This is a genomic window from Streptomyces thermovulgaris (assembly GCF_002155915.1).
GTDB classification, from domain to species: domain Bacteria; phylum Actinomycetota; class Actinomycetes; order Streptomycetales; family Streptomycetaceae; genus Streptomyces; species Streptomyces thermovulgaris.
Window position 1 is genome coordinate 1 of record NZ_MUME01000252.1, and the last position, 41,087, is coordinate 41,087.

General features: G+C 74.2%; 38 protein-coding genes and 1 pseudogene. 18 read left to right on the forward strand and 21 right to left on the reverse strand.

The features are described from left to right. Together CCN35_RS19560 and CCN35_RS19565 are read left to right on the forward strand one after the other, a co-directional pair. Positions 1-622, forward strand: a 622-nt coding sequence (locus CCN35_RS19560; RefSeq protein WP_211285554.1) for an FAD-dependent monooxygenase, incomplete at its 5' end; no start/stop codon positions are given. Between the two features lie 10 nt (positions 623-632). Next, positions 633-1,544, forward strand: a complete 912-nt coding sequence (locus CCN35_RS19565; RefSeq protein ID WP_086793749.1) for a Gfo/Idh/MocA family protein — start codon at positions 633-635, stop codon at positions 1,542-1,544. Here the strand turns inward: CCN35_RS19565 and lnt are convergent. Next, positions 1,462-3,036, reverse strand: a complete 1,575-nt coding sequence (gene lnt, locus CCN35_RS19570; RefSeq protein ID WP_067392474.1) for an apolipoprotein N-acyltransferase — start codon at positions 3,034-3,036, stop codon at positions 1,462-1,464. The genes CCN35_RS19565 and lnt overlap by 83 nt on opposite strands. A 348-nt stretch (positions 3,037-3,384) precedes the next feature. Here lnt and CCN35_RS19575 point away from each other — a divergent pair, with 348 nt between their 5' ends. Then, a complete protein-coding gene (locus CCN35_RS19575; RefSeq protein WP_067392471.1) occupies positions 3,385-4,125 on the forward strand; it encodes an SDR family NAD(P)-dependent oxidoreductase in 741 nt (246 codons plus the stop codon). 12 nt (positions 4,126-4,137) lie between these two features. On the opposite strand, the gene CCN35_RS19580 is transcribed toward CCN35_RS19575, so the two are convergent. Next, positions 4,138-4,317 carry a hypothetical protein gene (locus CCN35_RS19580; protein ID WP_079129652.1) on the reverse strand — a complete coding sequence of 60 codons (180 nt, stop codon included), beginning with the start codon at positions 4,315-4,317 and terminating at the stop codon, positions 4,138-4,140. 34 nt (positions 4,318-4,351) lie between these two features. Next, positions 4,352-5,164, reverse strand: a complete 813-nt coding sequence (locus tag CCN35_RS19585) for a TVP38/TMEM64 family protein (protein ID WP_079129651.1) — start codon at positions 5,162-5,164, stop codon at positions 4,352-4,354. A gap of 378 nt (positions 5,165-5,542) precedes the next feature. Between CCN35_RS19585 and CCN35_RS19590 the strand changes: the two genes are divergently transcribed. Next, the gene (locus tag CCN35_RS19590) at positions 5,543-6,388 is read left to right on the forward strand and encodes a spermidine synthase (protein WP_067392468.1); all 846 of its coding nucleotides are present in this window, start codon (positions 5,543-5,545) and stop codon (positions 6,386-6,388) included. 36 nt (positions 6,389-6,424) lie between these two features. Here CCN35_RS19590 and CCN35_RS19595 read toward each other — a convergent pair whose 3' ends face one another. Next, a complete protein-coding gene (locus CCN35_RS19595; protein WP_067392465.1) occupies positions 6,425-7,432 on the reverse strand; it encodes a DUF8017 domain-containing protein in 1,008 nt (335 codons plus the stop codon). A 70-nt stretch (positions 7,433-7,502) separates the two neighbouring features. Here CCN35_RS19595 and CCN35_RS29635 point away from each other — a divergent pair. From CCN35_RS29635 to CCN35_RS19610, 3 genes and pseudogenes are all read left to right on the forward strand, one after another. Continuing rightward, positions 7,503-7,803 (forward strand): annotated as a pseudogene (locus CCN35_RS29635) (hotdog family protein); the annotation flags it as partial. A gap of 378 nt (positions 7,804-8,181) precedes the next feature. Continuing rightward, positions 8,182-9,546, forward strand: coding sequence for a hypothetical protein (locus CCN35_RS19605; protein ID WP_067392462.1), 1,365 nt, complete (start codon positions 8,182-8,184; stop codon positions 9,544-9,546). Between the two features lie 144 nt (positions 9,547-9,690). After that, entirely contained in the window at positions 9,691-10,356 is a 666-nt protein-coding gene (locus CCN35_RS19610; protein ID WP_067392459.1) for a DedA family protein, read from the forward strand. A 129-nt stretch (positions 10,357-10,485) separates the two neighbouring features. On the opposite strand, the gene CCN35_RS19615 is transcribed toward CCN35_RS19610, so the two are convergent. Continuing rightward, positions 10,486-11,013, reverse strand: coding sequence for a gamma carbonic anhydrase family protein (locus CCN35_RS19615; protein WP_067392456.1), 528 nt, complete (start codon positions 11,011-11,013; stop codon positions 10,486-10,488). Positions 11,014-11,132: 119 nt separating this feature from the next. Between CCN35_RS19615 and CCN35_RS19620 the strand changes: the two genes are divergently transcribed. Continuing rightward, positions 11,133-11,945, forward strand: coding sequence for an acyltransferase (locus CCN35_RS19620; RefSeq protein WP_067392452.1), 813 nt, complete (start codon positions 11,133-11,135; stop codon positions 11,943-11,945). Between the two features lie 101 nt (positions 11,946-12,046). Here the strand turns inward: CCN35_RS19620 and CCN35_RS19625 are convergent, their stop codons facing one another. Further along, positions 12,047-12,904, reverse strand: coding sequence for a DMT family transporter (locus tag CCN35_RS19625; protein WP_086793765.1), 858 nt, complete (start codon positions 12,902-12,904; stop codon positions 12,047-12,049). Between the two features lie 92 nt (positions 12,905-12,996). Here CCN35_RS19625 and CCN35_RS19630 point away from each other — a divergent pair, with 92 nt between their 5' ends. Then, complete coding sequence (locus tag CCN35_RS19630) at positions 12,997-13,569, forward strand: helix-turn-helix domain-containing protein (protein ID WP_169721375.1); 573 nt, start codon at positions 12,997-12,999, stop codon at positions 13,567-13,569. 68 nt (positions 13,570-13,637) lie between these two features. Beyond that, the gene (locus CCN35_RS19635; protein WP_086793753.1) at positions 13,638-14,192 is read left to right on the forward strand and encodes a YbaK/EbsC family protein; all 555 of its coding nucleotides are present in this window, start codon (positions 13,638-13,640) and stop codon (positions 14,190-14,192) included. Positions 14,193-14,223: 31 nt separating this feature from the next. Here CCN35_RS19635 and CCN35_RS19640 read toward each other — a convergent pair whose 3' ends face one another. Further along, a complete protein-coding gene (locus tag CCN35_RS19640) occupies positions 14,224-14,631 on the reverse strand; it encodes a CoA-binding protein (protein ID WP_067392444.1) in 408 nt (135 codons plus the stop codon). Positions 14,632-14,896: 265 nt separating this feature from the next. Between CCN35_RS19640 and CCN35_RS19645 the strand changes: the two genes are divergently transcribed. The 5 genes from CCN35_RS19645 to CCN35_RS19665 all read left to right on the forward strand — a co-directional run bounded on the left by CCN35_RS19645 (position 14,897) and on the right by CCN35_RS19665 (position 21,197). Next, the gene (locus tag CCN35_RS19645) at positions 14,897-15,625 is read left to right on the forward strand and encodes a hypothetical protein (RefSeq protein WP_067392441.1); all 729 of its coding nucleotides are present in this window, start codon (positions 14,897-14,899) and stop codon (positions 15,623-15,625) included. Further along, positions 15,622-16,164 carry a SixA phosphatase family protein gene (locus CCN35_RS19650; RefSeq protein WP_086793755.1) on the forward strand — a complete coding sequence of 181 codons (543 nt, stop codon included), beginning with the start codon at positions 15,622-15,624 and terminating at the stop codon, positions 16,162-16,164. Before CCN35_RS19645 ends, CCN35_RS19650 begins: the two co-directional genes overlap by 4 nt. 134 nt (positions 16,165-16,298) lie before the next feature. Continuing rightward, on the forward strand, positions 16,299-16,925 hold the full coding sequence (locus CCN35_RS19655) for a YigZ family protein (RefSeq protein ID WP_067392436.1): 627 nt from the start codon (positions 16,299-16,301) through the stop codon (positions 16,923-16,925). A gap of 118 nt (positions 16,926-17,043) precedes the next feature. Continuing rightward, a complete protein-coding gene (locus tag CCN35_RS19660; RefSeq protein ID WP_086793756.1) occupies positions 17,044-18,207 on the forward strand; it encodes an exonuclease SbcCD subunit D in 1,164 nt (387 codons plus the stop codon). Next, positions 18,204-21,197 (forward strand): AAA family ATPase, encoded by a 2,994-nt coding sequence (locus tag CCN35_RS19665; protein WP_086793758.1) that lies wholly within the window; start codon positions 18,204-18,206, stop codon positions 21,195-21,197. The genes CCN35_RS19660 and CCN35_RS19665 overlap by 4 nt, the downstream gene beginning before the upstream one ends. A 57-nt stretch (positions 21,198-21,254) precedes the next feature. Here CCN35_RS19665 and CCN35_RS19670 read toward each other — a convergent pair whose 3' ends face one another. Together CCN35_RS19670 and CCN35_RS19675 are read right to left on the reverse strand one after the other, a co-directional pair. After that, positions 21,255-22,946, reverse strand: a complete 1,692-nt coding sequence (locus CCN35_RS19670; RefSeq protein WP_086793766.1) for a DUF885 domain-containing protein — start codon at positions 22,944-22,946, stop codon at positions 21,255-21,257. Positions 22,947-23,010: 64 nt separating this feature from the next. Further along, complete coding sequence (locus CCN35_RS19675; RefSeq protein ID WP_067392427.1) at positions 23,011-23,517, reverse strand: Lrp/AsnC family transcriptional regulator; 507 nt, start codon at positions 23,515-23,517, stop codon at positions 23,011-23,013. A gap of 59 nt (positions 23,518-23,576) precedes the next feature. Between CCN35_RS19675 and CCN35_RS19680 the strand changes: the two genes are divergently transcribed. After that, complete coding sequence (locus CCN35_RS19680) at positions 23,577-24,803, forward strand: trans-sulfuration enzyme family protein (RefSeq protein ID WP_385880875.1); 1,227 nt, start codon at positions 23,577-23,579, stop codon at positions 24,801-24,803. A 134-nt stretch (positions 24,804-24,937) separates the two neighbouring features. Here the strand turns inward: CCN35_RS19680 and CCN35_RS19685 are convergent, their stop codons facing one another. Together CCN35_RS19685 and CCN35_RS19690 are read right to left on the reverse strand one after the other, a co-directional pair. Then, complete coding sequence (locus CCN35_RS19685) at positions 24,938-26,404, reverse strand: GNAT family N-acetyltransferase (RefSeq protein WP_201450840.1); 1,467 nt, start codon at positions 26,402-26,404, stop codon at positions 24,938-24,940. A 218-nt stretch (positions 26,405-26,622) separates the two neighbouring features. After that, complete coding sequence (locus tag CCN35_RS19690) at positions 26,623-27,456, reverse strand: alpha/beta fold hydrolase (protein ID WP_086793759.1); 834 nt, start codon at positions 27,454-27,456, stop codon at positions 26,623-26,625. Between the two features lie 235 nt (positions 27,457-27,691). Between CCN35_RS19690 and CCN35_RS19695 the strand changes: the two genes are divergently transcribed. Then, positions 27,692-28,576, forward strand: coding sequence for an RNA polymerase sigma-70 factor (locus CCN35_RS19695; RefSeq protein WP_086793760.1), 885 nt, complete (start codon positions 27,692-27,694; stop codon positions 28,574-28,576). 264 nt (positions 28,577-28,840) lie between these two features. Beyond that, positions 28,841-29,602, forward strand: coding sequence for a GntR family transcriptional regulator (locus tag CCN35_RS19700; protein WP_067392415.1), 762 nt, complete (start codon positions 28,841-28,843; stop codon positions 29,600-29,602). Positions 29,603-29,618: 16 nt separating this feature from the next. Here the strand turns inward: CCN35_RS19700 and CCN35_RS19705 are convergent, their stop codons facing one another. The 10 genes from CCN35_RS19705 to CCN35_RS19750 form a co-directional block, all read right to left on the reverse strand. Then, positions 29,619-30,776 carry an ROK family transcriptional regulator gene (locus CCN35_RS19705; protein ID WP_067392412.1) on the reverse strand — a complete coding sequence of 386 codons (1,158 nt, stop codon included), beginning with the start codon at positions 30,774-30,776 and terminating at the stop codon, positions 29,619-29,621. Between the two features lie 241 nt (positions 30,777-31,017). Then, complete coding sequence (gene mug / locus CCN35_RS19710; protein ID WP_079129649.1) at positions 31,018-31,566, reverse strand: G/U mismatch-specific DNA glycosylase; 549 nt, start codon at positions 31,564-31,566, stop codon at positions 31,018-31,020. Next, on the reverse strand, positions 31,563-33,005 hold the full coding sequence (gene purB / locus CCN35_RS19715; RefSeq protein ID WP_067392407.1) for an adenylosuccinate lyase: 1,443 nt from the start codon (positions 33,003-33,005) through the stop codon (positions 31,563-31,565). The genes mug and purB overlap by 4 nt, the downstream gene beginning before the upstream one ends. A 59-nt stretch (positions 33,006-33,064) precedes the next feature. After that, on the reverse strand, positions 33,065-33,883 hold the full coding sequence (locus CCN35_RS19720; RefSeq protein ID WP_067392404.1) for an SGNH/GDSL hydrolase family protein: 819 nt from the start codon (positions 33,881-33,883) through the stop codon (positions 33,065-33,067). Between the two features lie 69 nt (positions 33,884-33,952). Beyond that, a complete protein-coding gene (locus CCN35_RS19725; RefSeq protein WP_067392401.1) occupies positions 33,953-34,966 on the reverse strand; it encodes a hemolysin family protein in 1,014 nt (337 codons plus the stop codon). Further along, positions 34,963-36,339 (reverse strand): hemolysin family protein, encoded by a 1,377-nt coding sequence (locus CCN35_RS19730; protein ID WP_086793762.1) that lies wholly within the window; start codon positions 36,337-36,339, stop codon positions 34,963-34,965. The genes CCN35_RS19725 and CCN35_RS19730 overlap by 4 nt, the downstream gene beginning before the upstream one ends. A gap of 152 nt (positions 36,340-36,491) precedes the next feature. After that, positions 36,492-36,917: a GNAT family N-acetyltransferase gene (locus CCN35_RS19735; protein WP_067392395.1), complete on the reverse strand. Its 426-nt coding sequence runs from the start codon at positions 36,915-36,917 to the stop codon at positions 36,492-36,494. Between the two features lie 137 nt (positions 36,918-37,054). After that, a complete protein-coding gene (locus tag CCN35_RS19740) occupies positions 37,055-39,634 on the reverse strand; it encodes an FtsX-like permease family protein (protein WP_086793763.1) in 2,580 nt (859 codons plus the stop codon). A 5-nt stretch (positions 39,635-39,639) separates the two neighbouring features. Next, positions 39,640-40,479 carry an ABC transporter ATP-binding protein gene (locus tag CCN35_RS19745; RefSeq protein ID WP_067392613.1) on the reverse strand — a complete coding sequence of 280 codons (840 nt, stop codon included), beginning with the start codon at positions 40,477-40,479 and terminating at the stop codon, positions 39,640-39,642. Between the two features lie 171 nt (positions 40,480-40,650). After that, a partial coding sequence (locus tag CCN35_RS19750) for a class I SAM-dependent methyltransferase (RefSeq protein ID WP_143631674.1) occupies positions 40,651-41,087 on the reverse strand: 437 nt, incomplete at its 5' end.

Below are 41,087 nucleotides of genomic sequence, written 5' to 3' on the forward strand. Positions count from 1 at the left end.
TGTGATCCCCGTGCCCGGCGCCGCGTTCGCCTCCCACGAGACCTGGGGCCGGGGACGGCTGTGGGGCACGCACCCGCTCAAGGACGGCCGCGTGTACGCCTACGCCGCCGCCACGGCTCCCGCCAGCCGGCACGCCGCCGACGACGAGAAGGCCGAACTCCTGCGCCGCTTCGGCGACTGGCACGACCCGATCCCCGCCGTTCTGGCCGCCGCCCGGCCCGAGGACGTGCTGCGCCACGACGTCCACCACCTCGCCGAGCCGCTGCCCGCGTACCACCGCGGCCGGGTCGCCCTCCTCGGCGACGCCGCGCACGCCATGCCGCCGAACCTCGGCCAGGGCGGCAACCAGGCCCTCGAGGACGCCGTCGTCCTGGCGCACCACGCGGACGACCTCGCCGCCTACACCGCGGCCCGGCTGCCCCGTACGACGGCCGTCGCCCGGCAGGCCGTACGGACCGCGCGGCTCGGCCTGATGCGCAGCCGCGCCGGCATCGCCGTGCGCGACACCGCGATCGCCGCCCTGTCCAGGATCCGCCCGGATCTGCTGCTGCGGGGCTTCGAGGGCATCGCGGACTGGCAACCGCCGTATCCTGCCGTGCGGGCAGGTACAGGCGAGCGGTGAAGGAGCCCAGGTGAGGATCGGCTGCATCGGACTCGGCGACATCGCCCGGAAGGCATACCTGCCGGTGCTCGGCACCCTGCCGGGAGTCGATCTGCACCTGCAGACCCGGACGCCCGAGACGCTCGAACGGGTCGCCGACGGCCTGCGCCTGGCGGCCGACCGGCGGCACACGACCCTGGACTCGCTCCTCGCCCAGGACCTCGACGCCGCCTTCGTGCACGCCCCCACCTCCGCCCACCCCGGGATCGTCGAGCGGCTGCTGGAGGCGGGCGTGCCGACGTACGTCGACAAACCGCTCGCCTACGACCTGGCCGACTCCGCGCGCCTGGTGGCCCTCGCCGAGGAGCGGAACGTTTCGCTGATGGTCGGGTTCAACCGGCGCCACGCGCCCGGGTACGTGCAGTGCGCCGACCACCCGCGCGAGCTGATCCTGATGCAGAAGAACCGCGTCGGGCTGCCCGGGGACCCCCGCACGGTGATCCTCGACGACTTCATCCACGTCGTGGACACGCTGCGGTTCCTGGTGCCCGGCCCGGTCGACGACGTCACCGTGCGCGCACGCGTGCACGACGGTCTGCTGCACCATGTGGTGCTGCAGCTCGCCGGGGACGGCTTCACCGCGCTCGGCGTGATGAACCGGCGCAGCGGCTCGGCGGAGGAGATCCTCGAGGTCGCCGGGCAGGACACCAAGCGGCAGGTGATCAACCTCGCCGAGATCGTCGACCACAAGGGCCAGCCGACCATACGACGGCGCGGCGACTGGGTGCCGGTCGCCCGGCAGCGCGGCATCGAGCAGGCCGTGCTGTTCTTCCTCGACGCGGTACGCGCCGGAAAGGTGCTCAGCGCCCGTGACGCACTGGAGACCCACGACCTGTGCGAGCGGGTGGTGCGGGCGGTTCTGGAGCACTCCGGCGCCGCCTGAGGGCCCGCACCCCCTCCGCCGCACCCAGGGCGGCCAGCACCAGCAGCGCCCCGTGCACCGGCCAGTCGCCGAAGCGGACGTACGGGGTGACGCCCCGCGCGAGGGGCACCTCGTACACCCGCGCGGTGCTCGCGTCCGTGCCGATCCGGTCGCCGACGGGCCGCCCGGTCGGGCCGTACACGGCGGACACCCCGGTCAGCGTGGCGTGCACCATGGGCCGGCCGGTCTCCGCGGCGCGCAGCGCGGCCAGCGACGCATGCTGCTCAGGAGCCCAGCTCTGCTGGAAGGTCGAGGTCGACGACTGGGCGAGCAGCACCTCGGCGCCGTCCCGCGCGAGATGCCGGCTCATGTCCGGGAACGCCGTCTCGAAGCAGACCATCGGACCGACGCGCAGGCCGCGGCCGACGTCCATCACCACCTGTGCGGTGCCCCGCCTGCGGTCCTCGTCCGCCGCCTTGCCGACCTCGGTCGCCCAGCCGAGCACGGAGCGGGCCGGTATGTACTCCCCGAAGGGGACGAGCCGCATCTTGTCGTAGCGGTCACCGGTCGGGCCGTCCGGGCCGACCAGGACCGAGCTCTTGTGGATGCCGGGCAGGTCGGAGCGCCGGGCGTCCACATTGACCAGGACGCCGGCCCCGGTCGCCCGGGACAGGGCGGCGATCCGCCGCGCCAGGTCCGGCCGCCGGGCCAGGTCGAAGCCGACGCTGCTCTCGCCCCAGACGACCAGGTCGGCGTCCTGTCCCACCAGACGGCGGGTCAGCCGCTCCTCCAGGTCGAAGCGGCGCTGTCCGCTCTCGGGGCCGGTGACCGTGCCGGGCTGGACGACGGCGATACGGGCGTGCCCGGTCACCTCCGGGCGGGGCGCCCCCGCCCACACCGAGGAGGCCGCCGCGGCCGTGGCCACCAGCCCGGCCACCGCGGGCACCCGCGCCGTGCGCACCGCGACGAGCAGGGCGACCGCGACATTGACGGCCACCACCAGGAAGCTCAGCAGCCACACCCCGCCCACCGAGGCCAGCCGCAGCGCCGGGGCCACCTGCCACTGGCTGGAGCCGAGCATCCCCCAGGGACCGCCCAGCCCCTGCCAGGAGCGGACGAGTTCGACCATCAGCCAGCCCGACGGCAGCACGAGCAGGGCTGCCGCGGCCCGCCCCGGCGAGGGCGTCCCCGCCAGGAAGCGCCGCACCAGCCACCCCCAGGGCGCCCACAACAGGCCCAGCAGGGCCGCGAGCACGACGGTGAACACATGCAGGCTGGGCAGCAGCCAGTGGTGCACGGCCAGCACGAACCCCAGCCCGCCGGACCAGCCGTCGTACACCGCCCGCCGTCCGGTCGGGGCGGAACGGGCCAGCAGGATCCACGGGACCAGGGCGACGTAGGCGAACCACCACAAGGACGGGGCGGGGAAGGCGAATGCGGGCAGTGCCCCCGCTGCCGCGGCCAGTGCCGCACGCCGCCACGGGAGGACCGTCCACCGGCCGAACGTCCCCATACGGCGCCCTCCTCCCCGTGGATGGTTCCAGTGTGCGCGCCACGGAGGATCCCGCCCAGAGGGCCTCGGCCGGCCCGGGCCGCACGGCAAGGAACGAACGGCGGGGAATGAAACGGGACGTGCGGGATATCCGGACATCCGGAATGTCCGGTGGTCGGGCGGGGTGCCGTCGGCCGGCGCCGGTGAGCGGCCCGTGCGCCGGGACCGTGGGGCCGGCCCGGCCGGCGGGGCGGAGCGGGCGGCACCGCCGCCCGGTGGGCGGCCCCGTCCGTTCGACGACGAGGCGCTGCGACGAGGTGCCGGGGAGACCGCATGGGGACGTCGTCGTCCGGCACAGCGGAGGGCCGCATGAAACGTCTTGTGACAGTGGTCACCGGCGGCAGCCGGGGGATCGGTGCCGCGATCTGCCGGAGGCTGGCGGCCGAGGGGCACGACGTGGTGGTGGGATACGTCGGCGCCGCCGAGGCCGCCGAGGCCGTGGCCGACGAGGTGCTGGAGGCCGGGGCGCGCGGGATCACCGTGCGGATGGACACCTCGGTGGAGGCGGACGTCGAGCGCCTGTTCGCCACGGCGGAGGACCGGCTCGGACCGGTGACCGGGCTGGTGAACAACGCCGGGGTGAGCGGACCGCCGGGCCGGCTCACCGATGTCGGCACCGCCGATCTGCGGCGGGTCGTGGACGTCAACCTGATGGGCACCCTGCTGTGTTCGCGCCGTGCCGCACAGCTCATGGTGCCCCGGGGAAACGGAGTGATCGTGAACGTGTCCTCCGTGGCCGCCACGCTCGGCAGCCCCGGGGAGTTCGTGCACTACGCCGCGACGAAGGCCGCCGTGGACGCCCTGACGCTGGGCCTGGCCAAGGAGCTCGGCCCGGACGGCATCCGCGTCAACGCGGTCGCGCCCGGCGTGATCGACACCGACATGCACGCGGCGATGGGCGACCCGGGCCGGCCCCGGCGCATCGCCGATGCGGTTCCGCTGGGCCGCCCGGGCCGGCCCGAGGAGGTCGCCGCGGCCGTCGCATGGCTGATGTCGCCGGACGCCTCCTACACGACGGGGACGGTGCTGCGGGTGTCGGGCGGGCGCTGAGCCCGGGCGGTGTCAGGCCGCCTCGACGACCTGGCCGCGCACGGCGGCGGCCCACTCGACCACCAGTAACGCGTACTCCGCGCGCTCCTGGTCCGACAAGGACCCGCCGGAGCGCAACCACAGCGACCGGATCTGCTCGTTCAACTCGGCAGCAGACCGCATGGAACCAGAGGCCACTGAATCGGGGGACATGGCCCCAAGCCTAGGGGTAAGCCCTGACTCTGCGCTACCGGACCGCTACAGCGACCCTCTTGTCCCGGGCCCTCGGCGCTCCCGGCCTCCTCGGTGCTTCCGGTGCCCCCTGCTCTTCCGGCGTCCTCGGCCCTTCCGGCGCCCCCGGCCGGTGCCGCAGGCGGTGGCGCCTGCACCAGGCGAACGCCGTGCCCAGCAGGGCCGGTACGGCGATGCAGGCCAGCGCCACGAGAAAGGCCGGGGAGGTCGGCGCGGAGGCGCGGGCGCCGGCGACGACGTAGGCGGCGGTGTTCGGCAGGGAGCCGAGGGCCGTGGCGAGCAGGAACGCCGGCCAGCGCATACGGGAGACGGCGGCGCAGTAGTTCGACGCCCAGAACGGAACCCCGGGAAAGAGCCGGATCGCCAGCATCGAACGGAAGCCGTGCCGGCTGAGCTGGCCGTCCGCCGCCCTCAGCAGCCGTCCGCGCAGCAGGGGCCGCAGCGCCTCCTGGCCCAGGGCCCGGCCGAGACCGAAGGCGATCCCGGCTCCCAGCACCGTGCCGCCCAGCGCCGCCGCCACCCCCAGCTGGGAGCCGAACAGCGCCCCCGCGGCGAGGTTCAGCAGCGGCCGTGGCACGAACGCCACCGTGCACAGCCCGTACGCCACGGCGAACACCACCACCGCGGCGGCCCCGTCGAGATGCGGCGGCCAGCCGTGCACCAGCAGTCTCTGCGGCTCGAGGAGCAGGACGGACACACCGGCCACGGCGAGCAGGAGGAGCAGCAGGGACAGCCGCGACCAGGGGGACAGCAGCGCTCTGGCGCAGACCGCGGCGGCGGCCCCGAAACGGGGGGAGGCGTGGAGCATCCGGTGACAGTAACCGACGGACCGGCGTGATCGCCGTGTCGTCCGTCTCGTCGGTCCCCCGGCCCGTCCGTCCCCTGTCCCGGACCCGCCCCGCCGCGCAGGCCGGCACGCACGCCGGAAACCCGTTCGACGCGGGCTGACGGGCCGTGAAGGACCGGTGCCGTGTTCCGGTACGCCTTCGTTCTCGCGGCATCCGCGGTCGCGGATGTCCCGGAGGCTGCCGTCCTGATCCTCCTGGCCGCGGTCGACGGCGCCCGAAGCCGACCCTGCCTCTGCCGGTGGAGGGCGTGCTCACCGTCACCGGCCGGGGAATCGCGGTGACGGCCGGCCCCGCGCCCCCTTGCCGCCACCGGGGCGACGGACCGGCACAATGGAGCCGTGACCGAGCCGATACCCGTGATCCGAACCGTCGATCACGGGACCGCCAAGCTGATGCCCGACATCGACCGCGCACGGGCGTGGCTGCTGACCGTGGACGACGCCCCGCAGTCGTACGTCGACCTGGACGCACCCGCCCATCTGGAGTTCGAGTACGCGCGCCGGCTCGGGCACGTCCTGGACACGATCGCGGAGCCGGGCCGTCCGCTGGACGTGCTGCACCTGGGCGGAGGCGCCCTCACCCTGCCGCGCTATGTGGCCGCGACCCGCCCCGGTTCCCGGCAGGACGTCGTCGAGGCCGACCGTGCCCTGCTGGAACTGGTCGTCGACCACCTTCCGCTCCCGCAGGGCTCCGGCATCGCGCTGCACACCGCCGACGCCCGCACCTGGCTGGAGAGCGCCCCGGACGACTCGGCGGACGTCCTGATCGCGGACGTCTTCGGGGGCTCCCGGGTCCCCGCCCACCTCACCTCCCTCGCCTACGCCCGTGAGGCGGAGCGGGTGCTGCGGACCGGCGGCGTCTATCTCGCCAACCTTCCCGACGGCGCGCCCTTCGCCTTTCTGCGCTCCCAACTGGCCACCTTCGCGGCGGTCTTCGAGGAGCTTGTGCTGATCGCCGAGCCGGCGATGCTGCGCGGACGCCGTTTCGGGAACGCGGTGCTGGCAGCCGCGCACCGCCCTTTCGACACCGCGGCCCTGGCCCGGCTGACCGCCTCCGACGTCTTCCCCGCGCGGGTGGAACACGGCGCCGCGCTCGGGGAGTTCATCGGTGCCGCCGAGCCGGTGCGGGACGAGGACGCCGTACCGTCGCCCGAGCCGCCGGACGGCGCGTTCGGCATCGGCTGACCCGTCCTGCCGGCCGGGGCCCGGGACTCTGCCGGGTCAGCCGGTGGGCTCGCCGTGCAGCCGGACCGTGCTGAGGATCCGCATGATGGTCTCGGTGGGAACCTCCTCCTTGACGCCCTTGGCACCGTAGAAGTTCCAGGCGACGAAGTCGCCGGCGGAGTTCTTGAAGCCGAAGGTGAGCGCCTTGCCGTCGCTCGCGCACTTGCCCTTCTGGGGCGTGTTGTTCGACTGCGCCCAGGCGATGCTGCCCTTGATGCCCGACTTGGTCGTGTACGGCTTGGCCTTCTTGTCGAACGTGAGGCTCTTCTTGTCGGGCTGGGTGTAGCCGCCGTAGACCCACCAGGCCACGGTGTTCACCGCCACCTCGTCGGTGTCCTTGGCGCCCTCGGCCCCCTTGGAGCCCACCGCGGCCAGTGCCGTGTCCTCCGAGCGGCCGTCCTTGTCGTCGTCGGAGGTGCACCACTTCGACTTGTACTTGGCCACCCCGGACATGATGGTGAGCGGCTTGCCGTCCTTGTCCTCGAAGCCGATGCTCAGCCCCGGGGACTGGACCTCCCAGTCGGCCGGCACGTCGAAGGCGACACCCCGCTTGGGGTTGATGACGACCTTCCAGCCGGGAATCGTCGGTTCCACCGTCTCCGTGCCGCGGGGGTTGTCGTCCGACACGGAAGGGGAGTCGCTCGGCTCGGCGGAGGCGTCGGCCGAGGCCGACTGGCTCGCCTTGGGGTCGGCCGTGCCGCCGGCCTTGTCGTCCTTGTCCCCGCCGAGGACCAGGAAGCCGGTCACGGCGGCGGTCACCACCACGGCCGTGGCGGAGACGATCGCGACCAGCTTCGTCCGGTTGTCGCCCCCGCCGCTGCCCTGCGGCGGCTGCGCCTTGTCCATGGGCACGGTCGGCGCGCTCCACTGGGGCTGCTGGGCGTACGGGTTGGGCTGCTGGTAGCCGGGCTGCTGATAAGGGTTCGGCTGCTGGTACCCCGGCTGCTGGTACGGATTGTTCTGCGGGTTCTGCTCGCCTCCGGGCGGCTGCTGTCCTGGCCACATGGACAACAACCCTAGGGCAGCCGGAGACACGATTTGGTCACTGCATTTTGTCAGGGACGTACCAGTGTGGGGCGGGCCGCACGCCGGCGCGATGTTCACGTTCGGGGAGACCGCCGGCGGGGCGATCGTGCCGGCCGCGTCCGGGACCGGCTCCCGCGTGCGGTGCCGCTCGCGGTACGGGCCGGCACCGCCCGCAGGAAGCCGGCCACGGGCACCGCCACCGCGACCCCGGACCGTCCGGCCGCCGACGTCGTCGCGGAACCCGACGCGGGGCAGCGGCCGGAGTTCCCGGTCTCCGTCAGATCCGGCGCGCGGACAAAGCCGTCACCCGGGAGATGACGGCGGTCCGGACCCTGCGGCCCAACGGCTGAACGGTCGCGGGCGAGCCGGGACCCGGCGCGAGGCGGCGGCCGGCGGCGTCCGGTGACCGGTGCGCTGTGCGGGTCACCGTGTTCCGGGGCGGGAACGGCTCCGGAGAAACACGGGAACAAGCCGCAGGAAAGGCGCGAAGCCGTCGCGAAGTCGAAGTTCTGGTTCGTCAACCAGCTTTATGTGCGGGGAAGATGCAGGGAAGCCGGTGTTCCCGAGACGGTCATTTCTTGAATGCGAGTGTGCGTACCGCCGGTAACCTCCTTGCATTTCTCGCTCTTCGAGACAGCGGCCTTTGGGGCTGCTTGTTCGTCGTGAGCCACGTGTGCGAGGGTGGCGCCCATTCCGTGCGCCGTCATACGGCTGGAAGGAATGGTGCAGTGCAAACCCCCCACCCCCCACGCTCCGGCACGACGCCGGAGGAGTCCGACCGCAGCCTCGTCGCGCGGCTGCGGAACCCCGACGGCGACCATCGCGCCGTCGAGCTGCTGCTCGCCCGGCACTGGCGGGCGACCTACGACTACGCGGCCATCTGCCTTGCCGCTCAAGGAAGTTCGGCCGCCCTGGTGGCCACCACCGCCTTCCGGCAGGTGCTGCGCCGGCCGGAAGGCGGCGCTCTGCGGCCGCAACTCCTCGTCGCCGCCCGCGAGATCGTCCGGGAGTGGGCCGGCGACGAGACGGCATGCGCCGTACTGCCGGAACTCGGCAGACCCGCGGGCGGCCGCGGGCTGCGCGCGGCGATGTCCACGACGCCCTCGCGGACGTTCTCGAGGAGGAAACTCGCCGACCGGGCTTTCCGGTCCCTTCCCGGGACCTTCCAGTGCCTGCTCTGGCACACCGAGGTCGAGGCCGAACCCATCACCGTGCCGGCCGGTCTGCTGGCCATGGACACCGGCACCGCGGCGGTTGCGCTGCGGCAGGCCCGGGAACAATTCCGGGCGGGCTGCATACGGGCCCACCGGGAACTCGCGCCGACCGGGGAATGCCGTTTCTACAACCGCTTCCTCGACGTCTCCACGCGCCGGGGCGGCACGCTGCTGCCCGACGCACGGCGCCATCTGAGGGCCTGCCCCCACTGCCGGTGCGCCGCCGAGCAGCTCGGCCACTTCGACGGCGGACTCGAGATCCTGCTCACCGAGACGGTGCTCGGCTGGGGCGCCCGCCGCTACCTCGACTCCCGCCCGGCCCGCGTCCCGCGCAGGGCCCAGCGCCGGACGCCGCGCAGAACGCCGTACGAGACACGGCCCGATCCGCTGCGCCGGTACCGCACGGTCCTGGCCGTGAGCGTCGGCCTCACCGCCCTGGCCCTGCTCGTCACCATGCTCGCCGCCAAGGGCTGGGCGGACGACCGTGCCGCCTTCGGTCCCCGCGCCGGCGAGGGGACGCACAGCACGGGCTCCGCCCGCCCGGGCGGCCCCGGGGAGCCCGCGCCGGCCGTGTCCGCCGCCTTTGCGCTCCGGTCCCGGGTGACGGCCCGCCACGGCCGCCCCGCGCACACGGGCGGGACGGCCCACGGCCCGGCGAGGCACGGCGCGCCCGCGCCGTGCCCGCGCGCAGGACGTGCCGGCGTCCCGGACCGCGGCGGAATCCATGTGCCGGGCAGAAGCAGGACGTCCCGGGAACGGGCGTGCCGTGCCGGGGCGCCGCCTTCTCGCGGCCGGGGCACGAGACACGCGGCAGCCGCGACCGCCGCCGGCGGGCAGTCGGCGTCCCGGCCGGGCCGCCGATGCGGAATTCCCTGGTGAGACGCGCTGCCGACACCCTCTCCTGGGGGTGAAGGCGCGCTGTGCGGGTCCTCGTCCGGGCGGACCGGCCCGGTAGTCTTCCCGGGGGCGCGCTTGCCGTGCGCCCCTGGGAACACAGGGACCCGAAACGGGGAGGAACCGGCGGTGCACGTCCAGGAATGGCTCGAAACGGTACCCGCGGCCGCTGTCTACGCGGTGGTGGGCCTGATCATCGGCCTGGAGAGCCTGGGCATCCCGCTGCCCGGCGAGATCGTCCTGGTCTCCGCCGCCCTGCTGTCCTCCCAGCACGAGGGCATCAACCCCGTGATCCTCGGCACCTGCGCCACCGTCGGCGCGGTCGTCGGCGACTCCATCGGCTACGCCATCGGCCGCAGGGGCGGCAGGCCCCTGCTCGCCTGGCTGGGCAGGAAGTTCCCCCGGCACTTCAGCGAGGGGCATGTCGCCGCCGCGGAGCGGTCCTTCGAGAAGTGGGGCATGTGGACGGTGTTCTTCGGCCGCTTCGTCGCCCTGCTGCGCATCTTCGCCGGCCCCCTCGCCGGTGTGCTGCGCATGCCCTACTGGAAGTTCCTCATCGCCAATGTCCTCGGCGGCATCTGCTGGGCGGGCGGCACCACGGCGGTCGTCTACTACGTCGGTGTGGTGGCCGAGTCCTGGCTGAAGAGGTTCTCGTGGGCGGGCCTGGCGGTGGCCGTGCTCGTCGGGCTCGGCTCGATGCTGATGCTCAAGCGCAAGGCGAAGAAGGCACAGGCCGCGCAGCACGGGCGCGAGCGCGAGAGCGAGGCGCTGGAACCCGTTCCCGCCGGGGAGTGAGCGGGGCGCCCCGGCCCGCAACGGGCGCGGGGCGCGCGGGACCGCCTTCGGATGCCCTTCGGGCGCCCGCCGGCCGTGCTTCGGGTGCTTCACAGGTGCTTCGGGCGTCCGGGGACCGTGCGGTCGCGCTCAGTCGTGCACCTCGCGGTGCGCCCGCGCGAGCTGCGCGTACATCGTGCCGTTCAGTGTGATCCCCTGGCGCTCCTCCTCCGTCAGCTCCCGCCGGACCCGGGCGGGCACCCCCGCGACCAGGGACCCCGGCGGCACCCGCATGCCCTGCGGCACCAGCGCCTGTGCGGCCACCAGGGAGCCCGCGCCGATCACCGCGCCGTTCAGCACCGTCGCTCCCATGCCGATCAGGCAGTCGTCCTCGACGGTCGCGCCGTGCACCACCGCGTTGTGCCCGATGGAGACCCGCTCGCCGACACTGACCGGGAAGCCGGGGTCGGCGTGCAGGGTGCAGTTGTCCTGGACGTTGCTGTCCGCGCCGACGGAGATCCGCTCGACGTCGCCGCGCAGCACCGCGCCGTACCAGACGCTCGCGCCCGCGCCCAGGGACACCTCACCGATCACCGTGGCCGTGGGCGCCACGAACGCCTCCTCGTCCACGTGCGGCTCTCGTTCGCCGATGCCGGCGATCAGCGCCTTGTGCGTCATCCTCGTCCTACCTTTCACGGCATGGGTCCGACGGCACCGTACGCCATCGGGTGGGGCGAAGATCACAGCCGCTGCGGGCCCTGGGCACGGCCGGGCCTGAGTACGGTGAGCGGGTGCTCATGCGGAAGAACACGTTCTCGTCCTGGCGGCGACGCCTTGCCCAGCGCGCCGTTCACGCGGGCTGGGCCTGGGTGCAGCGCACGGGTTCCGTCACGGCCGAGCGTCCCGGGCGCTTCCGCTTCGGCGCGATGGGAACAGGTACCAGGCTGGCCTTCCCGCTGGGCACGGTCTTCGGCGAGCCGTGGATCCACCTGGGCGCGCACTGCATCATCGGCGAGCAGGTCACGCTGACCGCCGGTCTGATGCCCGACCTCGACCTCGGCCCCGAGCCGATCCTGCGCATCGGCGACGGGGTGGTCCTCGGCCGCGGCAGCCATGTCATCGCCGACACCACGGTCACCATCGGCAACGACTGCTACTTCGGGCCGTACGTCTACGTCACCTCCACCAACCACTCCTACGACGACCCGCACCAGCCCATCGGCAAGCAGTGGCCCCGGATGGAACCGGTGGACATAGGTCCGGGCTGCTGGATCGGCACCGGCGCGGTGATCCTGCCGGGGGCGCGGATAGGGCGGAACGTCGTGGTGGCGGCCGGCGCGGTGGTCCGCGGCGAGGTGCCGGACCACACGGTGGTCGCCGGGGCTCCCGCCCGGGTCGTACGCCGCTGGACCGCCGCCGGGGGCTGGCAGCCGCCGCTGAGGACGCCGGCTCCGGTGCCGATACCGGAGGGCGTCACCCCCGAGCAGCTGCTGGCGCTGGCGGATGTGGAGAAGACGGACGCGGAAGCGGACGCGGGGACGGACGCGGCGGAGGGCGCGGCGGGGAACGAAGAGAAGAGCGCGGAGAAGAGCGCGGAAGGAGCGCGGTGAGGAGCGGGGAGGAGAGCGCGGCCCGCCCGGCGGGGGAGCAGGGCTTTCGGCCCGCCGGGCCGGAGACCGGGGGCTGATCCCTCCGGCCGCCCTGCCGGGGCTCAGCCCGTCGCCAGCAGCAGCGTCCCCACCAGCGCCAGACCCGCTCCCGCCGCCTGCACCGTCCGCAGCCGTTCGCTGAGGAAACCGCGGGCGGCCAGCGCCGTCACCACCGGGTAGAGGGAGGCGAGGACGGCGGCCACCGTGACGGGGCCGTGCTGGACGGCGACGGAGTAGGTGCCGTTGGCGGCCACGTCCGCCAGACCGACGAAGGCCAGCGCGGGCAGCGTGCCCCAGGAGAAGCCTCCCTCGGGCAGGACGGTCCCGCCCCGCCGCGAGAGGGCGTAGAGCGCGGCCCCGCCCGCCGCCACATTGGTCACGCGCTGCACGAAGAGCGCGAGAAACAGGCCGGTGACCGTGGTGGAGGCCTCCGCGATCAGTGCGAGCACCGTGCCGAAACCGAGCGCCGCGGCCAGCGTCAGCCAGATCGTCCGCCGCTGCACGGCGGCTCCCCCCAGCCGCGGTCCGCCCGCGAGCACCACGCCGGTGACGGCGACCGCGATGCCCGCGGTCTGCAGCGGCCCCGGCCGTTCGCCCAGGGCCAGGCCGACGGCGAGGGGCACGGCCACGGCCAGGGAGGCGAGCGGCGAGACCACCCCCATCGGGCCCAGGGCGAGCGCCTTGTAGAAGCAGAGCATGGCGGCCGGCCCGACCAGACCCGCGGCGAACGCGAACCACAGCCGTGGTCCGGCCTCGCTCCAGCCGCCGGTGGCGAGGACGATCACCCCCAGCACGGCCGCCGCGATGCCCTGGGAGAACACCACGACGGTCAGGGCCGGGCTGCGGCGCGTGAGCAGCCCGCCGCCGAAGTCGGCCAGACCCCAGAGCAGGCTGGTGACCAGGGCGAAGAATGCTGTCACGCGTACCTCGCAGTACAGTTCGACGGACGGTCGGGTGCAGCCCACCGTAGTGCAACGGATTGAACTTTAGCATCCAGAATATTGGACGGAATGTGGCGGACCTCGAACTGCTGACCCAGTCCCTGGCGCGCAACGTCAAACGCTGGCGCACCGAACGCGGCTTCACCCTGGACACGCTCGCCGCGCGCGCGGGTGTCAGCCGCGGCATGCTCATCCAGATCGAGCAGGCCCGGACCAACCCCAGCCTCGGCACCGTCGTCAAGATCGGTGACGCGCTCGGTGTCAGCATCACCACCCTGCTCGACTACGAGCAGGGCCCCAAGGTCCGGATCATCCCCGCCGACCAGGCCGTCCGTCTGTGGCACACCGACGCCGGCAGCTACAACCGGCTGCTCGCCGGTGTCGAGGCCCCCGGTCCGCTGGAGATGTGGGAGTGGCGTCTGATGCCCGGCGAGAGCAGCCCGTCCGACCCGCATCCCTCCGGCACCGTCGAACTGGTGCATGTCACCGCGGGAGAGCTGACGCTCACGGTCGACGGGGTGGAGTACCGCGTGCCGGCGGGGGCCAGCGCCTCCTTCGAGGCCGGCGCACCGCACACGTACGCCAACAGCGGCACCGTTCCGATGGACATGGTCATGGCCATCTCGGTGCCGCCCGTGCAGTGAGACCACCGGCGCCTTTCGCGCGGTGGGACGCCCGGCCGTGCCGGCCGCGCTGCTGCTAGCGTGCGGCCATGCGCGCACCCATCGGAGACTTCGACGAGGCCCTCCCCGCCCCCGACTGCCTCGACCGGCTGACCCGTCCGGTCGCCGACGCCGTACGCCGCTGGCGCGGCAGCGTCCCGGCCGAGCAGATCCTCTACGTCGAGACCGACCCGCGGTGGGCCGACACCGCCGTCTTCGTCGAGCACTACGGCCGGGACCTGCTCGAGACGTCCGCGAACTGCGTGATCGTGGCGGGAAAGCGCGGCGGCGTGACCCGGCTGGCCGCATGCCTGGTGCTGTCCCCCACACGTGTCGACGTCAACGGGGTCGTACGCCGTCATCTCGGCGTCCGCAAGGCGTCCTTCGCGCCGATGGACGTGGCCACGGGGGAGACCGGCATGGAGTACGGCGGCATCACCCCGCTGGGCCTGCCCGGCGACTGGCCCGTCCTGGTCGACTCCGCCGTCGTCGACCTGCCGTACGTCCTGGTCGGCAGCGGCCGCCGCCGCGGCAAACTGCTCGTGCCGGGCAAGGCGTTCGCCGAACTGCCGGGAGCCGTGGTGCTGGAGGGGCTGGGAGTCTGAGGGGCCGTCGGCGGACGGCGCCCCGGGCGGCTCAGCCCAGACGGGGGATCTCGATGGCCGGGCAGCGGTCCATGACCATCTCGAGGCCGGCGGCCCGGGTGCGTTCATAGGCGGCCTCGTCGACGACACCGAGCTGGAACCAGACGGCCTTCGCGCCCTTGGCGACCGCCTCGTCCGCGACCTGGCCGGCCAGACGGCTGTTGACGAACACATCGACCACGTCCACGTCGAACGGGATGTCCGCGAGGGTGGGGTAGCCCCGCTCGCCGTGCACCGTCTCCGCCTTGGGATGGACCGGGACGACACGCTTGCCGAAGCGCTGCAGCACCTGGGCGACGCCGTACGCGGCCCGGTCGCGGTTCGACGACAGGCCCACCACGGCCCAGGTGTCGCCGAGTTCGGTCAGGATCTTCCGGATCGTCGCCGCGTCGCCGTACACCTGGGTCTCCTCAGTCCGTTCGTTCCGTTCGTTCCGGCCCTGCTCCGGGCGGGGCTTGGGGCAGGGCCGCCATCGGGGCAACACCGGCGGCCGCCCGGCGATTCCCGGGCGGAGCCCATGAGGGCCCGCGGGAGCGGGGGAGAGGGACGGACCGGGGCGCCCCCGCACCCGGCGCGGAACACGGCGCCGGGCGTGCTGCGCACGGCTCGCACGCCCGTGTCCCGCAATGCCCGCGCACGGCCCTTTGGCCGATTAGGCTCGGCCCGTGCTGCGCATCACCGACGCCCGGACCGGCGTGCCCGTGGACGCCGTTCCCGCCCGCGGCCCGACCCGGGTCGAGGCACACCCCTCGCGCTTCGACGCCACGGGACTGCGCGTCCTGCTGGTCGCCGACCTCCTCGTCCGCGCCCTCGACCTGGGCGGCGTCCCCGTGTGGGCCGTGCTGACCGGCGACCGGGACCAGGAGGACCTGCGGGCCGGTGCCACGGCCCTCGGGATCCGGCCCTTCGAGGACGGCCACGCCCTCGGCGTCGCCCTCCAGGGGGCCCGGGTGATCCAGGTGACCGCCGAGGACGGCACCACGGCGGCCGACGGCGTCCGGGTCGCCGTCGCGCCCGTCGACGCGGCGGTGCCCGTCGAGCCCGCGGCCGACACCGACCCCGCCGCCTGGCGTCTGGCCCTGCTCGCCCGGGGCCGCACCGAGCCCGTACGGCTCGACGCCGCCGCGCTGGACGAGGCCCGCCGTACCCTTGCGCGCTGGCGCCGCGCGGTCGCCGGCTGGGCGAGCAGGCCCTCGCGTCCGGTTCCCGACGAGGTGCGCGGCCGGCTGCGCGACGCCTGGGAGGACGACCTGGACGTCCCGGCGGTCGTGCGCGCACTGGAGGAGGTGGCCGCGCACCCGGACCTGGCGGACGGGGCGCGCTTCGAGACGTACGCGTACGCGGACCGGCTGCTCGGCCTGGACCTCACCCGCGACCTGGGCAGTACCGCATGACCGCCCGAGCGGGAGCCGGCCCGCTGCACCGGCTGGTGGTCCTGCGCCACGCCAAGTCCGCCCGGCCCGAGGGCGTCGCCGACCACGACCGTCCGCTCGCGCCCCGCGGACGCAGGGACGCACCCGCGGCGGGGCGTGCGCTCGCCGAGGCCGACTGCCTGCCGGACCTCGCCCTGTGCTCCACCGCCCTGCGCGCCCGGCAGACCTGGGAGCTGGCCTCGGCCCAGTGGGGCACCCCGCCGCCCGTGCGCTACGACCCCGGGCTGTACGCCGCCGGTGTCCCCGGCCTGCTGGCGGCCGTGCGCGAGGTGCCGGCCGAGGTGGAGACGCTGCTGCTCGTCGGGCACAACCCGGGCCTGGAGCAGCTGGTCCTGGAGCTGGCCGGGGACGGCCTGGACGACACGCTCGACCGGCTCCGTGCGAAGTTCCCGACCTCCGCGGTCGCCGTACTGTCCTGGCACGGCCCCGGCTGGCGGTCGCTCACGCCCGGCGCCGCCCTCCTGACCGGCTTCATGGTGCCGCGAGGCACGAAGCACTGAGGAAGCACCGAGGGGGAGAAGCACCGGGCGGGACGAGCGGGAACCGGACGGCGACCGGACCGGGAGGGGCCGCGCCCGCGCCGGAGCGGCACCTCGGGCGCAGACGCTCCGGCCGGTCCGCATAGGCTGGTCGGATGCAGGACGAGTACCGCACAGTCGCACGCGCGGGCGTGCACGAGATCGAGATCAACCGCTCCCGCTTCCTGTGCGCGCTCGCCCCGGCGGCCACCGAGCAGGAGGCCCAGGAGTTCATCGCCGCCGTCCGCAAGGAGCACGCGGACGCCACGCACAACTGCTGGGCCTACGTCATCGGTGCCGACGCCGGCATCCAGAAGGCGAGCGACGACGGCGAGCCCGGCGGCACCGCGGGCGTTCCCATGCTCCAGATGCTGCTGCGCCGCGGGATGCGCTACGTCGTCGCCGTCGTCACCCGCTACTACGGCGGCGTCAAGCTCGGCGCGGGCGGACTCATCCGGGCCTACGGCGGCGTCGTCGGCGAGACCCTGGACGTGCTCGGCACCCGCACCCTCCGCCGGTACCGCCTCGCCACGGTCACCGTGGACCACCAGCGGGCCGGCAAGGTGCAGAACGAGCTCAGGGCCGCCGGCCGCGAGGTGCGCCATGTGCACTACGGCGAGGCGGTCACCATCGAGATCGGCCTGCCGGACGCCGACGTGGACGCCTTCCAAAGCTGGCTGGCGGACGTCACGGCCGGGACGGCCGGGTTCGAGCTGGGCGGGGAGGCCTACGGGGAGGCATGACACGACGGCCGGACCGGGGCGGCCCCCTCGGCCCGCGCCCCGCCCGGTGCCGTGCGGGACGGCCGATACGGGAGGGACCGCCCGTGACGCCGGACCCGGCCGATAGTCTTCGGGGATCATGAGGCTGCTGCACACGTCCGACTGGCATCTGGGACGGGCGTTCCACCGGGTGAACCTGCTCGAGGCCCAGGCCGCGTTCATCGGCCACCTCGTCGCGACCGTGCGCGAACGCGAGGTCGACGCGGTGGTCGTGTCGGGAGACGTGTACGACCGCGCGGTGCCCCCGCTGGCCGCGGTCGAGCTGTTCGACGACGCCCTGCACCGGCTCGCCGGCCTCGGGGTGCCCACGGTGATGATCTCCGGGAACCACGACTCGGCACGCCGTCTGGGCGTCGGCGCGGGGCTGATCGGCCGCGCGGGCATCCATCTGCGCACCGAGCCGTCGGCGTGCGGAACCCCGGTGATCCTGGCCGACGCCCATGGCGACGTGGCCTTCTACGGCCTGCCCTACCTCGAACCGGCCCTGGTCAAGGACGAGTTCGGGGTCGACAGGGCCGGCCACGAGGCGGTGCTCACCGCCGCCATGGACCGGGTCCGCGCCGATCTCGCCACCCGCGCGCCCGGCACCCGCTCGGTCGTCCTCGCCCACGCCTTCGTCACCGGCGGCAAGGCCAGCGACAGCGAACGGGACATCACCGTCGGCGGGGTGGCGGCCGTCCCCGCGGAGGTCTTCGACGGCGTCGACTACGTCGCCCTGGGACATCTGCACGGCTGTCAGACCATCACCGAGCGCGTGCGCTACTCCGGATCCCCGCTGCCGTACTCCTTCTCGGAGGCCGACCACCGCAAGAGCATGTGGCTCGTCGACCTCGACGCCGGCGGTTTCGCCGGCGCCGAGCGGATCGACTGCCCGGTCCCGCGGCCCCTGGCCCGTCTGAGGGGCACGCTGGAGGAACTGCTCGCCGACCCGGACCTCGCCCGCCACCGCGACGCATGGGTCGAGGCCACCCTCACCGACCCGGTCCGCCCGGCCGACCCCATGGCCCGCCTCGCCGAGCGCTTCCCGCACATCCTCAGTCTCGTCTTCGACCCCGAACGCGCCCCCGACGACCCGGACGTCTCCTACGCCCGCCGTCTCGCCGGCCGCGACGACCGGCAGATCGCGGAGGACTTCGTGACCCATGTGCGCGGAGCGGAACCCGACAAGCACGAACGGGCCGTGCTGCGCGAGGCGTTCGACGCGGTGCGCGCCGACGAGGCGGTGCGGGAGGCGGCACGGTGAGGCTGCACCGGCTCGACATCACCGCCTTCGGGCCCTTCGGCGGCTCTCAGACGGTCGACTTCGACGCGCTGTCGTCCGCCGGGCTGTTCCTGCTGCACGGCCCGACCGGCGCCGGCAAGACCTCCGTCCTGGACGCCGTGTGCTACGCCCTGTACGGCTCGGTGCCCGGCGCCCGCCAGAGCGGACAGGGGACCACCCTGCGCAGCGACCACGCGGCGGCGGACACCCGCACCGAGGTCACCCTCGACTTCACCGTCGCCGGCCGCCGGCTGGAGATCACCCGGCAGCCGCCCTGGGAACGCCCGAAGAAACGCGGCACGGGCACGACGCTCGACAAGGCCCAGAGCCGGCTTCGCGAGTACGACCCGGCGACCGGCGTCTGGAAGGACCTCAGCCGTTCCCACCAGGAGATCGGCGAGGAGATCACCCAGCTGCTCGGCATGAGCCGCGAGCAGTTCTGCCAGGTCGTGCTGCTGCCGCAGGGCGACTTCGCGCGCTTTCTGCGCGCCGACGCCGAGGCCCGCGGCAGACTGCTCGGCCGGCTGTTCGACACCCGGCGTTTCGCCGAGGTCGAAAAGCACCTCGCCGAGCGCAGACGGGCCACCGAGGCACGGGTGCGCGAGGGCGACGCGGCGCTGCTGGCCGACGCCCACCGCATGCAGCAGGCGGCGGGCGGGGCCATGGAACTGCCAAACCTCGCCCCGGGCGATCCCGGACTGGCGCAGGCCGTCCTGACCGCGGCCGCCGTCGCCCGCAGCACCGCCCGCGAGCAGCTGACCGTCGCCCGCTGCCGGCTCACGGTCGCCGAGTCCGCCCGTGCCGCCGCCGAGCGGGCCCTGGAGGAGGCACGCGAACAGGCCCGGCTGCAGCGGCGGTTCGCCGAGGCACAGGAGCGTGCCGCGCGCCTGGCGGAGCGGGCCGGCGCCCACCGGCAGGCGCAGGAGCGGATGGAACGGGGACGCAAGGCCGAGACGGTGGCACCGGCCCTGGAACTGCGCGAGGCCGCCGACGCCGAGCACCGCGCGGCCGCCGCCGCCGAGGCACGCGCGCGTGCGCTGCTCCCCGAGGACCTCGCCGGCGCCGGGGCGGCCGGACTCGCCGCCGCCGCCCGCCGGGCCGCCGAGGAACTGGGCGGCCTCGAGGCGGCCCGCCGCGCCGAGCAGCGCCTGGCCGAGGTCGTCGCCGAACGCGCCGAGACGGACCGGCAGCAGCGCGCCGACGAGGAGGTCCTGCAGGAGGCCGAGGGCTGGCTCGCCGAGTGGGAGACCGTCCGGTCGGCCCTGCAGGCCCGTGTCGACACCGCCCAGGAGGCCGCCACCCGGGCCGAACAGCTCGCCGTACGGCACGAATCCGCGCGGCAGCGGCTCACCGCCGCCCGGAGACGGGACGAGCTGGCCGAGGCCACCGAACAGGCGCGGCGGCGTGCGCTCGCCTCCGCCCAGGAGGCCCTGCGCACCAAGGAGCACTGGCTGCGGCTGAAGGAACAGCGCCTGAACGGCATCGCCGCCGAACTCGCCGCGCACCTCGTCGACGGCGAGCCCTGCGCCGTCTGCGGCGCCACCGAACACCCCGCGCCCGCGCGCAGGGTCGCCGGACACGTCGACCGCGAGACGGAGGAACGCGCCCTGACGGACCATCAGGCAGCCGACGAGCGGCGCGCCGAGGACGAGCGCCGGCTCGGCGCCCTGCGCGAGGCCCTGGCCGCCGCCACCGCCGAGGCGGGCGAGACACCCACCGGGCAACTCGCCGAGGAACTCGAGGAGTTGGAGGCGGAGCTCGAGAAGGCGCGCCGGGACGCCGCCGAGCTGCACACGGCACGGCAGGAGCTGCGCGCCGCCGAGGAGGAACGCGAACGGCGGCTCGCCGACCGCCGCCGGGCCGAGGTCCGCGCGGCCTCCCGGCTGGCCCGCAAGGAGAGCCTGGACCACGAGAAGGCCGCCCTGGAGGCGGAGTTGGCCGAGGCCAGGGGCACCGCCGACAGCGTCGCCGCGCGAGCCGCCCAGCTGGAGCGCCGTGTCGCGCTGCTCACCGACGCCGCCGACGCCGCCCGCGCCGCCGAGGAGAGCGCCGAGCGGCTCAAGGACGCCGACGGACGGCTCGCCGAGGCCGCCTTCCGGGCCGGTTTCGACACCCCGCAGGCCGCGGCCGCCGCCCTCCTCGACGACGCCGCCCGCCGCGAGCTGCAACAGCGTCTGGACGCCTGGCAGACGGAGGAGGCCGCCGTGCGGGCGGTCCTCGCCGAGGCCGGCACCGCGGCCGCCGGCCGGCGGCCCCCCGTCGACCTGGCCGCCGCGGAGGCCGCCGCGGCGGCCGCGGACCGGCGGCTGCGCGAGGCCGTCTCCGCACGGGACGCCGCCGCCCGCCGCTGCGCCGAACTCGACCGGCTCTCCGCGCGGGTGGCCGCCGGCATACGCCGGCTGGCACCGCTGCGCGAGGAGCACGGGCGCGTGGCCCGTCTCGCCGCCCTGACCGCGGGCACCTCCGCCGACAACGCGCACCGGATGCGCCTGGAGTCCTACGTCCTGGCCGCCCGCCTGGAACAGGTGGCCGCCGCCGCGACCGTACGTCTGCGGCGCATGTCCTCCGGCCGCTACACCCTGGTCCACTCCGACGACCGGGCCGGACGCGGCCGCAGCGGTCTGGGGCTGCACGTGGTGGACGCCTGGACGGGCCGTGAGCGGGACACGGCGACCCTGTCGGGCGGCGAGACGTTCTTCGCCTCGCTCGCGCTCGCCCTGGGACTCGCGGACGTCGTCACGGACGAGGCCGGCGGCGTGCGCCTCGACACGCTCTTCATCGACGAGGGCTTCGGCAGCCTCGACGACCAGACCCTCGACGAGGTCCTCGACGTCCTCGACTCCCTGCGGGAGCGCGACCGCAGCGTCGGCATCGTCAGCCACGTCCCCGATCTGCGGCGGCGCATCCACGCCCAGCTGGAGGTCGTCAAGGGCAGATCGGGATCGGTCGTGCGGCAGCGCACGGTGGTCTGAGACCCCGAACGGGCAGCGGTCCGGGGCCCCGGACGAACGGAGGGCGGCCCGTGGGGCTCACAGCCGCGCCAGCTCGTCCACCAGGTCGTCCAGGCCCAGCGACCCCAGGGAGAGGGCCGCCATGTGCCAGGCCTTGGCGTCGAACGCGTCGCCGTGACGCTCCCTGGCCTTCTCCCGGCCCAGCAGCCAGGCCCGTTCGCCCAGCTTGTAGCCGATCGCCTGGCCGGGCATCGACAGATAGCGGATCAGCTCGCTCTCCACGAAGTCCCGCGGACGGCTGCTGTGCGCGGCGAAGAACTCCAGCGCCAGCCCGGGCGTCCACCGCTCGCCCGGGTGGAACGGCGAGTCCTCGGGGATCTCCAGCCCCAGGTGCATGCCGATGTCGATGATCACCCGGACCGCCCGCATCATCTGCGCGTCCAGATAGCCGAGCCGCCGCTCGGGGTCCGTGAGGAAGCCGAGCTCGTCCATCAGCCGCTCCGCGTACAGCGCCCAGCCCTCGGCATTGGCGCTGACCATGCCCACCGTGGCCTGGTAGCGCGAGAGGTTCTCCGCCACGTGCACCCACTGGGCGAGCTGGAGGTGGTGGCCGGGGACGCCCTCGTGGTACCAGGTGGACACCAGGTCGTACACCGGGAAGCGGGTCTGCCCCATGGTGGGCAGCCAGGTCCGGCCCGGCCGCGAGAAGTCGGCGGACGGCGGCGTGTAGTACGGGGCCGCGGCACCGCCGGGCGGCGCGATGCACGACTCCACCCTCCGCACCCGCTCGGCGAGTTCGAAGTGCGTGCCGTCCAGCGCATCGATCGCCTCGTCCATCAGCTTCTGCAGCCAGACGCGGACCTCCTCCACGCCCTCGATGCGCGTGCCGTGCTCGTCGAGGTGCGCGAGCGCCACCCACGGGGTCCGGGCGCCGGGCAGGACCTTCTCGGCCTCCTTCCGCATCTCGCCGAGCAGACGGTGGAACTCCGACCAGCCGTACGCGTACGCCTCGTCCAGGTCCAGATCCGTGCCGTTGAAGTACCGCGCGAAGCGGGCGTAGCGCTCGCGGCCGACCGTGTCCGGCGCGTCGCCGATCGCCGGCACGTAGACGTCCCGCATCCAGTCCCGCAGCTCCACGACCGCCGCGGTCGCCGTGCGGGCGGCCTCGTCCAGCTCCCCGCGCAGGGACTCGGGGCCGCCGGAGACGTAGTCCTCGAACCAGCCGCGGCCCCGGCCGTCGGTGTCCGACCACTCGGTCAGCTGCTGGATGAAGGTGGCCGCCGGCTTCGGACCGCCGTACAGCTTGCGCTCCAGGCCCAGGGCGAGGGACTCGCGGTAGCCGCGCAGCGCGGCGGGCACGGCGCGCAGCCGCTCGGCGACCGCCGCCCACTCCTCGTCCGTGCCGGTGGGAGTGAGCGTGAAGACCTCGCGCACCGAGTGCACCGGGCTGTGGATGTTGCTCACCGTCCGCAGGCCCTCGTCGGCCTCGTGCACGGCGAGTTCGGCGGTGAGGCGCTCGCGCAGCAGGCGTGCGCACCGGCGCTCGATGTCACTGTCCGCGCCGGGCTGCCGCTCGGCCTCCGCCAGCCGGGCCAGGGTGGTGCGCGCGAGGTCCGCGAGCGCCTCCTGGCCGGCCGGTGAGGTGTCGGGCAGCCTGCTGGAACTCTCCTTCACGCCGAGATACGTACCGGTGATCGGGTCGAGGGCGATGAGTTCGTCGACGTAGGCGTCGGCGACCTGACGGGGCAGCGGGCTGTTGGTCTGCGACATGCGGACCATCCTCATACGGACAGGAGGCTTCCGTCAGCCCGGCGGTGCGGCCCCCGGGCCGGAATCAGCCCGATTTCGCTGAGGGCGTGGCCGTCGCGGCGCCGGGCGGCAGCAGGGGACCGCAGTCCCACTGCTGGAAGATCAGCCGGGTCTCCACCCGGGCCACCTCCCGCCGGGCCGTGAACTCGTCCAGGACCAGCCGCTGCAGATCGGCCATGTCGGCGACCGCGACATGGACCAGATAGTCGTCCGGACCGGTCAGATGAAACACGGTCAGCGACTCCGGCAGGGCCCGGATCCGCTCCACGAACGGCCCCACCAGCTCCCGGCGGTGCGGCCTGACCTGCACCGACAGCAGCGCCTGCAGCCCCCGGCCCAGCTTGGCGGGATCGATCCGCAGCCGGTGGCCGAGGATCACCCCCGAGCGGCGCAGCCGGTTCACCCGGTCCAGACAGGTCGAGGGGGCGACGCCGACCTGCGCGGCGAGGTCGCGGTAGGTGGTCCGGGCGTCGTTCTGCAGCAGCCGCAGCAGATGAAGATCCACCGGATCCAGTACGACAGATTCGGCCATGGGGCGAACGTAACACGGCCATCCCTTCCCGTCCCTCGGCTCGTGTTCACCCTTCCGTCATGGACACGCCCCTGGATTCCGCGCACACGCCCGCGTACGAGGACGTACGCACCGCCCCCAGAGCATCCAGAGCACTGGCCACCGAGGCCGTGCACGCCGGCCGTGACGACCTGGCCCGGCAGGGACTGCACGCCCCTCCGATCGACCTGTCCACCACCTACCCCTGCCACGACAGCCGCGCCGAGGCGGCCCGCATCGACGCCTTCGCCGCCGACGGCGCCGCACTCGACGACGCCCCGATCTACGGCCGGCTCGGCAACCCGACCGTCGCCCGCTTCGAGACCGCGCTGGCCCGGCTGGAGGGCACCGAGGCCGCGGTCGCGTTCGCCAGCGGCATGGCCGCGCTCAGCGCGGTCCTCCTCGCCCGGGCCACGGAGGGACTGCGGCACGTCGTCGCCGTCCGCCCCCTGTACGGATGCAGCGACCACCTGCTCACCTCCGGGCTGCTCGGCACCGAGGTGACCTGGACCGACCCGGCCGGGGTCGCGGACGCGCTGCGCCCGGACACCGGACTGGTCATGGTCGAGACGCCGGCGAACCCCACGCTGGCCGAGGTGGACCTGCGGGCCGTGGCCCACGCCTGCGGTTCCGTCCCGCTTCTCGTCGACAACACCTTCGCCACGCCCGTGCTGCAGCGCCCGGCCGGGCAGGGCGCGCGCCTGGTGCTGCACAGCGCCACCAAGTACCTGGGCGGGCACGGCGACGTGATGGCCGGTGTGGTGGCCTGCGACGAGGAACTGGCCGGGCGGCTGCGCCGGATACGGTTCGCCACCGGCGGAGTGCTGCATCCGCTGGCCGGATACCTGCTGCTGCGCGGTCTGTCCACGCTGCCGGTCCGGGTGCGGGCCGCCTCCGCCACCGCCGCGGAGCTCGCCGCCCGCCTCGCGGACGACCCGCGTGTCGCCCGGGTGCACTACCCGTCGATCGGCGGCGCGATGGTCTCCTTCGAGGTGCACGGCGATCCGCACGCCGTGATCGGCGGCGTCGAGCTGATCACGCCGGCCGTGAGTCTCGGCAGTGTCGACACGCTGATCCAGCACCCGGCGTCCATCAGCCACCGCATCGTCGACGAGGACGACCGGCGGGGCGCCGGGGTCGGCGACCGGCTGCTGCGGATGTCGGTGGGCCTGGAGGACGTCGAGGACCTGTGGGCCGACCTGGACCGGGCGCTGGGGAAGCGGCCGGGCGCGCCGCGGGTGAAGGGCCTGCACGAGGCGAAGGGCTGAGCGGGCCCAAAACGGCGTGCGGCCCGGCGAATGGGGCCGCACGCCCGAATGGGGCCGCACGCCGTGAGACGCCCCGGGAGCCGGACCGCACGCCCGGGAGGACGGCCCCGGGCACGGCCGCGGATCACCGGGGATCAGCCCCGCAGCCGGGGTTCCTCGTGCTCCCCGCGCTCCTGGTGCGTCGCGCGCTCCTCGGGGCCGGTGTCGTACGGCAGCCGGGAGGACACCGGGGTGGCGTCCAGACGGGCCGTGACGACCAGGGTGCCCTCCTCGGCCTGGAAGTCGAGCGGCAGACCGAGGCCGCGCATGGCGGCGACCATGCCGGTGTTGGACGGCTGCGTCACGGCGTACACGCTCGCGCAGCCGGCCTCGACGGCCATGGCCACCAGCCGGCGCAGCAGTTCGGAGCCGATGCCGCGCCGCTGCCACTCGTCCTCGACGAGCAGCGCGACCTCCGTCTCGTCGCCGTCCCAGAGCAGATGGCCGAGGCCGATGATCCGCCCGGAGTCGGTCTGCGCGGCGAGGGTCCGTCCGAACCGCGGGCTGAGCAGATGGCCGAGGTAGCGGTCGGCGTCGCCGGCCGGCCCGTGGTAGCGCAGACCGAGGGTGCGCGTGGAGCAGCGCTTGTGCATCGCCCTGGCCGCCGCGAGGTCGCCGGGGCCGGCCCTGCGCACGGTGATCGCGTCGCCCTCGGGCAGCGTCAGCACGTCCTGGCTGCGCGGGACGCGCGGTCCGAGCCGGGCGTCCAGCTCCACCAGCGCCCGCGCCCGCGCGAACTCGGTGGGGGTGAACGGCAGATACGGCCGCTCCACGGTGAGCGTTCCGCCCTCCGGCGCCCGCAGCCGCATCACCGTGTCCTCGAGGACACCCTCGGCCGGCACCTCGCCGGGACCACCGCCGCTTCCGGGCGGCAGCGAGCGGATGGTGCACCGCCCGAGCATCTGCCGCAGCGCCAGGGGGAGTTCCGCCGTGTCCAGGGCCGTGCGGGTGGCCAGGCCCAGGATCCGCGTCGGCGCGTCGACCAGGTCGTGCGCATCGGCCCGTTCGATCCAGGTGCCGGTTCCGCCGGCCGCCGCGACCGCCCGGGTGATGTCGGACGCCTCGACTCCGGCGGGCGCGCGCAGCAGGAACTCGTCCACCGTGTCCTCGGCCAGCGGGTGCGTCTGCAGACTGAGGATGTCCACATGGCGGGCGGCCAGTGCCGTGCACAACGCGGCCAGCGAACCGGGCGTGTCCCGTACGGTCGTGCGCATCCGCCACAGCGTGCTGCGGACCGGATCCCTCCCGGGCGCCGCGGGGACGGCGGACGGGGAGGACCGCCGCCGCTCGACGGCGGGCGGCCGGGCGGCGGTGCCGTCCCGGGGCGGTGCGTGACCGTGGCGCCGTGCCCACCAGAGGTGAAAGGCCACCGTCGCGACCAGCGTGAGCGCCGTGAGCACCAGCAGGACGGGCCCGTTCGGCCGGTGCCCGATCAGGTTCGCCACCCCATCGGCCACGGCGACCGCCGTGAAGAGCGCGGCGAGCTCGACGACGTCCCGCCTCCAGTGGTGCACCGGACGGCCGTGAGCCGCCCGCGTCGTGTTCGGCCTGTCTTGAGTCATGCCACCACGGTGCGGGAACGGTGTTGCGTGATCACGAACGCTCTGTGACCGATGGGTAAAGCCACACTTTGTGTGTTTTACGGCTTTTTCTTGTGTCCATGTGCCCTGTGATCGCCTCGCGTCCGTGCACCGGGGCCGTGAACGCCGGCAGGCGACGCGCCGCTTCCGGCGCCGCGCGCGGGCGGCGCCAGGCGGCTGCCGTACCGTGCGGGGAGCGGTCAGCAGCGGCTGCCGTCGAGGATCACCCGGGCGACCAGGGCCGGATCGTCGCTCATCGGGACGTGTCCGCAGCCGGGCAGCCGCACCAGACGGGCCCGCGGGATGATCCGCTTGGCGCGCACCCCCTGACGGGGGATCAGCAGCCGGTCCTTGGTGCCCCAGGCCACGGTGACGGGAATGCCGGGGACGTCGTCGGTGAATTGGACGTTTGTGCCCGCCCGGAGGGTGTCCTCGAAGCCGACGGCCTGTGCCAGGGCCCGTGCCTCGGCGACCACGGCCTCGGGCGAGCGGCGGGCGGGCCGTGCGTAGATGGTGCCGGTCAGGGCGGTACGGCCGGCCGCCGTGCGGGAGAGCCGCTCGACCAGCTCCGGCGACATGCGCCGCGCGAGGCCGCGCATCGTCCGCAGCACGGTGAACGCGTAGCGCCGCTCGGCCTGGGTCCAGAACCCGGCCGGGGACAGGGCCGTGACGGACCGTACGAGCTTCTCGCGGCCCAGCTCCAGGGCCAGCAGACCGCCCAGGGAGTTGCCCGCCACATGGGGGCGTTCGATCTCCAGCGCCTCGCACAGGGCGCCCAGCGTGGCGTTCATCGTGGGCAGGTCGTGGCGCAGGCCGTCGGGCAGCGCGGGGGAGACGCCGAAGCCCGGCAGGTCCACGGCGATCACATCGCGTTCGGCGGCGAGCAGATGGATCACCGGGTCCCAGGCCTGCCGGTGGTGCCCGATGCCGTGCAGCAGGAGCAGGGGCTCGCCGCTGCCCACGCGCGCGTAGGAGAGGGTCACGGCCCGCGGGCCCTGTGCGGAGGGGACCTTGAAGGAGACGGTGGCGGACATGGGCGCTCCTCGTCGGAAATCGCTGACGAACGACGGGTAGACAGCTTGTCAGCAATTACTACCCACGGGTAGCCCCTGGAAGGGATCCGTACGGGTGGCGCCGGGAGAGCACACGGACGGCCCCGGGAGGACCTCCGGCCGCCCGGGGCCGCCGGCCGCACCGTCCGCCGCACCCTTTCGCGCCTTTGGGGCACGGCGGCTGGACACGGCCGCGGGTGTCGGCTGGGATGGGGGCGTGAGCACCGAGACGGAGACCGATGTCTTCGAGGAGCACCGCCCCGTCCTCATGGGGGTCGCCTACCGCATGCTCGGCCGGGTGGCCGACGCCGAGGACGTCCTCCAGGAGGCCTGGCTGCGCTGGTCCGGTGCCGACCGCGCCGCCGTGCGCGACCCGCGCGGATACCTGGTGCGCATCACCACCCGTCTCGCCGTCGACCGGCTCCGCCAGATCAAGGCGCGCGGCGAGGCGTACACCGGCCCATGGCTGCCCGAACCGCTGGTCACCGACCTCGCCGGGACCGCCGCGGACGCGGAGGAACGGGCCGTGCTCGCCGACTCCGTGTCCCTGGCCGTGCTGGTCGTCCTGGAGACGCTGTCGCCGCTGGAGCGCGCGGTGTTCGTCCTGAGGGAGGCCTTCGGCTACCCGTACGCGGAGATCGCCGGCCTGCTCGGCCGCAGCGAGTCCGCGGTGCGCCAGCTGGCCGGGCGGGCCCGCAGGCACGTCGAGGAGCGGCGGCCCCGCTACGAGGTCGACCCCGTCCAGCGGCGCGACCTGACCGAGCGTTTCCTGGCCGCGGCGGCGGGCGGCGACCTGAAGGCGCTGATGGAGCTGCTCGCGCCGGACGTCCGGCTGGTGGGCGACAGCGGCGGCAAGGCCAGGGCGCCGCTGCGGATCCTGCACAGCGCCGACAAGGTCGGCCGCTTCCTGGCCGGCGTGGCACGGCAGGGCATCCCCGACCTGTCCGTGCGCTTCCTGGAGGTCAACGGCGGGCCCGCGCTGCTGGCCCTGTCCGGCGGCAGACCCGACAGCCTCTTCCAGCTGGACGTCGCCGACGGGCGCATCCAGTGCGTCTACATCATCCGCAACCCCGACAAACTGCGGACCCTGGCCGGGGCCTGAGCCGTCCGCCCGCCCCGGAACCGTCCGCCCGGCCGCCGCACGGCCCGCGTCCCCGCGACGGGGGCCGTGCGGCGGCCCCGTGTGCGCCCTCGGTACGAACAGTTCGTGAACGCCCCGCGGCACGCGCCCGTGCGCCGCCCGCCGGACCGACGATTGGTCTTGACCAAGGGTAAAGGCCGCCATAAGGTCGCAGACAAGTACAACAACCTTTAATAAATAAGCGCGCCAAAACGCCGGCGGACCACGGCGAATGCGGAGGACAGGGTGGGGACCACGCAGCTGGAAACGGTGCCGGAGCCGAAGTACTGGCATCTCAAGAACGTGCTCAGCGAGGCACTTGACTCCGAGTTCTCGGTGGGCGAAGTCCTGCCCAACGAGCGGGAGCTCGCCGCCCGCTTCGGCGTGGCCCGGGCCACGCTCCGCCAGGCCCTGGAACAGCTGGAGCTGGAGGGACGGCTGCAGCGCCGCCGCGGCGTCGGCACGACCGTCGCACCCCCGCGCGTGGGCGTGGCCGTCGGCACCGAGCGGCACGAGTGGCCCGGGACGGCCGACGACGCCTGGCAGATCGTGGACTGCACCCACGCGGTCCCGCCCGCCGCGATCGCCGATGCCCTGGAAAGCGGCCGGGAGGAGGCCGTGCACATCGTGCGCCGGTCGCGCAGGAGCCACGGCCAGCAGGTCGCCGCCGAACGGCTCTACATCCCGGCCGCCTCCGTGCCCGACCTGACCGCGATCGACGCACCGTCCGGGCCCGCCCGCGCGCGTGCCGTGCTGCGCGAGCTGCAGCGTCTGGAGCTGGAGGGCCAGGAGCGCTCCGTCGAGCTGGGCTCGGCCCGCGCGGAGGACGCCAAGGAGCTCGACCGGCTGCCCGGTGCACCCGTCCTCGTCGTCACCACCCGCTTCGTCGCCCGGAGGCGCACCGCCGCGATCTCCGTCGCCACCTACCGCGCGGACACCTGCCGGCTGACCTTCGGGGACCTCGGCGGAGTGGAGATCCACCACGGGCCGGAGCGCCGGGCCTCCTGAAGCCCCGGCACCGCCCTCAGCGGCGGGCCGTCACCGTGCCCTCCACCGCGAACAGCTGCTCCTCGACATGGTCGAGGGCCAGCCGCAGCGCGCCCGTCGCCACGGCCGCCTCGCCGAGCACCGAAAGGGCCACCCGGGGCGGCCGCAGACAGTAGCGGGTCAGCTCGCGCCGCAACGGCTCCAGTACGCCGTCCAGACCGGACGCCCAGCCGCCGACGACCACCAGCTCGGGGTCCAGGGCCAGCACGAGCGCCGCCACGTCGTGGACGAGCCGCCGCAGAAAACGGTCCACGGCCGCACGGGCCGGCCGGTGGCCCTCGCGGGCCAGCGCGAAGACCTCGGCCACCGCCTGCTCGTCCAGCGGGTGCAGCGGCCGGTCCGTGGTGGACAGCAGGGTCTCGGGCGCCTCCTCCCGGCCCAGCAGGTGCAGCGCGCCGATCTCGCCGGCGGCCCCGCCGTACCCGCGGTGCAGCCGCCCGCCGATCAGCGAGCCGGCGCCCGGGCTCAGCCCCGCCAGCACGAAGACCACGTCGTCGGACCCGGTGGCGGCGCCCTTCCAGTGCTCGGCGACCGCCGCGGCGTTCGCGTCGTTCTCCACGAGCACCGGGCACTTGAAGGAACGGCCGAGCCGTTCGCCCAGGCGCAGCCCCGTCCACCCGGGCAGCGCGGTGCTCAGCCGCACGGTGCCGTCCGCCTCCACGATGCCGGGCGTCCCGACCCCGACGGCCCGCAGCGAGCTGCGCGGGACACCGGTCCGGCGCAGCAGGTCGGTGACCGCGGCGCGCAGCCGCTCCAGGCGCTCGTCCGCCCCGGCCGTCTCCTCCACGCCCTTGGTCTGGGAGCCCACCACACGGCCGTCGAGATCCGCCAGCAGCGCGGACACCCGGCGCACGCCGATCTCCAGCCCCAGCAGATGCCCGGCCTCGGCCCGGAAGCGGAACCGCCGTGCGGGCCGCCCCTGCCGCCGTGCGGTGCCCTCCTCGGCCGCCTTCTCGGCGACCAGTCCCGCCGCGACGAGATCCTCCACGACGCCCTCGACCGTCGGCCGGGACAGTCCGGTCATCCGGGTGATCTCCGTGAGCGTCGCACAGTCCGTGGAGCGCAGCGCGCGCAGCACCACCGCGGAATTGATCCTTCGCAGCAACGAGGGACTCCCGCCGGTCAGCTGCCCCACCGTCCGCCCTCCCAGCTCGTGCGCGTGTTGGCCGGATCGTACTCGGCGCGGGCCGGGGCAGCGAGTGCCGGAACGGCCGGACACCCCCGGACCGGCGCCCCGCGGGCGGGCGGAATGCTGACGCGTCGCCATATGTCGGGGCCAGCCGGTCCGTCGGACCGCGCACCGGCACGGGCAGAGGCCGTGGACGGGGTCCGGTCACCGGGCGCCGGGCCCGGCCGCGATCCGCTGCGGCTTCCCGCTACGACTCCTCCGCGGCCGCCCTCAGCCGTGCGAACTCCTGCGCCATCGTCCCGGTCGTCCAGTGCGCGTTCAGCCCGCTCGGATTGGGCAGCACCCACACGCGTGTGCCGCCGACCGTCCGCTCCTGCGGCCCCACACGGGCCGTGCGGTCGCCGAACGCCGCCCGGTAGGCGGTGACCCCGACCACGGCCAGCCACCTCGGCCGCAGCCGTGCCACCTTCAGCTCCAGCAGCCGCCCGCCCTCGCGGTACTCCTCGGCCGTCAGCTCCTCGGCCCGGGCCGTGGGCCGCGCCACGACGTTCGTGATGCCCAGCCCGTACGACAGCAGCTCGTCCTGTTCCGACGGCTTCAGCAGCCGCGGGGTGAAGCCCGAGCGGTACAGCACCGGCCAGAACCGGTTGCCCGGCCGGGCGAAGTGGTGGCCGGTCGCGGCCGACATCAGACCGGGATTGATCCCGCAGAACAGCACCCGCAGTCCGTCCGCGACGACGTCCGGCACCAGGCGGTCGCGGGCGGCCTCCAGCTCCGCCGGGGTGGGACGGGTCAGAGGATCGCCCCCGGGACGTAGGCCGCGGCCTCCGGGTGCTGCTTCACGATCTCCTCGATCCGGCCCACGACCGCGCCGACCTGGTCGGCCGCCGCTCCGGTGAAGGACAGCCTGTCCGCCATCAGCGCCTCCAGCTGCGCACGGTCGAGCGGAAGGCGCTCGTCGGCGGCGAGCTTGTCGAGCAGGTCGTTGCGCTCGGCCCCCTGCTCGCGCATCGCCAGCGCGGTGGCGACGGCGTTCTCCTTGATCGCCTCATGGGCGATCTCACGGCCGACCCCGGCCCGCACCGCGCCCATGAGCACCTTGGTCGTGGCCAGGAACGGCAGATAGCGGTCCAGCTCGCGGGCGATCACCGCGGGGAAGGCGCCGAACTCGTCGAGCACCGTCAGGAACGTCTCCAGCAGACCGTCCAGCGCGAAGAACGCGTCCGGCAGCGCGACCCGGCGCACCACCGAGCAGGACACGTCGCCCTCGTTCCACTGGTCGCCCGCCAGCTCGCCGGTCATCGAGGCGTAGCCGCGCAGGATCACCATCAGGCCGTTCACACGCTCGCAGGAGCGGGTGTTCATCTTGTGCGGCATCGCCGAGGAGCCGACCTGCCCCGGCTTGAAGCCCTCGGTGACCAGCTCGTGCCCGGCCATCAGCCGGATCGTCTTCGCCAGCGAGGAGGGCGCCGCCGCCAGCTGCACCAGCGTGGTGACGACCTCGTAGTCCAGCGAGCGCGGGTAGACCTGGCCGACCGAGGTGAACGTCTGCGAGAAGCCCAGGTGCCGGGCGATGCGCCGCTCCAGCTCCGCGAGCCTGTCCGCGTCGCCGCCGAGCAGGTCCAGCATGTCCTGGGCCGTGCCGACCGGTCCCTTGATGCCGCGCAGCGGGTAGCGGCCCAGCAGGCCCTCGAGCCGCTCGTAGGCCACCAGCAGCTCGTCCGCGGCGGTCGCGAAACGCTTGCCGAGGGTGGTCGCCTGCGCGGCGACATTGTGCGAGCGTCCGGCCATGACCAGCTCGCCGTGCTCGGCGGCCAGCCTGCCCAGCCGGGCCAGGACGGCCACCGTGCGGTCCCGCATCAGCTCCAGCGAGCGCCGGATCTGCAGCTGCTCGACGTTCTCCGTCAGATCGCGGGAGGTCATGCCCTTGTGCACGTGCTCGTGCCCGGCCAGGGCGTTGAACTCCTCGATCCGCGCCTTCACGTCGTGCCGCGTGACCCTCTCGCGGTCCGCGATCGAGGCCAGGTCCACCTGGTCGAGGACCCGCTCGTAGTCGGCGATCGCCTCGTCGGGGACCTCGACGCCGAGGTCCTTCTGGGCCCGCAGCACGGCGAGCCAGAGCTGTCGCTCCAGCTTCACCTTCTGCTCGGGCGACCAGAGCGTGGCGAGCTCGGCGGAGGCATAGCGTCCGGCGAGGACGTTCGGGATGCGGGGCTTGGCGGGCGCTGAAGTCACGTGTGCAGAGTCTACTGGCGATTGATGCAGGTCGGCGCCGTGGGGGTGTTCGTCGGAACCTACGAGAGCCCCGCGTCGGCCGTCTGCTGGAGCAGGTCCGTGCAGGGCAGCAGCTCGGGCCGTTTGGGCGGGCGGCCGTCGCCGGAGGAGCGGCCGGTCAGCCGTCTGCCTATCCAGGGCAGCAGGTGCTGCCGGGCGAAGCGGGCGTCCGCGATCCGGCGGGTGAGCCAGCCCGGCCGCGGGGCCGGCGGCAGGGGCGTGCGCCACTCGGGGTCCTCCGGCTCGTGACCGAGCGTCTGCCACACCGCCTCCGCGACCCGGCGGTGGCCCTCCGCCGTCAGGTGCAGCCGGTCCGCGTCCCACATCCGCGGGTCGCTCAGCGACGGCGCCCCGTACAGGTCGACGACGAGCGCCCCGTGCCGCTCGGCGAGCTCGTCCACACAGGCGAACAGCGCCTCCAGACGCGGCCGGAAGCGCTCCAGGACGGGACCCCGCCGGGCGGGGCTGCGCATCAGCACGAGCTGCTTGCACGACGGCGCCAGCCGCTCCACCGCCTCGGTCAGCAGGGCCCTCACCCTGCCCATGTCGCACCGGGGGCGCAGGGTGTCGTTCAGCCCGCCCACCAGGGTCACCACGTCGGCCCGCATGGCCGCCGCCGCCTCCACCTGCTCGTCGAGGATCTGCCCGATGAGCTTGCCCCGCACGGCGAGGTTGGCGTACCGGAACCCGGGGGTGCGGGCGGCCATCCGGGCGGCGAGGAGATCGGCCCAGCCCCGGTAGGAACCGTCGGGCAGCAGGTCCGACATGCCTTCGGTGAAGGAGTCGCCGACCGCGACCAGGCTGGAGTACGAGGGGGAGCACGGGGGATTCGTCTGCATGGCGGCAGTGATGGTATCCCGGCGCCCCACCTGCCATACCACCCGGTCGGTCGGCCCGGGCGGCCCCGCTCAGGTCCGCTGGCCGAACAGCTCCCGCAGCACGTCCTCCATCGTCACCAGGCCCGCCAGCCGTCCGTCCTCCCCCATCACCGCCGCCAGGTGCGTACGGCTGCCCCGCATGGCGGTGAGCACGTCGTCCAGCGGTGTGCTCTCCCGGATCCGCGCGATGGGGCGCAGATCCCGCAGCCGGAACGGTTCGTCGCCCGAGGGGGCGTCCAGGGCGTCCTTGACGTGCAGATAGCCGACGATCCGGCGCCCTTCGTCGACCACCGGGAAGCGGGAGAAGCCGGTCTTGACCGACAGCTGCTCCAGCTGCGCGGGCGTGACGCCCAGGCTCGCGTACACCACGCGCTCCAGCGGAAGGACGACGTCGCGCACCGGCCGGCTGCCGAGTTCCAGCGCGTCGTGCAGCCGCTCCTGCGCCCGGTCGTCGAGGAGGCCGGCCGCGGTGGCGTCCTTGACGATCTCGGCCAGCTCGGTGTCCGTGAAGGTCGCCGCGACCTCGTTCTTGGGCTCCACCCGCAGCAGCTTGAGCAGGCCGTTCGCGAACGAGTTCACCGTGAAGATCACCGGGCGCAGCGCCCGGGAGAGCGCGACCAGCGGCGGGCCGAGCAGCAGCGCGCTGCGCACCGGCTCCGCGAGCGCGATGTTCTTCGGCACCATCTCGCCGAGCAGCATGTGCAGATACGTCGCCAGGGCCAGCGCGATCGCGAACGACACCGCGTGGCCCGCACCCGAGGGCAGCCCCATCGCATGGAACACCGGCTCCAGCAGATGGGCGATCGCGGGCTCGGCGACCACACCGAGGACCAGGGTGCACAGGGTGATGCCGAGCTGTGCGGCCGCCAGCAGCGCGGACACGTGCTCCAGGCCCCACAGCACGCTCCTGGCGCGCCGGTCGCCCTCCTCGGCGTACGGCTCGACCTGGCTGCGCCGCACCGAGATCAGCGCGAACTCGGCGCCCACGAAGAAGGCGTTGACGACCAGGGTCGCCAGACCGATCAGGATCTGTACGGCGGTCATCGGCCGGCCCTCTTCTCGTGCTGCTCGTGGTGCGCGCGCTCCCCGTGCCGCCGGCCGTCCTGCTCCTCCTGGGGCGGGGCGTGCAGCAGCACGCGTGCGGCCCGGCGTCCGCTCGCGTCCACCACGTCCAGCCGCCAGCCGGCGATCCGCAGGGTGTCACCGGCCTCGGGGATCCGGCCGAGCTCGGTGGCGACAAGACCGGCGAGCGTCTCGTACGGCCCCTCCGGCACCCGCAGCCCCACCCGGGCGAGCTGGTCCATGCGCGCGGAGCCGTCCGCCGAGTACAGGGTGCGTCCCTCCTCGTCGGTCCCGGCCGGGGCGAGGTCGGGCGTCTCGAGCGGGTCGTGCTCGTCGCTCACCTCGCCGACGACCTCCTCGACGATGTCCTCCAGGGTCACCACGCCCGCGGTGCCGCCGTACTCGTCGATGACCACCGCCATCGTGTGCGTGCCGGACAGCCGGTCCAGCAGCCGGTCGACGGTCAGCGACTCGGGGACCAGCAGCGGCTCGCGCATGATCTCGGAGACCCGTGTCCGGGTGCGGCGCTCCGCGGGCAGCGCCAGCACGTCCTTGATGTGGGCGGTGCCGACGACCGAGTCGAGGCTGTCGCGGTAGACCGGGAAGCGGGACAGCCCGGTCGCCCGGGTCGCGTTCGCCACGTCCTCGCAGGTCGCCTGGGCGTCGAGGGCGACGACCTGGACACGCGGGGTCATCACGTTCTCCGCGGTCAGGTCGGCGAGGTTGAGCGTCCGTACGAACAGCTCGGCGGTGTCCTCCTCCAGGGCGCCCTCCCTGGCGGAGTGCCGGGCCAGGGCGGCGAGCTCCTGGGGGCTGCGCGCGGAGGCGAGCTCCTCGGAGGGCTCCAGCCCGAGTCGGCGCACCATGTGGTTCGCCGTGTCGTTCAGATGGGTGATGAAGGGGCGGAAGGCGGCGCTGAACCAGCGCTGCAGATTGCCCACCCGCTTGGCCACCGCCAGCGGTGAGGAGATCGCCCAGTTCTTGGGCACCAGCTCGCCCACCACCATCAGGAACACGGTGGACACAGCCGTGCCCAGGACCAGGGCCACCGAGGACGCGGCGGCCCCGGAGACGCCGATGCCCCGGAGCGGACCCGCCAGCAGCCGGGCGATCGACGGTTCGGCGAGCATGCCGACCACCAGGTTGGTGACGGTGATGCCGAGCTGCGCCCCGGAAAGCTGGAACGTCAGGTTCCGTACCGCCTTCAGGGCTCCCGCGGCGCCGCGCTCACCGCGCTCGGCCGCCCGCTCCAGGGCGACGCGGTCGACGGTGGTCAGCGAGAACTCGGCCGCGACGAAGGCACCGCAGACGAGGCAGAGCGCCACTGCCACCAGCAGCAGGAGCACTTCGGTCATCGGGTCACCCCCGACCCGGGGTCGAGCAGTGCGGGGCAGGGACGGGCGCGCCGTGCCGCGCGAGGAGGTTCGCCCATGGGCGGACGCTCACAACCTTTCATGAGGACCGAGTGATCCTGCAATCGTAAAGGACGGGCAAAGAGGGTGCGGGGTCAGTCCGCGAGGGGCCTCACCCAGCGCCGCCACTGCTCCTCGGGCCGGTAGCCCGCCGCACGCCAGGCGCGGTGCGCGGTCTCGTCGCGGGTGAGCACCATGGCGTCGGCGCGCCGCCCGCCGAGGCCCGCGAACCGTTGCTCGGCGGCCCTCGGCAGCGCCGAGCCGATGCCCCGCCGTCGCCGGCCGGGGCGCACGGCCGGCCGGTACAGATGACAGCGCCGGCCGTCGAAGCCCGCGCCGGCCGTGCCGGCCGGCTCGCCGTCCTGCTCCGCCGGCAGCAGGGCCTTCGGGTCCCGGGCGATCAGCCGGGCCACGCCGTCCCGGTCGTCGCTGATGCTCGTGCCCTTCGCGGCCGTTCCCCGGAAGGCCGGCACGGAGCCGATGCCGTCGGGGGTCGCGGGGCGTACACGGAGAGCGTCCATGCGCCGATCGCAGCACGTCCGTGCGCGCGGGGTGCGGAATTCCGGCATCCGGACACCGGCTGCCGGGCGCTTCGCGGTCCGCCCGTGCGCACCCGGCGCCGGGCCCGGCCCCCGGCGCACACCGGAACTCCTGCGTGCTACTCGTGCGCGATCGCCGCCAGCACGTTCATGCGGGAGGCGCGCAGTGCGGGCAGCAGGGCCGCGACGACGCCCACGACCGCCGCGCCGACCACCACCGTGACGATCGTGCTCCAGGGGATCGTCAGCAACCCGATGCCCCGCAGGGCCAGCACCCGCTGGGCGCACACGCCCCACACCAGCCCCAGCGCCAGACCGAGGACCGCGCCGAAGACCGCGATCACCACCGACTCCAGCCGGATCATCCGCCGCAGCTGACGCCGGGTCAGCCCGATGGCCCGCAGCAGACCGATCTCCCGTGTCCGCTCCACCACCGACAGGGCCAGGGTGTTGACCACGCCGAGCACCGCGATGACGATGGCCAGGCCGAGCAGCGCGTACACGAGGCGGAGCAGCACCGCGATCTGGTCGTGGACCAGCTCCTTGTAGTCCGCCTGGTCGCGCACCTGCGCATCGGGGTACGGGGCGAGGGCCTTCGTCAGCTGGGAGCGCAGCCGGTCGGGGCTCGTGCCCGGAGCCGCGTTCACGTACAGCGCCGCGTCCGGGGTGCCGGGCACGTACTTCTCCAGGGTGCCGATGCCGAAGTACACACCGCCCTCGATGCCGAACCCCTCGGCCATGTCCTGGTTGGTCAGCGCGCCCACGGTGAGCCGTGCCCGCCGCCCGCTCTCGAACTCCACGGGCAGGACGCTGCCGGGCCGCACCCCGTGCTTGCCGGCGAATCCGGCGTCCATGGCGACGCGCCCGTCGGCGAGCGCCGCCGCCGTGCCGCCGTGGACGTAGTCGATGTGGGCGACGGCATCCAGCTGCGGGTCGTAGCCGGCGGCGGTGGTCCGCACCCGCCTGCCGTCCGGCAGCGTCACCGCGACGGCCGCGAACCGCTGCCGTACCACGGTGCCGACACCGGGAGTGTTCCGGACCCTGTCCGTGACCTCCGGCGGGAACGGCTGGAAATAACGATTCTGCACGACGAAGTCGGCACCGAGCGTCTTCTCGATCTGGTGGTCGACGGACCGGGCCAGGGAGGCGCCGGCCACCGACATCCCGCCGACCAGGGCCAGGCCCACCATCAGGGCGGACGCGGTGGCGCCGGTGCGGCGCGGATTGCGCAGCGCGTTGCGCTGGCTCATCCGCCCGATGGGGCCGAACAGCGCCGGGAACGCCCCGCCCAGCACCCGGATCAGCGGGCGCACCAGCAAAGGGCCCGCGGTGACGGTCGCGACCAGGGTGAGGACGACACCGGCGCCCAGCAGCGAGACGGCGGTCGCGGTGCGGTGCACGACGGCGCAGCCCGCGAGCGCGGCCGCGCCGGCCGCCCCCACCAGCGCGCCCGCCACCGCGCGCCCCCGCAGCGGCCGTTCCGCACCGGCGGTCTCGACGTCCGTCAGGGCCGCCATGGGCGACACGGCCGCGGCGCGGCGGGCCGGGAGGCAGGCCGCCACCAGGGTGATGCCGATGCCCACGGCGTACGCGGCGACGGGCGTGCCCCAGCCGACGACCAGCTCCGCGGTCCGCAGATTCACCCGGAAGGCGCTCATGAGCCGGAGCAGACCGGCGGCCATGCCGATCCCGGCCGCCAGGCCCAGCGTGGAGCCGGCCAGCCCGAGCAGCGCCGCCTCCATCAGCACCGAGCGGCGCACCTGCCGCCGGTCGGCGCCCAGGGCGCGCAGCAGACCCAGCTCACGGGTGCGCTGGGCGATCAGCATGGCGAAGGTGTTGACGATCAGGAAGATGCCGACGAGAACCGCGATCCCGGCGAATCCCAGCATGACGTACTTGACGATCCCGAGGAATCCGCCGAGGCTCTCGGCGGCGGACTTGGCCTGCTCGTCGGCGGTTTTCAGGTCGTATGTCAGGGCGTGGCCGCCGGTGCCGAGGGCCCGGCCGATCCGGCGTTTGAGCTCGGTGCGGGGCACGCCCTCGGCCGCGTCGACCGAGATGCTCGTCGCGCGGTCCGCGGAGCCGAGCAGCCGGGTCTGCGCGGTGGGCGTGTCGAGGAAGACCCGGGCCGTGCCCGGATGGGTGGTGGTGAACGTGGCGAGGCCGACGATGCGCACGCGGAACGTGCCCGGCTGAGCCCGGATGGTCAGCTCGTCCCCGATCCGCGCGTGCGCGTGCCGGGCCGTGTCGGCGTCCAGCAGGGCCTCGCCGTCGCCCCGCGGGGCGCGGCCGGAGGTCAGCCGCACCGGACTGTGGCCGGTGACCTGCCAGTTCGAGACGACGGCCGGAGCGCCCGTGGTCGGACCGACCGGTTTGTTGCGGCTGTCGACGACGGTGGCGTTGCGGACGGCCACGTCCACATGGGCCGCCGCGACGCCGTCGACCTCGGCCACCTGCCGGGCGAGGGAGGCGGGCAGGGTGGGCACGACACCGGTCGGCACGGCGGACCGCAGACCCTGCCGCGGCGCCACCGTCACATCGGCGGAAGCGGAGGCGAAGAGCCGGTCGAAGGTGCGGGAGACGGTGTCGGAGAAGATCAGGCTGCCCGCGACGAAGGCCACCGACAGGACGACGGCCAGGGCGGAGAGCAGCAGCCGCCCCTTGTGGGCGAGGAAACTGCGCAGGGTCGCCCTGAGCACGGGAGTCAGGCCCCCTCGACGGCGACGCCGTCCTCGTCGAGGGGACCGCGGGCCGCCCGGGGGCCGGAGGGCCGCGGACCGCTCCCGGCGAACAGGCGCATGCGGTCCAGGACCGCCGCCGCGGTCGGATGCTCCATCTCGTCCACGACCCGCCCGTCGGCGAGATAGAGCACCAGGTCGGAGTGGGCGGCGGCGCCCGGGTCGTGGGTGACCATGACGACGGTCTGCCCGAGACTGTCGACGGCGTCGCGCAGAAAGCCGAGCAGCTCCAGGCCGGCCCGGGAGTCGAGGTTGCCGGTCGGCTCGTCGGCGAAGATCAGCTCGGGCCGGGAGGCCAGCGCCCGTGCGCAGGCCACGCGCTGCTGCTGGCCGCCGGAGAGCTGGGAGGGACGGTGCTTGAGCCGGTCCCTCAGCCCCAGGGTGTCGATGACCTCGTCCAGCCACTCCTGGTCGGGCCTCCGGCCGGCGATGTCCATGGGGAGGGTGATGTTCTCCAGCGCGTTGAGGGTGGGGACGAGGTTGAACGACTGGAACATGAAGCCGATCCGGTCCCGCCGCAGCCGGGTCAGCTCGCGGTCCCTCAGCCCCGTGATCTCGGTGTCGCCGATCCAGACCCGGCCGGCCGAGACGGTGTCGAGGCCCGCCAGACAGTGCATGAGCGTGGACTTCCCGGAACCGGAGGGGCCCATGACCGCGGTGAAACGGCCGCGGGCGATGTCCACGTCCACCGAGTCCAGCGCGAGCACGGCGGTCCCGCCCGATCCGTACTTCTTGGTCAGCCCCCGGGCGCGGGCCGCGATCCCGTCGGCCGACGCCCGGCCCGGCGCCGCAGCGGATGTGGACACGGCGGCCTCCTTGGGAGTGCTTCGTCCGGTACGTCCCCGCTCGTACATGTCATATGTGCCGTATGCGGGTGTCCTCCGCCGAGCGTAATGTGAGCGGGGCCACAGCCGGTATCCCCCGTTGGGCCGAGCGGGGGCCTCCCGCCACGGGCCGGTTCCTCCGCGGGGCCGGTGTCAGGGGCGTTCGCGGCCGGCGGGGAGCGGACGCCGGGCGGTGCCCAGCACGCAGTACGAGGTGGGCAGGACCGGCCCCTTCTCGGGCACCAGCATCCGGCGGCAGGGGCCGAGTGCGAAGCCGGCGTCCCGCAGGGCGGCGACCGGTTCGCGGGACAGACGGCAGCCGCCGGCCAGCAGCGGCCACACCGTGCGGTCCAGGGCGCGCTGGACGAGGACCATCGCCCGGCCGCCGCCCCTGCCGTGCTCGAAGAACCGCACCTCGCCGCCCGGCCGCAGCACCCGCCGCGCCTCGGCGAGCGCGCGCGGCAGATCGCGCACACTGCACAGCACCAGCGAGAACACCACGGCGTCGAACGCCTCGCTCTCCACCGGCAGCGCCTCCGCGCAGCCCGGCACCACGTCGACCGGGACCCCGGCGCGCCGGGGTCCCGGTC

Coding starts and splice junctions, on each gene's coding strand:
- CCN35_RS19575 (WP_067392471.1), top strand. CDS start 3,385: ATGAAACGTCTTGTGACAGTGGTCACCGGCGGCAGCCGGGGGATCGGT.
- CCN35_RS19690 (WP_086793759.1), bottom strand. CDS start 27,456: ATGTCCGCCACCGTCTCCTTCAAGGTCCCCTCCGCACAGGGCCCGCGG.
- lnt (WP_067392474.1), bottom strand. CDS start 3,036: ATGGGGACGTTCGGCCGGTGGACGGTCCTCCCGTGGCGGCGTGCGGCA.
- CCN35_RS19735 (WP_067392395.1), bottom strand. CDS start 36,917: ATGGACGCTCTCCGTGTACGCCCCGCGACCCCCGACGGCATCGGCTCC.
- CCN35_RS19620 (WP_067392452.1), top strand. CDS start 11,133: ATGCGGAAGAACACGTTCTCGTCCTGGCGGCGACGCCTTGCCCAGCGC.
- CCN35_RS19650 (WP_086793755.1), top strand. CDS start 15,622: ATGACCGCCCGAGCGGGAGCCGGCCCGCTGCACCGGCTGGTGGTCCTG.
- CCN35_RS19680 (WP_385880875.1), top strand. CDS start 23,577: ATGGACACGCCCCTGGATTCCGCGCACACGCCCGCGTACGAGGACGTA.
- CCN35_RS19720 (WP_067392404.1), bottom strand. CDS start 33,883: ATGCAGACGAATCCCCCGTGCTCCCCCTCGTACTCCAGCCTGGTCGCG.
- CCN35_RS19685 (WP_201450840.1), bottom strand. CDS start 26,404: ATGACTCAAGACAGGCCGAACACGACGCGGGCGGCTCACGGCCGTCCG.
- CCN35_RS19635 (WP_086793753.1), top strand. CDS start 13,638: ATGCGCGCACCCATCGGAGACTTCGACGAGGCCCTCCCCGCCCCCGAC.
- CCN35_RS19725 (WP_067392401.1), bottom strand. CDS start 34,966: ATGACCGCCGTACAGATCCTGATCGGTCTGGCGACCCTGGTCGTCAAC.
- CCN35_RS19595 (WP_067392465.1), bottom strand. CDS start 7,432: ATGTGGCCAGGACAGCAGCCGCCCGGAGGCGAGCAGAACCCGCAGAAC.
- CCN35_RS19585 (WP_079129651.1), bottom strand. CDS start 5,164: ATGCTCCACGCCTCCCCCCGTTTCGGGGCCGCCGCCGCGGTCTGCGCC.
- CCN35_RS19675 (WP_067392427.1), bottom strand. CDS start 23,517: ATGGCCGAATCTGTCGTACTGGATCCGGTGGATCTTCATCTGCTGCGG.
- CCN35_RS19660 (WP_086793756.1), top strand. CDS start 17,044: ATGAGGCTGCTGCACACGTCCGACTGGCATCTGGGACGGGCGTTCCAC.
- CCN35_RS19730 (WP_086793762.1), bottom strand. CDS start 36,339: ATGACCGAAGTGCTCCTGCTGCTGGTGGCAGTGGCGCTCTGCCTCGTC.
- CCN35_RS19655 (WP_067392436.1), top strand. CDS start 16,299: ATGCAGGACGAGTACCGCACAGTCGCACGCGCGGGCGTGCACGAGATC.
- CCN35_RS19615 (WP_067392456.1), bottom strand. CDS start 11,013: ATGACGCACAAGGCGCTGATCGCCGGCATCGGCGAACGAGAGCCGCAC.
- CCN35_RS19670 (WP_086793766.1), bottom strand. CDS start 22,946: ATGTCGCAGACCAACAGCCCGCTGCCCCGTCAGGTCGCCGACGCCTAC.
- CCN35_RS19580 (WP_079129652.1), bottom strand. CDS start 4,317: ATGTCCCCCGATTCAGTGGCCTCTGGTTCCATGCGGTCTGCTGCCGAG.